This is a genomic window from Streptomyces sp. NPDC055189 (genome assembly GCF_053606765.1).
On the sequence record NZ_JBSGSG010000051.1, the window covers coordinates 1 to 55,300 of the forward strand.

Here is a 55,300-nt window from a genome sequence, read left to right on the forward strand (position 1 = left end):
GTTTGAGGACGAACTCGGCGCAGCCGGCGACTTTCCCGAGTCGAGAGCCGAGAGCCGACCCCGCCCGCCCTACCCGGCCAGGTACCGCACCTGATCCCACAGCGCCGGGTCGACGATCCCCGCCCGCCGCCGGAACTCCCACACCGGAACGTCCCGCAGCTCGTCCGTCTCCAGAAAGCTGGGCCGCCCGCGCGCGTCCCCGACCGACCCGGGCGGCAGCGGAATCACCCCGGGCCGCTCGTCGTGGTACTTGCTGGTGATCTTCGCGACGACCGCGCTCTCGCCCCGCACCGAAAGCACGAGACAGGGCCGGTCCTTCTCGCCGGGACCATCCTCGTACGGCACCCGCGCCCACCAGATCTCCGCCGGTTTCGGCGCCGGAAGCTGACGTCGCGGGCCGCGCGGCCGACCCGGCGGACGGGTGGCCCGGCCGCGGGGTCCGCGGTGGCCGCGACCCCAGCCGTCCACCACGGTGGCGACCACGGCGAGCACCACCACAGCGGCCAGGGCGAGCCACCACGACGTATCCATACCGCAGACGGTACCGGCGCGCACCCCGCCCCGCGCGCCCCCCGAACCGGTGACAGCGCAGGTGAGTTCTCCCACAACGGCCCTCGGCGGAGGAGCGACCGGCCCTTTTGCGCCTTACGCTCGACGGATTGAAGCACTCCGCGCAGAGCCTCTCGCAAGACTCTTCGCGAGCCCCGCAAGGCCCCCGCACAACCCCCGTTTCGCCTCCGGAGGTCTCCGCTCCATGAAGCTCACCGTCGTCGGCTGCTCGGGGTCGTTTCCGTCCGCGGACTCGGCCTGTTCGAGCTACCTCGTAGAGGCCGACGGCTTCCGGCTGCTGCTCGACATGGGCAATGGTGCCCTCGGCGAGCTGCAGCGCCATGTCGGTCTGTACGACCTGGACGCGATCTTTCTCAGTCATCTGCACGCCGACCACTGCATCGATATGTGCGCTTATTTCGTGGCGCGCTACTACCGGCACGAAGGCGGCCGCTGCGCCCCCATCCCGGTCTACGGGCCCGAGGGCACCGAACAGCGCCTGACCACGGCCTACGCAGACACCCCCTCGGCCTCCTCGATGAGCGAGGTCTTCGACTTCCACACCGTCAAGCCGGCCTCGTTCGACATCGGCCCGTTCTCCGTCCGTACGGAGAAGGTGTTCCACCCCGTCGAGGCGTACGGCATCCGCGTCGAGCACGGGGGCAGGTCCCTCACGTACTCGGGAGACACGGGCGTGTGCGGCGCGCTCGACGAACTGGCCGCCGGCACCGACCTGTTCCTGTGTGAGGCGGCCTTCACGCACGGCAAGGAGAACATCCCCGACCTGCACCTCAACGGCCGTGAGGCGGGCGAGTCCGCCCAGCGCGCGGGCGCCGCGCGCCTCCTCCTCACGCACATCCCGCCGTGGACGGACCCGCAGGTGAACCTGGCGGACGCGCGGGCGGCGTACGACGGCCCGGCGGAGCTCGCGAAGGCGGGCCGGACGTACGAGATCTAGCGCCTTGTGACACGGAAGAGCCCCGCACCGTTACGACGAACGGTGCGGGGCTCTTTCGATTCGTATGAGCCGTGCGGCTGGGGCTTACTTCGCCTCGGCCTTGAGGATCTCGGCGAGCTCCTCGTCGGACTCGCGGCCCGGCGTCGGGAGGTTCCACTTGGTGATCGCGAACCGGAAGATCACGTAGTAGACCGCGGCGAAGCAGAGGCCCACGAGGGCCAGGCCCCACGGGTTGTGCGCGATGCCGAGGTTGAGGAAGAAGTCGACCGCTCCCGCCGAGAAGCCGAAGCCGTCCTTCATGCCGAGCGCCCAGGTCAGCGCCATCGAGACACCGGTGAGCACCGCGTGGATCGCGTACAGGACCGGCGCGATGAACATGAACGTGAACTCGATCGGCTCGGTCACACCGGTCACGAAGGCGGTGAGCGCGAGCGAGAACATCATGCCGCCGACGACCTTGCGGCGCTCGGGACGGGCGCAGTGGACGATCGCGAGGCAGGCCGCGGGAAGGGCGAACATCATGATCGGGAAGAAGCCGGTCATGAACTGTCCGGCGGTCGGGTCACCGGCGAGGAAGCGGTTGATGTCGCCGCTCTTGCCCTCGTACGAGCCGGCCTGGAACCACGGGAAGGAGTTCAGGAGGTGGTGCATGCCGACCGGGATCAGCGCACGGTTGGCGACACCGAAGATGCCCGCGCCCACGGCGCCCGAACCGACCAGCCACTCACCGAAGTTGTGCAGACCCGTGCCGAGGATCGGCCAGATGTAGCCGAAGACGATGCCGAGGACCAGGCCCGCGAAGGCGGAGAGGATCGGCACGAGACGGCGGCCGCCGAAGAAGCCGGCCCAGTCGGGCAGCTTGGTCCGGTAGAACTTCTGGTAGAGCAGCGCCACGACGATGCCCATCACGACACCGCCGAGGACCTTGGCGTCCACCGGCGCTTCCGTCATGACTATCTTGCCGTCGACGACCGTCGCGATCTTGTCGAGGTTCGGGTCGGTGAACGTGCCGAGGACGTTCTTGAAGACGAGGTAGCCGGTGACGGCCGCGAGCGCCGTCGAGCCGTCGGACTTCTTGGCGAAGCCGATCGCGATGCCGACGGCGAACAGCAGCGCCATGTTGTCGAGGATCGCGTTGCCGCCCGCGGCCATGAAGGAGGCGATCTTGGTGATGAAGGCAGGGAAGGAGTCCCGGCCGAGCATGTCGGGGTTGCCGAGGCGGACGAGCAGGGCGCCTGCCGGCAGCACGGCGACCGGCAGCATGAGGCTGCGGCCGATGCGCTGCATGACAGCCATCACGCCGGCGCCCTTCTTCTTCTCCGCCGCGGGAGCGGAACTGGCCGTGGACACAACTTCCTCCAGTGGGCAAGGCGCCGCCTGGGGACATGGAAGTGGGGGACGGCGGCGTCTCCGGGGCCGCGGCGGACGGCCGCGTGGTCTACACCATTAAGTGGTGTAGACCTGTTGTAGCACGGTGAAGGTGACGTAAGGAACCCACGAGTTTTGTGGGGTCCGCCATAACGCGAAATAGACAGGGAAAGACCCCCGGACGATTTCGTCCGAGGGTCTTGCGGGGGGCCGTTCGGGGAGCTTCCGGTTGGCTGCGCGCCGGTCGGCGGCAGCGGCCCTGACGGCGGCTATGCCTTCGTCTGCTCCGCGTCCTGTGCTTCCGTTTCTTCCTCGGGTTCTCGTCCCGGGGTGTGCAGGTCGAACTTGCGGATCACGAAGCTGAACAGCACGTAGTACACGACGGCGAAGACCAACCCGATCGGGATGATCAGCCAGGGTTTGGTCGCCAGACTCCAGTTGATGACGTAGTCGATCAGCCCCGCCGAGAAGCTGAAGCCGTCCTTGACCCCCAGGGCCCACGTCACCGCCATCGAGACACCGGTGAGCACCGCGTGGATCGCGTACAGCGCGGGCGCGATGAAGAGGAACGAGTACTCGATCGGCTCGGTGATGCCGGTGACGAACGACGTCAGACCGACCGACAGCATCAGGCCGCCGACCACCTTGCGACGCTCCGGGCGGGCCGCGTGCGTGATCGCCAGGGCCGCAGCGGGGAGCGCGAACATCATGATCGGGAAGAAGCCCGACGTGAACTGACCGGCCGTCGGATCGCCCGCGAGGAACCGGTTGATGTCACCGTGCACGATCGTGCCGTCCGGCTTCTCGAAGTCGCCGAACTGGAACCAGACGAACGTGTTCAGGAACTGGTGCAGACCGATCGTGAGCAGCGCGCGGTTGGCCACGCCGAAGATTCCGGAGCCCAGCCAGCCGAGATCCACCAGCCACTTGGAGAAGCTGGTCAGCGCGTCGCCGACGGGCGGCCAGACCCACACGCACAGACCGGCGAAGACCAGGCCGACGAAGGCCATGATGATCGGCACGAGGCGGCGGCCGTTGAAGAAGCCGAGCCAGTCGACCAGCTTCACGCGGTGATAGCGCTGCCAGAACCACGCGGCGAGCAGACCCATCACGATGCCGCCGAAGACCCCCGGATTCTGGTACGCGGCCTGCGCCACCGTCCCGTCCTCCGCCACGCAGACGCCGCTCCACATTCCCGCGGCGCCGAAGGTGGTGTCGGCGGGGCAGTCGTCGGGGAAGGCGCGCAGCACGGCGTAGTAGACGAGGAACCCCGTGACCGCGGCGAGCGCCGTGGAGCCGTCCGACTTCTTGGCCATGCCGATCGCGACGCCGATGCAGAACAGCAGGGGCAGGCCGAGCGCGGAGTCCAGGAGCGAACCGCCCGCCGCTGCGAAGACCTTCGCGACGCTGTCCCAGCCGAGACCGTCGGCGCCGAAGACGTCCGGCTGGCCGAGGCGGTTGAGGATGCCCGCGGCGGGCAGGACGGCGATGGGGAGCTGAAGGCTGCGGCCCATCTTCTGCAGGCCCTGGAACAGCCCGTTCCACCACTTCTTCTGCGGCACCGCCGCGGCGTCGGTACTCATCGGCGTCCCCTCCGGAACAAGCCAGGTTTGGCGGTCGTTGGAAACTGGTGTAGACCAGTTGCGGAACGGGTGCGGTGCCGTCCCCCGGGGGATGGCATGAGGGATGGCACCTTGATCGTCATCATTGGGTACGAGTGCCATAACCGCCCGCGAAGATGCTCCAACCGTGCGTTACCGTGGCAAAGCGGACCTACGGTGTGGTGAGGCCGCGTCCTTTAAGAACAGGGAGAACACCATGGCCAGCAAGGCTGAGAAGATCGTCGCCGGGCTCGGCGGCATCGAGAACATCGAAGAGGTCGAGGGCTGCATCACCCGCCTCCGCACCGAGGTCAAGGACCCGGCACTGGTCGACGACGCCGCGCTGAAGGCCGCAGGCGCCCACGGCGTCGTCAAGATGGGCACCGCGATCCAGGTCGTCATCGGCACCGACGCCGACCCCATCGCGGCCGACATCGAAGACATGATGTGAGCAGCTGAACCCAACTGAGCGCACCCGCCGAGGGCCCCTGCCGATCACCGGTAAGGGCCCTCAGCCATGTGCCGATAGGGTCGGCCGCATGTCCTCCACGCCCCGCATCGACGGCCGCACCCCCGAACAGCTCCGCCCGATCACCATCGAGCGCGGCTGGAGCAAGCACGCCGAGGGCTCCGTCCTCATCTCCTTCGGCGACACCAAAGTCTTCTGCACCGCCTCCGTCACCGAAGGCGTCCCGCGCTGGCGCAAGGGCAGCGGCGAGGGCTGGGTGACCGCCGAGTACTCGATGCTGCCGCGCTCCACCAACACCCGCGGCGACCGCGAATCCGTACGCGGCAAGATCGGCGGCCGCACCCACGAGATCTCCCGCCTCATCGGCCGCTCCCTGCGCGCCGTCATCGACTACAAGGCGCTCGGCGAGAACACCATCGTCCTCGACTGCGACGTCCTCCAGGCCGACGGCGGCACCCGCACCGCCGCCATCACCGGCGCCTACGTGGCACTGGCCGACGCCGTCGCCTGGGCCCAGGGCAAGAAGCTCGTCAAGGCAGGACGCAAGCCGCTCACCGACACCGTCTCCGCCGTCTCCGTCGGCATCGTCGGCGGCGTACCCCTCCTCGACCTGCGCTACGAGGAAGACGTCAAGGCCGACACCGACATGAACGTCGTCTGCACCGGCGACGGCCGCTTCGTCGAGGTCCAGGGCACCGCCGAGGCCGAGCCCTTCGACCGCAAGGAGCTGAACGCGCTGCTCGACCTCGCGGTCGGCGGCTGCGAAGACCTGGCCCGCTTCCAGCGCGAGGCGCTCGAAGCGACCAAGTAGCCGGTTGGGGCAGCCGAGTAGCCGGTTGGGGCAGCCGACAGGCAACCATCGGCCCTCCACGAGCGTTCTAACGGATGCGGGCGCACGCGCAAAGCCGTGCGCCCGTACCAGCACCCGGGGAGGGATCCACGCATGGCCGCGCGCCACCGCCGTATTGCCATCGCCATCACGTCAGTTCTGATCGCCGTACCGGCGGGCATCGGCCTCGTCGGTTGCGACGCCGTCAACAAGGCACTCGACTGCGTCCAGACCGCGGACGCCATCGCCGACAGCGTCACCGACCTCCAGCAGGCCGTCGAGAACGCCGGTGACGACCCCACACAGGCGGACGAGGCACTCGACAAGATCGACAAGAACATCGACGAGATCGGCGACAAGACCGAGGACACCGACGTGAACAAGGCGGTCGACGACCTCGACAAGGCCGTCGACAACGTCCGCGACGCCGTCGACAAGGGGGACGCGACCCCCGACCTCAAGCCGATCGTGGACGCGACGAGCGAGCTGACCAAGGTCTGCACGCCGTAACTGATCCGGGGCTTGGATACTGGTGGGCATGACCCGCCTCATCCTCGCCACCCGCAACGCCGGCAAGATCACGGAACTCAAGGCGATCCTCGCCGACGCAGGCCTCACCCATGACCTCGTCGGCGCGGACGCCTACCCCGAGATCCCCGACGTCAGGGAAACAGGCGTCACCTTCGCCGAGAACGCCCTCCTCAAGGCCCACGCCCTCGCCAAGGCCACCGGCCTGCCCGCGGTCGCCGACGACTCCGGCCTCTGCGTCGACGTCCTCGGCGGAGCCCCCGGCATCTTCTCCGCCCGCTGGGCCGGCCGCCACGGAGACGACGCCGCGAACCTCGCCCTCCTCCTGGCCCAACTCGGCGACATCGACGCGGACGCCCACCGCGGCGCCCACTTCGCCTGCGCGGCAGCCCTCGCCCTCCCGGACGGCACGGAGAGGGTGGTGGAAGGCCAACTCCGGGGCGTACTGCGCCACACCCCCGCGGGCTCGGGCGGCTTCGGCTACGACCCGATCCTCCAGCCGGACGGCGAGACGCGCACGTGCGCGGAACTCTCCGCGGACGAGAAGAACGCGATCAGCCATCGGGGGAAGGCGTTTCGGGCGTTGGTTCCTGTGGTGCGGGAGCTGTTGGGCTGACGGGTACGCAAAAGGTCCGGCCTGCGGAATTCGCAGGCCGGACCTTTTAAGCGAAGGTGAGTGCGGCCTGAGGGATTCGAACCCTCACGGGATTTCTCCCATCGCACCCTAAATGCGAGGCGTCTGCCGTTCCGCCAAGGCCGCTAGCCGCCCGTCGTCGGGCGTGACGGGCGGCTGTAAGTGTACGGCGACCGGCTGCTATCCGGCGAGTGGCCCTGTCCCCTTCTGGCGGCACCACGTTTCTGTCAGCGAATGGCAGTTGGGGCACAAGTACCGAAGGTTCTCCCGCCGATTGTCGCGCCAGTCCCCGTTGACGTGGTCGATCTGCAAGGTGAGCGGCTGCGCCAGCCACTGACCGGTGCTGCCACACGGTTCACACAGGTACGGGACTCCCATCTCGGCCAGGGCACGGTGAAGCTTGGCCCTGTTGGTCCGCCCGGCATGGTCAGGCAGGACGACCAGCACCCGGTGGGCGATCGGAGAGGGCGCCGGGCGGTCCGGCTGCCCCCAGGCCCGGCGCTTGAAATGGCTGGTGTCGAGACCGAGGCGGGCTGCCGCGCGCCGAATGCGTCGGTGATTGGTGTCGTTGACCTCCATACCGAGGCCCCGCATCACATCGGCGTAACTCGTGGAGCTCTGTACAAGGTCACGGAGTTCATCCTCAGGGATCAGCGGTCGCCGGTGAGAGAAGTGCCCGGTGTCGATGTGTCGGGCGCGCAGCATGCGGCTCAACGTTGCGCGGGAGCGGCTGTCTTCCGGCACACCCAGTGAACGCGCCATGCCGCGCACACTGGTTGCTGCTGCGGCCGCTGTCCGCAGCTCCTCGGTAGTGAAGGGGAGGTCCAGTTCGGGCCGATCGATGCCGGGGAAGTGGCTGATGTCGATGCCGGCGGCGTCTATGCGGCGGCGGATGTGAGAGAGCGTCCCGGTGGCCGGCGTGGCACCCAGTTTCACTGCCACTTCGCGCAGCGAGGACGACGACGTGGCGGCGTCAGCAATGGCGGCGTCCGGATACTTGCGCCATGGACTGCGCTGGACGAAGTGGCTCGTGTCGAGTCCGAGACCGATCACCTTCTCCTGCAGCACGCGTCGTTGCCCGCCGCTCATCGTGAGGCCGAGGCGCCGCATCAGGTCAGTCCAGTTGCGAGCCTCGGCAACGGCCGGCTTCAGCCGATCCTTGCTGTACGGATCCGGCATTGTTCCCCCTCCGCCTCCGGCCACCCGTTGCAGCCTCGTACGGGCTAACGAACCGTTTATCGGACAGTCACGCCCGAAATGCGGAACGGCCCGCCTCACTTGTACGTGGGGCGGGCCGTTCCGGACCGGAGAGGGGGGAGGGGTCAGAAGCGCGGGGTGGGGGCCGCTGCCTCGACCATCTCCGCCGCTTCCTCCTTCGTTCCCACCGACGGGGGCGAGCCGTCCAAAGGCTTCTGGGCCGTTTCCTTCATGCAGGCCACCGCGATGACGCCTACCAGGGCCGCTGCCATCGAGTAGTAGGCAGGGATCATGTCCGTGCCCGTGATGCTGATCAGGGACGTGATGACCAGGGGAGCCGTGCCGCCGAAGAGGGAGGCGGAGAGGTTGTAGCCGACTGACAGGGAGCCGTAGCGGACCGACGTCGGGAACAGGGCCGGGAGCGTCGCCGACATGGTGCCGAGGAGGCAGACCAGGGACAGGCCAAGGAGGAGCATGCCGCCGGAGACCGCGATCAGGCTGCCCTGCTTGATCAGGAGGAACGCCGGGATGGACAGGACCAGGAAGCTGACCATGCCCGTCATCAGGAGCGGCTTGCGGCCGAAGCGGTCGGAGAGCTTGCCCACCTGGGTGATGATCAGCATCAGGATCACCATCGTGCCGATGAGGATCAGCAGGCCGTGCGAGTCGTCGTAGCCGAGCTCGTCGGAGAGGTACGTCGGCATGTACGACAGGAGCATGTAGTCGGTGACGTTGTACGCGCCCACCAGGGCGATGCAGAGGATCAGCGTCGGCCAGTAGTTGGTGAAGATCTTCGCCAGGTCGCCCTTCGCCGTGGTTTCCACGGTGGACGCGCCCTCGGACGCCGAGTGGAAGGTGGCGTCCTCCATCTTCTGGAACGCGGGCGTCTCGTCGAGCTTCAGACGGAGATAGAGGCCGACGAGGCCGAGCGGCCCTGCGACGAGGAATGGCAGGCGCCAGCCCCACGACTCCATGGCGTCCGAGCCGAGCGCGGTGTTCAGGATGAGGACGAGGCCCGCCGCGCCGACGTAGCCGGCGAGGGTTCCCATCTCCAGGAAGCTGCCGAAGTAGCCGCGGCGCTTGTCGGGGGCGTACTCGGCGATGAAGGTCGAGGCGCCGCCGTACTCGCCGCCCGTGGAGAAGCCCTGCACGAGCCGGAAGAAGATCAGCAGGACCGGGGCCCAGAAGCCGATCGTGGCGTAGGACGGGATGAGTCCGATGGCGAGGGTGCCGATCGCCATCATGATCATCGTCAGGGCGAGGACCTTCTTGCGGCCGATCTTGTCACCCATCGGGCCGAAGACCATGCCGCCGATGGGGCGTACCAGGAACGACACCGCGAAGGTGGCGAAGGACGAGATCAGCTGGACCGTGTCGTTCCCGGAAGGGAAGAAGACGTGGCCGATGGTGACGGCCAGGTAGCTGTAGATGCCGAAGTCGAACCACTCCATGGCATTTCCGAGCGAGGCCGCTTTGACCGCCCGCTTGACCGCCGCATCGTCCGTGACCGTGATGTCCGTGCGTCGCAGCGGCGGATCCTTGCGGCGTTTGGCGGCTCGGAAGAGGGTGCGGTGGCGCTTCACAGCCTCGGTATCGGCCTCTGCCTCGTCGTGGGCCGCCATGGGTTGTCCTTCCGTTCTGCGAATAATCCTCCTGGCATCACTTGCTCGATCCGCGCCGACGCAAACGAAAGCCCCCTTCAAGGGGGCTTTCGTCACACTCGGGGAGGGGCAGACGCCCCGGGCAGAAGATCCTCAGATGCCCAGGTCCTTGATGATTTTTGCTACGTGGCCCGTCGCCTTGACGTTGTAGAAGGCGTGCTCGACCTTGCCCGTCTCGTCCACGACGACCGTGGAGCGGATGACGCCGGTGACGGTCTTGCCGTACAGCTTCTTCTCGCCGAAGGCGCCGTACGCCTCCAGGGTCTCCTTGGACGGGTCGCCGACCAGCGTGACCTTGAGGTTCTCCTGCTCGCGGAACTTCGCCAGCTTCTCCGGCTTATCGGGGGACACGCCGATGACGTCGTATCCCGCGGAGGCGAGCACGTCGAGGTTGTCCGTGAAGTCGCAGGCCTGCTTGGTGCAGCCGGGGGTAAGCGCTGCCGGGTAGAAGTAGACGATGACCTTGCGGCCCTTGTGGTCGGCCAGGGAGACCTCGTTGCCGTCCGCGTCCGGCAGGGTGAATGCCGGGGCCGTGTCGCCGGGGGTGAGTCGCTCGCTCATCTTTGGGTCTCCTCGCACAGGATGCTGCGTAAGCAGGATGCTCGTAAAACATGTGGTGACGGAGTCGAGCGTAATAGGGGTGCCGTGGGGTGCGGCGGGCGTGGAGCTGACAGACTGTCGGCGATACGTACAGAAGGCACGGACAGAACAGACGGCCGGTCGGAACAGACGGCCGGACAGCAGACAGCCGGACACGACCACGGAGGCAGCGCGGTGGCGGACACGTCGGACACCAGGACCCCGGCGCAGATCGAGGCGGACATCAAGCGCCGTCGCGTGACGCTCGCCGAGACGCTCGACGAGATCGGGGTGCGGGTCCACCCGAAGACGATCGTCGGTGACGCGAAGGCCAAGGTCGTCGCGAGTGTGGACAACTCCCTCGGCCGGGCGTACGTCGGCGCCAACCGCGTCGTCTCCGACGTGCGGTCCCAGCTGGTGACCGAGGACGGTGCGCCGCGTCTGGAGCGCGTCGTGCCGGTGGCGCTGGTGGTCGTGGGTCTCGTGGGGCTGCTCGCGGTGAGTTCGCGGCGCCGCAAGAGCTGACCGGGGCGCCGCTGATACCGGCCCGGCACCGTACGAAGGATCGACCCGGCATCGTACGGGCGCGCCGTGGACAGGTAGGTTCGGGGCGTGAGCGCCAAAAGCCAGGGACACAGCCCGCACGACGACAAGTTGCCCATCCGGATGCTGCACGACCGCGTGCTCGTGCGGCAGGACACCGCCGAGGGCGAGCGCAAGTCGGGCGGCGGCATCCTGATCCCCGCGACCGCCGCCGTCGGCAGGCGTCTTGCCTGGGCCGAGGTGGTCGCCGTCGGGCAGAACGTGCGGGCGGTCGAGCCGGGTGACCGGGTCCTCTACGACCCGGAGGACCGGGCCGAGGTGGAGGTGCGGGGCGTGTCGTACGTGCTGATGCGCGAGCGCGATCTGCATGCCGTGGCCGCCGACCGCTTCGAGGGCTCCGAGGATTCGACCGGGCTGTACCTGTAGCGCCGGAGAGCGTACGCAAGGGTCGGTGACCATCGTCACCAGCCCTTTTGCGCTGTCTTTGCTACCTTTGAAGGACCCCGACGAGACGCGCCGTACCGGGTTTCCGCAAAGACGACGCACCCCCATTCAAGTGACGCGATCTCGCGTCTCTACGTGTCGGAGGTGCCGTCGTGGCCTGGGTTCTGTTGATCGTCGCCGGTCTGCTCGAAGTGGGCTGGTCGATCGGGATGAAGTACACCGAGGGGTTCACCCGGCTGTGGCCGAGCGTGTTCACGGGCCTCGGGATCGTCGCGAGCATGATGCTGCTCTCCCACGCCGCCAAGACGCTGCCGATCGGTACGGCGTACGGCGTGTGGGTCGGTATCGGCGCTGCCGGTGCGGCGGTGCTCGGCATGGTGATCCTGGGTGAGCCGGTCACCGCCGCCCGGATCTTCTTCGTCGTGCTGCTGCTCGTCGCCGTGGTGGGTCTGAAGGCGACTTCGGGTCACTAGCCGCGCCGGGTGTCGCCGAAGGGCTCTCAGTACGCCGGGCTGCCGTTGCTCTGTCTTCTGTAGGTCGCCCCGTTGTCCGGGAAGCCGCCCACGGCGCCTTCGGCGACGCCCGTTCCGCCGTCCGCGGTGGCCCCGCCGTCCGTCTGGCCGCCCTGGGCGGCTCCCGGGTCGGTGGGGATGCCTCCGTCGGTCGCTCCGCCGTCGACGGTGGCGCCGCCGTCGGTGGTCGGGCCCTGGGTCTGCCCCTGGTCCTGGCCCTGCGTCTGGCCCTGGTCCTGGCCTTGGGTCTGGCCCTGGTCCTGGCCTTGGGTCTGGCCCTGGTCCTGGCCCTGGGTCTGGCCCTCGTCCAGGCCCGGTGTCTCGCCGCCGGTGGCCGCGCCGCCGGTCGCCGGGTCCTCCTCGGTGGCCGAGGGGTCCGGGAGCTCCGGTACGTCCGCGCCCTCCTCCACCTCCAGGTCGAAGTCCTGGATCGGCTCGTCCTGGAGGGCCTCCCTGGTGAACTGCGCCCAGATCTGGGCCGGGAAGGCGCCGCCGTTGATGCGGGGCTGGCCGAGCGCCCCGTACAGCGGGGTGTGCGCGCCGGTGTCCGGGTTCTGGCCCATCACGGAGACGACCGTGGCGAGTTCGGGGGTGTAGCCCGCGAACCAGGCCGCCTTGTCCTCCTCCGCGGTGCCGGTCTTGCCCGCCGCCGGGCGGCCCGCGGCCTGTGCGGCCGTGCCGGTGCCGCCGTCGACGACGCTCTGCAGGATGGACGTGGTGGTGTCGGCGGCCTCACGGCTGACGGCCTGCGCGGTCTTCGGCTCCGGCAGTTCGATCTCCTGGCCGTCCTTGGTGACCTTCTCGACCATCGTGTACGTGGGGTGCTTGCCGTGGTTGGCGAGCGTCGCGTACGCCTCCGTCATGTCCAGGACGGAGGCCGTGGAGGGGCCGAGCGCGATGGACGGGGACGCGGTGAGGTCGGGGGTGCTCGACGGGACGCCGAGGTCGACCGCGGTGTCCTTGACCTTGTCCGAGCCGACGTCGACGGCCATCTGCGCGTAGACCGAGTTGACGGACTTGTCGGTGGCGGTGCTGACGGTGATGTCGCCGTAGTTGACGTCGTCCTCGTTCTCGGGGGCGTACGTTCCGCCGTCCCAGCCCTGCACCGGGCGCTTGTTGGTGCCGTCGTAGATCGTGTTCGGGGTGATCGTGCGGCCGTCCTGGGTGACCGAGCCGTTCTCCACGGCCGAGGTGAAGACGAACGGCTTGAAGGTGGAGCCCACTTGGTAGTCGCGGCGTGTGGCGTTGTTGACGTACTGCTTGGTGTAGTCGATGCCGCCGTACATCGCGACGACCTTGCCGGTCTTGGGGTCGATCGAGGCGCCGCCCGCGCGCACGTTGCGGTCGACCTTGCGGGCCTTCTTGTCGACCTTGGACATCACCTGGTCGTCGACGGCCGTCTTGAAGGCGTCCTGGCGGTCCTTCTGGAGGGTGGTGGTGATGCGGTAGCCGCCCTTGGCCAGAGTGTCCTCGTCGACGATCTTGTTGGACGTCAGATAGTCCTCGACGGCCTGCACGAGATAGCCGCGCTGCCCGGAGAGGCCCGACGCGCCCTTGGCCTCCTTCGGGGCGGGGAATTTGGCCTTCGCCCGTTCGGAGGCGCTGAGCCACCCCTCCTTGACCATGCCGTCCAGGACGTAGTTCCAGCGGCCCAGGGCGCGCTGCTTGTTCTCCGGGTGGGTCGCCACGTCGTACGCGTTGGGGGAGTTGAGGAGCGTCGCCAGATAGGCGCCCTGCGAGGTGTTGAGATCCTTCACGTTCTTGCCGAAGTACGCCTGGGCCGCGGCCTGCACGCCGTACGCGTTGCGTCCGAAGTAGCTGGTGTTGAGGTACCCGGCGAGGATGTCGTCCTTGCTCACCTCGCGGTCCAGCTTGATGGAGATGAAGAATTCCTTGGCCTTGCGGGTGACCGTCTGCTCCTGGCCGAGGTAGTAGTTCTTCACGAACTGCTGGGTGATGGTCGAACCGGACTGCTTGCCCTTGCCGGTGACGGTGTTGTACGCGGCGCGGATCATCGCCTTGGGGTCGACCGCGGACTCGCTGTAGAAGTCCCGGTCCTCGGCGGCGAGCGCGGCGTGCTGGACCTCCTTGGGGATCTGGCTCAGCGGTACGTTCTCGCGGTTGACCTCGCCGTCGCGGGCCAGCTGGGTGCCGTCGGCGTAGAGATAGACGTTGCTCTGCGCGGTGGCCGCCGTGTTGGCCGCCGGGATGTCGACGATCAGGTAGCCCGCGGCGAAGCCGCCGACGCAGAGCAGGATCAGCAGGATGAAGCCGCCGAGCACCATGCGCCAGGTGGGGAAGATCCGTCGCCAGCCCTTGCGTTTGGGGCGCTTCTTCTTGCCCTTCTTGCCGGTGCCGTCGGCGCCGTCGGTGCCGGTCGCGCCTTGTGCGGCGCCGTCCGGGGCTCCGGCCGTGTTCGCCGGTGTGCCGGACGGGGGAGCGGCCGGTGTGCCGGCCGGGGGGTCCACGGGTTCGCGGGGCGCCCAGCCCTCGGGCTCTTTGCCGCCCGGCTGCTGTGGCTCGTCGCTGCTGCTCATGTCTCGTGGAACTCCCGGTTCGCGTCGTACGTCACGTACGCCTCGTACGACCCATTGCACACTGTCGCTTCATGCGTTCCCTGCCAGGCACGCGCCGTGCGCCGAAAATGCCTGGCACGAGCGGTGACGACCGCACTAGGCTCCGTCCCTTTGGCCCGGACCGGGCACGGCTTTCGGCGTAGCTCGTCGAAGCTTTCGTCAAAGCTCTCGTTAAAGGGGATGCGTGTGCGTACAGGACGGTTCCGCTTATACGCGGCCGTCGCCCGAAGCGGCTTCAGGCGGTACGCGACCTACCGGACGGCCACCCTGGCGGGGGTGTTCACCAACACCGTCTTCGGACTGATCCTCGCCTACACCTACATCGCCCTGTGGGACGAGCGGCCGGGGCTCGGCGGATACGACCAGGCCCAGGCGTTGACGTTCGTCTGGCTGGGGCAGGCGCTGCTCACGGTGATGGCGCTGATGGGCGGCGGGTTCGAGGGCGAGCTGATCGAGCGGATCCGTACCGGGGACATCGCCGTCGACCTCTACCGGCCCGCCGACCTGCAGATCTGGTGGCTGGCGACCGACCTGGGCCGGGCCCTGTTCCAGCTGCTCGGGCGCGGTGTCGTGCCGATGGTGGTCGGCGCCCTCGTCTTCGACCTGGCCCTGCCCAGCGAACCGGGGCGCTGGCTCGCGTTCCTGCTCGCCGTGTTCCTGGGCGCCCTGGTGAGCTTCTCGATCCGCTTCCTGGTGGCGCTCTCCGCGTTCTGGCTGATGGACGGCGCGGGCACCACCCAGGTGGCGATGCTCGCGGGCACCTTCTTCTCCGGGATGCTGCTGCCGCTGAACGTCTTTCCGGGGGCGCTCGGCGAGCTGGCCCGCGCGCTGCCCTGGTCGGCGCTGCTCCAGGTGCCCGCCGACGTGTTCCTCGGCAAGCACACGGGCGTGGACCTGCTGTGGACGTACGCCTTCCAGCTCGGCTGGGCGGCGGCGCTGCTCACGGCCGGGCGGCTGCTGCAGGCCGTGGCCACGCGACGGGTGGTGGTCCAGGGTGGATGACGACAAGGAGGCACGGGCCCCAATGGCGAGGGCGCGACACGGGCTCACGCAGGTGCGGGAAGGGCTTCGGGCCTACCGGCTGATCTCCGGCATGTGGATCCGTTCCCTGATGGCCTACCGCCTGTCGTTCGTGATGACCGCGTTCGGGAACCTTGCCGTGACGGCGTTCGACTTCGTGGCGATCCTGCTGATGTTCTCGCAGGTGGACCGGCTCGGCGGCTACTCGCTCTCCGAGATCGCCTTCCTCTACGGCGCCACCTGCACGTCGTTCGGATTCGCCGACCTCGCCCTGGGCTCCATGGACCGCCTCGGCAAGCGGGTGCGCGACGGCACGCTCGACACGCTCCTGGTGCGGCCCGCCCCGGTGATCGCCCAGGTCGCCGCCGACCGCTTCGGCCTGCACCGGCTCGGGCGCGTGACGCAGGGCGCGCTGGTCCTCGCGTACTCGCTCGTGGTCCTGGACATCGACTGGACCCCGCTGAAGGTCCTGATGGTCCCGCTGATGCTGCTGTGCGGCGCGGGCATCTTCGCGGCCGTGTTCGTGGCGGGCGCGGCCTTCCAGTTCCTGGCGCAGGACGCGGCCGAGGTGCAGAACGCCTTCACGTACGGCGGCACCACGCTGCTCCAGTTCCCGCCGACCGTCTTCGCCAAGGACCTGGTGCGCGGCGCCACCTTCATCCTGCCGCTGGCCTTCGTGAACTGGATTCCGGCGCTGTACGTCCTCGGGCGGCCCTATCCGCTCGACCTGCCGGCGTGGACGGCGTTCACACCGCCGCTCGTGGCCGCCGTCCTTCTCGCACTCGCGGGCCTCGCCTGGCGCACGGGCCTGCGTTCGTACCGCAGCACAGGGAGCTGAACCGCCATGGAACCTTCAGGACCGGACCTCATCGAACTCGACGGCGTCGAGAAGGTCTTCGACGTACGCAAGAAGACCGGCTTCATGCGGCGCGAGAAGCACGAGGTGCGTGCCGTCGACGGCATCAGCTTCACCGTGCCGCGCGGCGAGATGGTCGGCTACATCGGGCCGAACGGCGCGGGCAAGTCGACGACGATCAAGATGCTGACGGGCATCCTGACGCCGAGCGGCGGCCGGCTGCGGGTCGCCGGGATCGACCCCTCCCGCGAGCGCACCCGCCTGGCACGGCGCATCGGCGTGGTCTTCGGCCAGCGCACCACCCTGTGGTGGGACCTGCCGCTGATCGACTCGTACCGCCTGATGCACCGCATGTACCGGATCCCGGACGCCCGCTTCAAGGAGAACCTCGACCGCTGCGTCGAACTCCTGGAGCTGGCCGAGCTGTTGGACGTCCCGGTGCGCCAGCTCTCGCTCGGCCAGCGGATGCGCGGGGACATCGCCGCGGCGCTGCTCCATGATCCGGAGGTGCTCTACCTGGACGAGCCGACGATCGGCCTCGACGTGATCAGCAAGGCCAAAGTGCGCGGATTCCTGCGGGACTTGAACGCGGAGTCGGGCACGACGGTCCTGCTCACCACGCACGACCTGACCGACATCGAGCAGCTCTGCAAGCGCGTGATGGTCATCGACCACGGCCGCCTGATGTACGACGGCGCCCTTGCCGGTCTGCACGAGGTGGGGGAGAGCGAGCGGACCCTGGTCGTGGACCTGGAGCGCGAACTTCCGCCCATCGAGGTGGAGTCGGCGCGGGTGGTGAAGGTGGAGGGCCCGCGTCAGTGGCTCGCCTTCCCCGCGGCGGAGTCGGCAGCTCCGCTTGTCGCCCGGGTCGCCGAGCGGTATCCGATGGTCGATCTCTCGGTCAGGGAACCCGACATCGAGGCGGTCATCGCCAAGATGTACGCGGACAAGACGACCTCGTAGGCTGCTCGTATGACCGACGAGCAGCCGCATCTCCCCGATCTCAGAGCCGCCGACGCGGACCGCGAGCGCGTCGCCGAACGACTCCGTGACGCGGTGGCCGAGGGCCGTCTCGACATGGAGGAGTTCGAGGAGCGCCTGGACGCGACGTACAAGGCCCGTACGTACGGCGAGCTTGAGCCGATCACGCGGGACCTGCCCTCGGTGGGCGCCAAGGTGTCCATGGTGAAGGGCCCGGTGAGCGACGATCCCGCCGCCATCGACTGGTCCGAGCGGATGGTGAGCGGCGAACCGACGTCGAAGCTCGGCTTCGCCTTCTGGGGCGGTTTCAGCCGCAAGGGCGGCTGGGTGGTCGGCCGGCAGTTCGACGGGATCGCGATCTGGGGCGGCGGCGAGATCGACCTGCGCGAGGCGCGGTTCACGGAGCGCGACGTGGAGATCCGCTGCTGGACCCTCATGGGCGGCATGCAGGTCACCGTGCCGCCCGAGATGACCGTCGTGGTCAAGGGCTTCGGCTTCATGGGCGGCTTCGACGACAAGGCGACCGGCGAGGGCAGCCCCGGCTCGCCCCGCGTGGTCGTCAAGGGCTTCGCCCTGATGGGCGGCGTCGGCGTGGAGCGCAAGATCCGCCGGGCCGAGAAGCTCCGGCTGAAGGAGGAGCGGCGCCGCGAGCGTCTTGAGAGGCGCGAGGAGCGGCGCGAGATCCAGATGCGCAAGCGCGAGGAGCGGGGCTGAGGGACGGGGCTGAGAGGCGCGCTCCTGCTTGAACCTCAGGGGCGGGGCTCAGTCGTCGGACCGAGCCCCTGTCACCGGGCTCTGCGGGGCTACAGCTCGGCGGCCGCGGAGCCCCTCAGCTGCGTCAGGTTGAACGTCTCCGCCATCCGGCGGTAGCCCTCGTCGCTCGGGTGCAGATGGTCACCCGAGTCGTACTGGCTGCGCAGCTTGCGCGGGTCGTACGGATCGCGCAGCGCCCGGTCGAAGTCGACGAACTCGTCGAAGACCTTGCCGTCGCGGATCTGCTCGTTCACCGCCTGGCGCACGTTCTCCAGGGCCGGCTCGTACCCCCGGTGGCCGCCGAACGGCATCAGGGTGGCCCCGACGACCCGCAGTCCGCGGGTGTGCGCCTGCCGGGTCAGCTCCCGCAGGCCCTCCACGATGCGGTCGGGGTTGTTCTGGTGCGGGTTGCGCAGGATGTCGTTGACGCCGAGCGCCACGACGACGGCCTTGACGCCCGACCGGTCGAGCACGTCGCGGTCGAAGCGCGAGAGGCCGCTCGGGTTGTCCGCGGGCGAGCCGTTCCCGTCCGAGAGGACGCGGTTGCCGCTGATGCCCGCGTTCACGACGCCGTAGCGGGGACCGCCCGACTCGTCGCGCAGGCGGGTGGCGAGGGTGTCGGTCCACCGGGCGTTGGCGCCCATGGTCGAGGAGATGCCGTCGGTGAGCGAGTCACCGAAGACGACGACGGTGCCGTCCGCCTCGTTGCTCAGGACGTCCACGGCCGAGAGGTAACGCCAGGAGGTGCTCTGCTGGTTGTACGCGGCGCCGTTCGGGTCTTCCGTACGGTCGCCCTCGGCGACGTAGCTGACCTGGCGGGCGTGCGGGTGGAAGGTCACCGGGCCCGAGGGGGTCGGCGAGTACGTCGTCACCAGGAGGTCACTGGCGTGCGGCACGCGCATCCGGACCGCGTCGCTCATCACCTGCTGGCCCGCGGGGATCACCACGGAGGTGTTGCCGTTGAAGTTCAGGCGGCGCAGGGTGCCCGGCGCGGCGGCCGGGTTGTTCGAACCCACGGCCACCGCTATGGAGGCGTGGGTGATGCTCAGCGGCTGCTGTCCGTACAGGTTCGACAGCGTGATGCGGGCGCTGTTGCCGCCGACGCTGGTGTGCACGACGTTGCGGATGGACTTGCCCGCGAAGCCGTTGCGCTGCGTGTTTGGTTCGGCCGCCGCGGGGGATGCGGCCCAAGAGCCGACCCAGGTGCCCGCGGATGCGGGCGCGGCGGAGTTGCGCGGGCCTCGGGGCCCCGCGCTGATGGTGTCCTGAGATCCGTCGTCGGTGCTTACACCGAGATATATGGCGGCGGAAATCACCACTATTACCGCGAGGACCGCGGCAAGCAGGGCATAACCGTGACGCTTGGTCATGCGGGCTGTGTCTCCTCGAGCAGGGGGAGCCTGATCGAGGCTCCGATGTGATCACCCCATGATGCGTCATGGGCCGTGAGGCGGCCGACACTGCCCCCCTCCGACCATTCAGACGCCGGGAACTTGTGGTCCGTTCCAGGAGTCGGTCAGGAAGGGGCGCAGAGAGACGGGGACAATACGGATGAGGACGCCGCGAACCACGCAAACGGGCCAGGTGGAGTGAGTGGAACGTACGAATCGATCAATCCCGGAGGGTGCGGCCGATGCTGCTGCTTCGGGACAGCATTCCCGCGAGTCCCGTCCGGCAAGCGACGTCCCGGCGGGCGCGGGTCCCGGACGTGCGTCCGGTTCCGGCGGGGGTTCCGGCTCCGGCTCCGGCGGAGGCTCCGGTTCCGTATCCGGCGGCGGCTTCACGTACAGCCCCGCTGACGAGGAGAAACGGCGCGGCGTCCGCCGGATGAAGATCACCGCGACGGGCCTGCTCGTCTTCGTCGCGCTCGTCTACGTACTCGCCAAATGGGCGCAGAACTCCGGCGCCGGAGCCTGGGCGGGCTATGTCGCGGCGGCGGCCGAGGCCGGCATGGTCGGCGCGCTCGCCGACTGGTTCGCGGTGACGGCACTCTTCCGCCACCCGCTGGGCCTGCCCATCCCGCACACGGCGATCATCCCGAACAAAAAGGACCAACTGGGCGTATCCCTGGGCGAGTTCGTCGGTGAGAACTTTCTCTCATCCGATGTCGTACGGGGGCGGCTGCGCGCCGTCGGCATCGGAAACCGGCTCGGCACCTGGCTCGCGGACCCCGATCACGCCGACCGGGTGACGGCCGAGCTCGCCACGGCCCTTCGCGGCGCCCTGACGGTCCTGCGCGACTCCGACGTACAGGCGGTCGTCGGCGAGGCCATCACGCGCCGCGCCGACGCCCAGGAGATCGCTCCCGGCATCGGCAAGATGCTGGAGAAGGTCGTCGCGGACGGCGGCCACAAGCGGGTCGTCGACCTGGTCTGCGCACGCGCCCACGACTGGCTGGTGCTGCACGACGAGTCCGTCATGGACGCGGTGCAGGGCGGCGCGCCCGGCTGGACCCCGCGGTTCGTCGACAAGAAGGTCGGCGAGCGGGTCTACAAGGAACTGCTCCGCTTCCTCGCCGAGATGCGGGACATGCCCGAGCACCCCGCGCGCGGCGCCGTCGACCGCTTCCTGGCCGACTTCGCCGCCGACCTGCAGTCCGACTCGGACACCCGGGAGCGCGTGGAGCGCCTCAAGCGCGAGGTCCTGGGCCGGGGCGAGGTGCAGGACCTGATCGCCTCCGCCTGGTCGGCCGTACGCCAGATGATCGTGGCCGCCGCCGAGGACGAGCAGAGCGAGCTGCGCCTGCGGGTACGGGCCGCGCTGCTCTCGCTTGGCGCGCGCATGGCGACGGACGGGCGGCTCCAGCAGAAGGTCGACGGCTGGGTCGAGGGCGCCGCGGTGTACGTGGTGACGACGTACCGGGACGAGATCACCTCCCTGATCACCGACACGGTCGCGGGCTGGGACGCGGAGCACACGTCGAAGAAGATCGAGGCGCACATCGGGCGTGACCTGCAGTTCATCCGGATCAACGGCACCGTGGTGGGGGCGTTGGCGGGGTTGCTGATCTATTCGGTTTCGCGGTTGCTGGGGGCGTAGGGGGCGTAGGGGCCTCACGGGCGGGTGCCCGCGGGCGGGGGCTCCAGCGCGCGGCGGCGGCTCCAGCGCGCGTGAGGGCGCCTTTCCCGGGCACTCTGGAGTAGCTCTCCCGACGCCGAGAGGGCCGTCGCTCGGGTGCGGGAGATGCAGCAGGCGACGTGGGAGCAGCGGAAGGAGCGGCCCGCCATGACCGCGTCGCCATCCACGCCCGGCCGGGGGCGTAGCGAGAACGAGACCGGCACCGTCACCACCGCCGTCCCCGCCCGCCTCGACCGGCTGCCCTGGTCCCGCTGGCACTGGATGATCGTCATCGGCCTCGGCACGGTCTGGATCCTGGACGGCCTCGAAGTCACCACGGTCGGCAACATCGCGAGCCGCCTCTCCGAGGAAGGCAGCGGCCTCGCGATCAGCTCCGCCCAGGTCACCGGCACCGCGGCGGCCCTGTACGTGGCGGGAGCCTGCGCCGGAGCCCTCTTCTTCGGCCGCCTCACGGATAAATTCGGCCGAAAAAAGCTCTTCATGGTCACCCTCGCGGTGTACCTCGGCGCCACCGCGCTCACCGCACTGTCGTTCGACGCCTGGTGGTTCTTCCTCTTCCGGTTCCTCACCGGTTTCGGCATCGGCGGCGAGTACGCGGCCATCAACTCGGCGATCGACGAGCTGATCCCGTCCAAGTACCGCGGCCGGGTCGACCTGATCATCAACGGCAGCTACTGGCTGGGTGCGATCGGCGGTTCGCTGCTCTCCGTCGTCATGCTGAACACCAGCATCTTCCCCAAGGACCTCGGCTGGCGGCTCACCTTCGCCCTCGGCGTCGTACTCGGCCTGGTGATCCTGCTCGTACGCCGCCACGTCCCGGAGAGCCCGCGCTGGCAGTTCATCCACGGCCGGGGCGAGGAGGCGGACGCGCTCGTCACGTCGGTGGAGCGGGAGATCGAGGAGGAGAAGGGCGAACGCCTGCCGCCACCGGAGTCCGAGATCACCATCCACCAGCGCAAGAGCATCGGCTTCGGTCTCATCGCGAAGACGGTCTTCCGCGACTATCCCAAGCGCGCCGTCCTCGGCCTGTCCCTCTTCGTAGGCCAGGCGTTCCTCTACAACGCGATCACCTTCGGCTTCGGCGCGATCCTCACCAAGTTCTTCGACGTCCCCTCGGGCAGCACGGGCTACTACTTCGCCGTCATCGCGGCGGGCAATTTCCTCGGCCCGCTCTTCCTCGGCAAGCTCTTCGACACGGTCGGCCGCCGGATCATGATTTCGTCGACGTACATCGTCTCGGGTGTCCTGCTCTTCGGTACGGCCTGGCTGTTCGACCGGGGCTCGCTGAGCGCGACGACGCTCACGGCCTGCTGGTGCGTGGTCCTGTTCTTCGCTTCGGCGGGCGCGAGCAGCGCCTATCTGACGGTCTCCGAGATCTTCCCCATGGAGACCCGTGCCATGGCGATCGCCTTCTTCTACGCCATCGGTACGGCGGCCGGCGGCATCAGCGGCCCGCTGATCTTCGCCAAGCTCACGGAGTCGGGCGTGGTCGGCGACACGGTGCTCGCCTTCCAGATCGGCGCGGGCCTGATGTGCGCGGCGGGCCTGGTCGCGGCGGCGTTCGCGGTGAAGGCCGAGCAGCAGTCCCTTGAGGACATCGCGAGGCCGTTGTCGGAGGCGAAGGCTTCTTAGGTTTGGAGCAGGTTGGTTGCCCGGCAGCCGCCGGAGCCGGATGCGAAGATCCGGGCATGAGCGGAGAGGGAGTCGTGGGCGGCGGGCAGGCAGGCGCCCACCGGGTGGCCGTCCTCGTACGGGACGGCGTGCTGCCCATGGAACTGGGCCTGGTCCACCAACTGTTCGGCAACGCACGCTCGCCGCAGGGCGCGCGCCTCTACGAACTGACGACCTGCGCCCTGACCCCCGGCAGAATCCGTACGGACGCCGACTTCCCCGTCTTCGCCGAACACGGACCCGAGACGGTGGCAGCAGCGGACACGGTCATCGTCCCGGCCTCGCACGAGCAGGACGAGTCGCTGGCGCCGGGCGAGCTGCCGCCCGCTCTCGCGAGGACGCTCGAATCCGCGACCTGCGCCCGCGCTCGTATCGCCTCCATCTGCACCGGCGCGTTCGTCCTTGCGGCGGCGGGGCTCCTGGACGGCCGCAGGGCGACGACGCACTGGCTGTCGGCGGACCTCTTCGCCCGCACTTTCCCGGCGGTGACGGTCGACCCGGACGTCCTGTACGTGGACGAGGGCCCGGTCCTCACCTCGGCGGGCGAGGCGGCAGGCATCGACCTCTGCCTGCACATGATCCGCGGCGACCACGGCGCGGCGGTCGCGGCGGAGGTGGCCCGCCGCACCGTCGTACCCCCGCACCGCGAGGGCGGCCAGGCCCAGTACATCCGCCGCCCGGTGGCGCAGCCGCAACTGACGTCGACGGGCCGGGCCAGGCAGTGGGCGCAGGAGCGTTTGGGGGAGCCCCTGACGCTGGCGGAGCTGGCCGGGCAGGAGTCCATGAGCATCCGCACCTTCAGCCGCCGCTTCCGCGAGGAGACGGGCCTGACGCCGATGCAGTGGCTGACCCAGCGCCGCGTGGACCGGGCCCGCGAACTCCTGGAGGAGACGGACCGCACGGTCGACCGCATCGCCGCGGAGGCGGGCTTCGGCACGGGCGCGTCGCTGAGGCAGCACTTCCAGGCGGGGCTCGGGGTGTCGCCGGGCGCGTACCGGATGACGTTCAGGGGGACGAAGGGGTGAGGCGTGGGTGAGGGGTGGGGCGCGCGAGGCGATCGCGTCCGTGCCCCTTTCCTCTGCCGGTCTGAGTACGCGTACTCTGTCGCGCCCCCCGGCCGGGTCGGCAGGCTCTGTACGCATGACGGCAAAGTCGATGAACATGAGCGGGCGCGTGGGGCAGCGGGCCGGGCGCGTGAGCCCGCGGGGCATAGGCCTGCGCATGAGCCCGCGGGGCATAGGCCTGCGCATGAGCCCGCGCCACGAACGGAGCCCCATACATCCGCGGAACCTGCTGACGTCCCTGCCGGGCAGCCCGCCCCTGCGGCGCTGGGTGACGCGGCTGCTGGGAGCGGGCCTCGCGACAGCGGCGTACCTCCTCTGCCTCCCCTGGGACCTGCGCAACCGCGCCGAGACGCCGGGCGCGATCAACGAGACGTCACCCGTGACGCCGCTCGGAGTCACCGTCCTGGCACTCACGATGCTGGCCCTCGCGGCCTACTTCGGCTTCCGCGACCGCCTCGTCCTGGCGCTGCTGCTCGTGGCGGGCCCACCGGCGACGCTGCTGTACGTCTCCTTCGACAGCCACCCGCAGCCGGACGCGTCGATACTGCCGCTGCCGCTGGTGTGGGGCCTGTTCGCGCTGGTGATGGGGGCGGGGGTGCTCGCGGTTGCGGGGTTCGCGCGGCTGTTCAGGGACAGTGAGGGCCAGCTCTGAGCGGGGCCTGATCCGGCGGGTGGCGCGGGGCCGACGCCACGCGACTCCACGTCACCGACATCGATGCCGACGCTGCTACCGACGCCGATCGGCGAGGGCCCAAGAGGCAAGTCCCACGCCCCCCGCGACCCCGAAGACCGCGGGCCAGGCCCCGACCTTCTTGGCGAGCGGATGCGACCCGGCGAAGGCGGCGACGTAAGCGGCGCTGAGCGCGGCAGCGGTCTTCGGCCCCGCGTTCTGCCGCCACTGCTGAGCGGCAGCGGCTCCCGCAGCGGCGAGTACGACTCCACCAAGAGGCCGCTTCTTGGTCCACCGGGCGACGGCGAACCCTCCGACGAGCCCACTGGCGGCCACTGCTGCTGCCGGTACCTTCGCCACGACTGCCTCGCTTCCACGGCTCCGCCCCGGCTCACGCCACGGCTTCCACCGATACGCCCTCATGCGCCCTCAATGCGCCTTCGGCCCGAGGCTAACGCGCCGGGAAAGCCTTGCGGCGAGGGGGTCTGCGCCACGTAGGTTGGTGAGGGTGTGCGCTGCGCCTGAGCGGCGCGTGCGAAAGCGCCGCCGACGAGGGACCGATAGTAGAGATGACCGCGCGAACCACTGCCCGCACCCGAACCGCCCTGGTCATCGGGGGTGGCATCGCCGGCCCGGTGGCGGCGATGGCCCTGCACAAGGCGGGCATAGAGGCAACGGTCTACGAGGCGTACGACACGGAGACCTCGACGGGGAAGCCCGCCTCGGCCGGCGGCATGACGATCGCCCCGAACGGCCAGCAGGCGCTGGAAACGATCGACGCGGCGGAGACGGTCCGCGCCATCGGCACCCCGGTGACGGCCCTGGGCCTGCGCAGCTGGACGGGCAGGCACCTGGCCCAACTAGCCCCACCCGACCACCTCCCCACCACGCGCTTCGTCTGGCGCACGGAGTTGCACGAGGCGCTGGCGGCGGAGGCGACGAGCCGCGGAATCCCCATCCAGCGGGGCAAGCGCCTGCTGGACGCGACGGACACGGGCACGGGGGTGACGGCCCGCTTCTCGGACGGCTCACTGGCGAAGGCGGACGTACTGATCGGCGCGGACGGCTTGCGCTCGACGGTGCGCACCTTGATCGACCCGTCAACGCCGAAGCCGCACTACGCGGGAATGCTGACGTTCACGGCACACGTACGCAAGACGGAACTCCCTTCAACGGAGGGGGTGTTGTACATGTGCTACGGAAAGAAGGCCTACTTCGCCTACCAGATCCTGGACGACGCGTCGGCGGTCTGGACGGTGAACCTGCCGCACCGGGAGCCGATGACGTGGGCGGAGGCGCAGGCGGTGGGCGCGGTGGAGTGGCTGAGGCGCTTGGCAGAGACCTTCACGGACGACCGCACGCCGGCACCGGACCTGGTGGCGGCGACGTCCCCGGAGGACGTCATCATCACGGGCCCAACAGAAACGATGCCTCCCCTCGGCACATGGAGCCGGGGCCGAATGACCCTGATCGGAGACGCGGCCCACGCCACGCCTCCCACATCGGGCCAGGGCGCGTCCCTGGCCTCGGAGAGCGCAGTACAACTGGCGCGCTGCCTACGAGACTTGCCCCCCGGCAAGGCCTTCAAGGCATACGAATCCCTACGCCGCCCCCGAGTCGACCGCATCCTGAAACACACAACAGCCACCCCCACGGCCACCTCCGCAGCAGCCCGCACAGCCACCCCCAAGCCGGCGGGCCCCCTGAGCCGAGCCCTCCGCGACGCACTCCTCCCGATGGCGACGAAGGTGGGCGGGGCCGGGGGAGCGGTGTGGGGGGCGTGGCAGTTCGACCACCCGATCGACTGGGATGAGCGGGTGGAGTAGAGACCTCCACCGGAAGGTGAAATGCAGAAAAGTCCCACGCCACGACCGTCGTGCCGCTTGTATCGCGGGACTTTCTTGCAATCCGCGGGATTCACGGGATCCGCCGCGTGTGTCCCCATGCCCCGTCCGCCCATGCACCCTGAGCCGGTCTTGCCAGTCGGGTCTGGCGGGTCAGGGGCGCGGTATGTCTTCTATGGATGCGACGAACTCGGCCCAGGTGTTCGGCTGGACAGTAAGCCGATCCGGGGTGGTGCGCTTCGAGTCGCGTACCAGGACCTTGTGCTCACCCAGTGCCACCTCGACGCACTCTGTTCCGGAGCCCCCGCTGTAGGAGGACTTGAACCAGTGGGGAGAGCGTCGGGCGTCCATCACAGCTCCGCGAGGATTCGGCGAATGGTTTTGCTGGATGATGGCAGATCAAGGGCCTGTGCACGAAGGTAATCGAACGCCAACTTGTACCGCTCCAGTTCCTTCGGCTTCTCCATGAAGAGTCCGCCGCCGAGGAGGTCCACGTAGACGACGTCCAGGTCCTGGCTCTGACCTCGCAGGAGAGCAAAGCTGCCAACTGCTGCGGCATGCGCCCCGGTCGAGAACGGCAGTATCTGCACGGTCACGTGCGGAGCGTCCGCCAGTTCCAAGAGGTGTTGGATTTGCTCACGCATGACGTGGGGCCCGCCGACGACGCGGTGGACGGCGGCTTCGTCGATGATGGCCCAGATGTGCGGTGGCTCTGATCGTTGGAGAAGCTCCTGCCGCTTCATGCGAATGTCGACCATGTGCTGCACCTCGCGGTCCGAGCAGCCCATCTCTGACGCCCTGTGCACGGCTTCGGCATACGCCCTGGTCTGGAACAGGCCGGGGATGTACATGCACGCGTAGTGGTCCTCGCGAACCACTTCGTCCTCAAGGGTCAGCATGAGGTTCATGGACTCGGGGACGGGGTCGGCCAGCGAGCGCCACCACCCTTGAATCCGTGCGCCCTTGGCGAGTTCGACCAGGGCTGTACGCACATCCTCGTCGGCGTCGTACTCCCGGCAAAGGGCATCCACGGTCGGCCACTTGACCGTGCCCTCTTTGGTCTCGTAGCGGCTGAGGGTGGCCTTGGAGATACCCACGCGTGCGCCGGCGTCCTCCAGCGTGAGCCCCTTGCGCTCGCGCAGTCGGCGAAGGTCGGCGCCGAGCTGACGTCGGCGGGTGGTCGGCCCAACTGCCATGTTTCCGGCCTCTCTTGTTGATCGGTCCGAGAGTGCCCCGGCTTCAGTGACGGAGCAAGGGCGCACGACCAGGGGCGTGCGACGAAGCTACGTGCTCCCGGAACGCCGTTGTGAGAGTTCCATTTTGAGAGTTCCACTGCAACTCTAGGTACACAGACAGGCACAGTAAGCGATGCCTGTGCGGCATGGAGAGGCTGGTCGACATGTCTGACTGTCGGTGCGGAGTGCGGAGGAAGGCATGGGAGTTGCCCTTCCTGGCCGAGCCGGAGGAGGTGGCAGTCCTGCGGCGCCTCGTGCGGCTTCATCTGACGCAGTGGGGCTTGCCCGAGGTCGTCGAAGCGGCGCAGCTGTGCGTGAGCGAGCTCGTGGCCAACGTCATCACGCATGTGGGCCCGCACACGCCCACGACGTTCGGACTCACGATGAAGGACACGTGCGTCCGCATCGAGATCGGCGACCCTGATACGCGTGCTCTGCCTACCCTGCTCGCGGCCGAGGCGGACGCGGAAAGCGGGCGGGGCATGGCGCTTCTCGACGCGGTTGCCGACCGATGGGGCGTGATCCTTCGGAGCGACTCCAAGGTCACCTGGTGTGAGCTGGCAACAAGACTGGGATCGCCGAGCGGTCACGCGGGCGGTCTGCGGGTTGATCGTGCTGAGGCTCTGATCGGCCACTACGGAGAGAGGGGAGCTTCGAGGCGTGAGGTGGGCTCGTCCTTGACGGTCGCCGTTGCGGAGGAGGTTGCGATCGATGCCATCGCGGACCTCCTCCACTGGCTGCGAGCGCATGGTTGCGACCCGGACGAGGCTTTGGATCGGGCGCAGGAGCACTTCGAAGCTGAGGTCGAGGAGGCGGGCGATACGTCAGCTGGCACGTCGGGTCAGCAGAGATTCCGAGATGCCCGACAGGATGGGAGGCTCCCGTAGTCCGCGATAAGCGAAGTGGAGATCCTTCCGAGCGCGCGTGCAGAGGAGAAACAACCGCAGGCGCGCCAAGACCGTCGTTGGATCCTCCGTATAGGTATCCAGGTCCGGCACGAAAACGCTGTCGAACTCAAGACCCTTCATGCTGGCCGTGTTCACGATCAGGATCGGGAACCTGGAGAAGTTGACGTCCGCGCGGTATCGGTCGTTGGACACATAGGCCTGGGTGTACTGGTCGAGCTTGAGGTGTGTGAGTCTGTTCTGTATCTCTCGCTGTAGGAGGGTCGACCTACAGATGATTCCGATGCTGCGATCTTTGTGTGCCTGGAAATAGAGGGCGAACTCGGTGAGGAAGTAGTCCAGGGACGGAACTCTGGTGATGCCGGGCCGGTGGCCGGCCTGCGTCGGTAGGCGCACCGGGTTGCGATTGACACCTCCATGGAACTCGGCTGCAAGCAGCGCGATCTCCCGTGTGTTCCGGTGATTTTCGTGCAGGACGATCGGGTCACCTTGCACATCCAGTGCTCGGCAGATCTCGGCAACGGTGCTGTGATCGTCATCGATCCGTTGCTCCTCGTTGGCAAACGCTGTCACTCCGACACCAAGGGTGCGGCACAATTCGTAGAAGTGGACGGGCACGTCTTGGGCTTCGTCGACGACCAGATGGGTCGAGGATGTGATTCCTTGCAGGATGCAGTCCCGATGCATCTCGAACCAGGAGTAGTCCCATCCGTCCTCGTCGGTGCACGGGGGCTGTGTGCGGAAGCGGGACTGCCAGAGCTGTCTGATCCACCGGTCGAAGGTGGTGACCTCGACGAATTCGGTAAGTTCCGGCGATGCTTGACTGATGTACTGCCGCAGCAGATTCGAGCGGGTAAAGAGTGTGACGCGGCGGCGAGCGGTGGCGAGTGCCCATGAGCGATAGACGGCCATCACGGTCTTGCCCACACCCGACGTACCCGTGACCACATGGGATCCGTGGAACGGGAGGTCGATGACGGCTCGCTGCTCGTCCGCGATCTCGAGGAGGGAAGGGAATTTCATTGAAGTTCCACGGCTTCCGCCGATTCCTCGAGCGCGGCCTGGACCACCCCATGGAAGAACCCTGGGACGTTACCGTCGCCGATCAGCAGAGTCCTGTCCAGGAGAGAGTTGTCGATCTCGCAGCATGTCTCGGGAAGCAGCGTGCACGCGTGGCATGCGGCCCGGTTGAGGTTGGCAAGTGACCTGCCGGTCGAGTCGGCGCACAGCGGATCCTGTGAGCACCACTGGGCCGACTCGAGCAGGCGGATCAGGGTCTCCAGTAGATTCGGTGGTTGTCCTTGACGGACGAGTCCACCCAGAGTTCCCTCGGCATCTCCCGCTGCCGTGTAGACGAACACACCAGCTTGCGGAGGTAGTTCACTACCCCTGACATGACTTCTGGCATAGACGCGTTCCCGCAACGAGGCAGCGTTGTATCCACTGTCGTACGACAGCTGCCGGATGAAGTGATGAGCCAACGTGTGCAGCATCACGAATCTCGGGAGGAGTTCCGGTCCGGACTTCCCTCTCAGTCGATCAGCCTTGAACGAAGCATTCAAGTTGAGTTCTATCCGGCGCGTCCACTCTTGAACAGCTGGGATGGCTTCCCAGGCGTGCAGACGCTCCTCGTCGACGGAGATGAAGATGCCTTCACCGTAGGTGTCGATAGCGGGCAACCATTGCGCTCGGTTTGCTGTATTGACCGATACCAGTCGGCCGCCCTTTTCTTCGTCACTGTCTGTCCCGCTGGGTTCATATCGAGAAAACCCCTCAAGCGCACGGACCTCGCGCACACGGTCGGCCACGACCACTCCCGCGATCCGTGCGGCGAGCTCCTGCATGGAGTCGGGGTCGTCATGCAGTACTCCGAGCTCGGTTCGCCGCACGGAGAAGGTCCGCGATCCGGTGACTGACTCCGGGGTGGAGAAGGCAGCCCATTCGTCGATGCTCAGGTCGTCGTCTGAGTCCACCGGTGACGGCATGGCGGCTGCGTTCTCTGCATGGCGGCGGCGCAGGGTTTCGACGAACTCTTCCGACGTTTCGCACTGGGTCGCGATGATCGCCTTGAAGTTGTCGGTGATAGGCCCACCCTCTGCGCTCAGAAGATGAGGCCAGTATTGATTGTCGAAGACTCTTTGGGTCATTTCGTCGGGATGATTCATTCCCGCAGGTGCCGGAATATCGAGAGCTGAGTGCGTGATAGGAAAGTACACATTGGAGGCGCCGCGCTGCACTGCCTGAGGGGTTTCCTCGCAGAGTTCGGGCTCGTCCGTGGGTGATTGCCACGGATGACCTCCGAGGCAGGGCAGACCGACCTGTTTTAGGATGTTCTTCTGACTGATTCCATCCAGGCTCCGGTCGGCCCTGCATACCGCGCACTCGACCCGTAGAGCGTCCAGGCCCGAGGAATCAGGCGTTGCAACGAATCGGATACGCATTTGCTGGCATTGGCGCTGAGCGTGGTCCTCGGGTCTTGAGTGAGCCCATCGGCGCCAGTCGACATCGGCCATGTGCCCCGCTCGGCAAACCTGGATGAAACGCATCGGAGCGAGCTGCGGCTTTCCGGCGCAGCGGGCGCACACTGGCGCCTTGTCCCGTTGCTCACCCCCCGAGCGCCAGAATGTCATTTCGCGACATTGAGGACAGAACAGCCACTTGGGGAAGCGTACATAGACGGGACCGATACGTGTTGCGAATGCAGCCTTTCCAGATGGAATGACGGGAGCGGAGCGAAAGTCCTGTACCCCCAATTTCTTCGCGAGGCGGGTCGATTCCACACGCTCGCCGTTCGCGGCCCAGCTGCGAATATCCGCCGCGACGAATGATTCACCTCGAAGATCCAGGATGCCTCCGACACCGAAGGGCACGATGGTCTGCCCTCTGCGAACCTTGCGACGAATGTCCTTCACGGCGTTCCCCTCACGGCGACCAGGCATTCGCGGTCGACATTACGCATCGACTGCGCTGTCTCCCAGAGGCCACCCTGCTTGCCGAAGTCGGTCAGGAGCGCCATGTGCATGCGCCCCTGAGGTTGGAAGTAGAGGCGGCTGCCGTCGTTGCGCGCGATCTCGGCCTCTTGTTGCCATGCTGCGATCAAGGAGTCGAGTTGTATCGTCGCGGCGACGGCCTCCGTAGGATCCGCCCGTCGTACATGGTCCACGACGAGGTCCCGGATCCGTGTGACGCCGTCCGTGTGATCGAGGATGTCCCCCGCTCGGTCCTCCGAGTTCAGGCCGAGCGCGTGTCGCACGAGGATGACAAGTACCGCGTGCAGAGCACGGTTTCGTGAGGGTACGGACCATGGTGTGACACTGGTCGGTTCGACATGCCGGTAGAGCGCTCGATGGTAGACACCGAAGGACTCGTAGTGGGACCTGTCGCGGGGCTTGGTCGACCGGAACAGGGTGACGATCAGGCCCGGCACCTGACGGCGACCTACACGACTGGTGGCCTGGATGTACTCCGATGTCGTCTTGGGCTGCCCATTCATGATCATGAGTCCGAGTCGGGGGACATCGACCCCGACCGAGAGCATGTTGGTCGTGGCGAGGAACGAGATGCTGCCACGCTCCTTGAAGTGTTTGCCCAGGCGTTCGAGGAGTCGAGGTTGGGCCGCGCGAGGGATGTTGCTGGTGAGTTCCACTACCGCGTCGTCGTCCAGGTTGCGGCGCCGCGTGGCGTCCTGGGTCAGATGCTCGAGGCGAGCGGGGATGTCGTCCCTCGCGATGGTGACGGTTCGGCCCAGCTCACGAAGGCTGTTGTGGTAGGCGACTGTGGTCCAGTACGTGTCCTGAAGGGTGGCGTCGTCGCAGATCTCCTTTGGTGCTTGGAGACAGGCGGCTCCCACATGAACGGTCGACGTCGAAGCTGTGTGTCCCTGGGCCATGACACCGACGTACAGGCGCCCGGGTTTTTCCTTGTCGGGCGAGGCAAAATATGAATGTCCGGCGTCGATACCCGCGGGGGGAAAGAGCTGTGTGGGACGACCGTAGAGACTGCGGATCTGATCCTGTGAGCGTCGAATGGTCGCCGTTGAGGCGATGACCTTCGGGACGAAGTCATCCCATGCGCACAGTTCGAGAATCGCCGTTTCGTACAGTCCGACTGTTGTGCCCAGCGGACCTGCCAACAAGTGCAACTCGTCCTGGATCACCAAGGACGGCTTATGCGTGCCGTTCCCGCCGAACAACCGGCCCGCCCTCGGCTCCCACGCCAATCGGGCGAACTTGTCGACGGTGCCAAGCACGAAGGTCGGAGGTTCCTCGTAGATCTGCTCGTCCACCACGGTGACCGGGAGTCGCTCATGGAAGACGCAGGTTCTCCGCGGGCAGAAGAACGAGGTGCTGACGCCGTCGGCTCTGATGCCGAAGTCTTGATGCCGACCCTGCCGTTCCGGAACAATTTCGGTACCGCACCACGGGCAGCGTTCCAGCAGGAACCGGTCGTCCGGTTCGTTCATCTGCATCAGGGTGCTGAGTTCATCCTGCGCGGCGGCGACCGTGTTCGGCGTCGTGTCCTTGCCCACCCAGAGGCCGATGGAAAAGGGTTCCTCGCCGAGATCGTCGACGAGCGGTCCGTCGTGCCCTCTGCGGATGTACTCAAGGGCGCAGACGGCTGTGGCCGTGCGCTGGAATTGCTGAGTGGTGAGCAAGCTCAGCGTGTATCGGCTCAGCACGGCGGTGCCGCCGCCCGCGGCTCCGAACCGTAGCCGGCGCCAGAGGATCTCGAAGCAGGCGGTGAGGAGGTAGGCCTCGGTCTTTCCGCCACCGGTGGGGAACCAGATGAGGTCCACTGTTCTGCGGTCCTCGTGTTCCGGGTGCATCAGGCCCTCGACCACGAGTAGGAAATATGCGAGCTGGAACGGATGCCACGCAGAACTGCCGTCGGGTTCGGAAAGCTCCGTGACGTCGCTGTCCCTGCGGCGACGGCTCCCCGCCAACTCGGATCGACTGTGCAGCATTTGGAGCGCCATAGCGCGATTGGCCAGTCGAAATGCCTCGCGAGCCTTGGTTCCGCCCACAGTCGGGGCGGTCAGAGCCTCCACGCCGGATTCCATGCGACCGAGTGCGACGTCGATGCGCTCGAGGATGCGTGCGGCGGGAGCTGCGGCCCACGGCCGCAGGGATGTTGCCTGTGACTTCTGAGTGTCGAACCACTTGCGGTAGTCGAGGACGAAGGAGTGCAGTTCGGCCTTGAGGTCTTCGACGGGCAGAGCGGGCTGCGACAGGTGAGCGAGGTTGAGTACCGGCAGGTCCTTCGGTCCGTCGGGTTTGATGTGCGCGACCACTTGCTGCGGCATGACCTGGGCCCGCACAGTGGTGATCTCTTGGGAATCTTCGCTCCAGTCGACGGCACAACCGTGACCGACGGCCCTCGTCACCGTATTCCGGTACTGGACGCGCAGCTCCTGTTCCTCCTCGTCCCGGCTGTTGAGCCTGGTGCTCGGATACTCGAGGATCCGCCCATCGACCGTGGTCGCAGCCAACTCAGCCTGGAAGAGCATCAGGTCCCGGTCTTTGTGGGTGCTGTCCTCCTCATCGTGCCCATTGGCGAGTACGCAGGTGATGAGGTGTCCACCTCCGAACGGGCGCCAGCGCACGTGGAGACGGCCGTGGCCGTCCAGCACAGAGATCGCTTCTTTCTGATCCACGGCGACAGTCTTCGTCGTGGACAGGCGCGGCTGGCGTTCCCAACTTCGGCGTCCGCCTTGGCGGGACGTCAGGTATCGAGACGCCCCACATGTCACCTCGATGTGATGAGCGTCCGTGAAGAAGGAGAATCCGAGTGACGAGGGCAGCCACGCATTCGCCTCTGCGACCGGGTCGTCGGCGAACGTGTCCTCCTCGCTGTTTCCGGCTTCGTTTTCGTGTGCTTCTTGTTCGCCTTCGACTTGCGAGTGCTCGAGCAGGGAGGCGCCTCGCGGATACAAGGTCCCCATGAGATAGCGCCTGTCGGGCGGATCGACGAGTATTTCGTCCTTGGAAATGGCTGGGCCGACCAACTGCTTGCGCAAGTAGGCGCCGAAGTCCGCTCGATGTGCGGTGAGCTGACCCTCGATCTCGTTCATCCCTGGGACCCCATCCGCTCCAGCCCGGCCACACCCAGATCCTTCAGTTTCTGGCGGGACCCGGGACGACACGAGATCCACAGTTGAGCCCTAGCCCTGGTCCAGGCTACGTAGATCGCGTCGAGTCGACCCTCGAGATGAGCGGGTTCCAGGTCGATGAGACAGACCACGTGATTCTCATGCCCCTTGAAGTCCGCGATGGAGGACCAGGTGAGACGGTTCTTGGTACGTTCGGTCCCGACGACATCTACGAATCGCTCGATCTTGGACGATCGCTGGGAGAGCCGCGCGGAACTCGTTTCCCAGTCCCCGGATACAGACAACAACGTGATGTCCTTCGGAGAAATGCCCTGTTGGACGAGATCGTTCACGTAGGTGTCCAAGGCGACGGCTTCCTGCGGGGCGCCGTCCACGTACTCGAAGCGGACCGGCTCGCCCTCGCCGGCGGAGGCCACCCCGAGGTCGGCACCCGTGTAGAAGTGGACTTGCTTCACGATCTGTGTGGTGTTGCGGCAGTTGCGCCGAAGAGGTCCGAAGCGGGAGCCCATCGAAAGCAGGTAGTTCCATGCTTCCGGGTCGTACGAGGCAGGGGCCAGAACCTGGTTGTTCTGGTCGAGCAAGAAGAGCCAGCGGCCTTCGGCAAGGCCGCCCACGAGCAACTTCTCCAGGGTGTCCATGCTTTCAAAGGTCATCAGGTCCTGCGCCTCGTCCACGACCAGGTGGTCGAAGGTGCGGCCGACAGCTTCGTCAAGGCGGTCGAACGGTAGGACGGTGATCGCCTCGTCTGTGAGAATTCCGGCCACGTGGGCGGCAAGAGTGGTGCTGGCACAAGTGAACAGGACGCTGCCGTTCACAGCCTTGCGGCGTGCTGCCTCGGCCGCCAGGAATGTCTTTCCGGTGCCTGCTCCGCCGGTCCAGATGAGACGGTCGTTGGATTCCGACTCGTCGAGTCTGTCGAGCTGTTCGTTGGTCAGACGCTCAAAGGCGACATCGAGGTGGAGCAACTTGGAGTGAAGGTTGGGTACGAGGTCGAATTGCGGGCGAGTGGCCTCGAGCATCCTCTTGCGCAATGAAGCCGGGACGGGTGTCCGAGCCCACCGGTTCCGGCGGAGCCAGTAGCGCGCCGCCCGCTCGATGCCCTGTGACAGACCACGTCCGCCGTCGTAGGCGGTCTTGCCGAGATACTGCTCGGGCTTGTACTCGGTCAGTGGCGGCAGGTCGATGTCGGGGGTCACAACCAAGTACCCGCTGGGGACACCAAGGTTCCTCAAGTCGCCGACCAGGCCGCCGATCTCGCGCTCAAACTCGTGCATGCCTCCGCTGGCCTGGACGAAGGGGCTCTCCTTGGGGCCGTCTTCCCTGCCCACCGGCCCGTAGTACCAGCTCCCATCGTCTTCAACAACCCTTCCGCCCTTGACCTCGATGAAGAGCAGGAGGTCGGGCGTGATGACGACGAAGTCAATCTCACCGACCCGCTTCTTGCGGTGCTCAGGGAGATGAACCGAGTGCAGCGCGACGCTCTGGTCATCCTGAATAGCCTTGAGCGCGGCGAAGACGCTGCGCTCCCCCTGGCTCCTGGTCCTGCTCGAGATCTCGCTCGGAAATATCCGCATCAACTCTCCCCATGGTCACGCCAACTAACTTCACGGTATCGAGTGCAGATGCCGCGGGTCGTCGTTCTTTGCAACGAACCGCTGGCAGTGGTGGTGCGACTGGTGATGGACTGAGAGGGAACGGCGATGGAGCGGGGGCACGGGGCGGGATGACTACGGAGCGGAGCGGAGCGGCGTCCAATCATGCTGTAGGTGACGGTGGTTGGTATGTACTCCTTGGTCTTATACGGCGATTTCTGGCTGAGGGGGTCGAATCTCAGACAGCTCTGGACCAGGTCGTGTTGGCGGCGCGGCTTGATCTGGAACAGAAGCGGTCGCTGTGTGCCGCCCTCGTAGCGGATGAGTTGGGAGGCGTCGTAGGCGAAGTCGCGCGCCATACGGCAGAGCCCGAGCCTGTGGTCGCTCTCGGTGATCAACGCGCAGAGAACGCCGAAGCTGAAGACGATCTCGACTCGGCCGTCGGAGACGCCGAGACCGACGATGCCCTCGACCCGGCTACGGGAGAGGAGGAAGAGGCTCCGAATCTCGAGGCACGACGTGGCGAGGTTCGTGTCGACAATCAGCAGGCTGCCCGCCGGGCTGCTCTGCGGTTGCTTGACGCCGATCGTAGGAGAGTCCACCTTCACCGGCATCTCCTGAGCGCTGAGGAGGAAGTCGGACTCTGCCTCTTGTTCCGTGAGGGAAAAGAGGCCTCGGAGGCGTTGCCCGACAGATACGCCGCGCACTTGCCGAGAGACAGTGAGGCCTATCGGGCCTTCACCGCGATGGTGGTTCACAATCAGCGGCTCGTTCACAAGATTTTGCAGAGTTCGGGACATGCTCATAACGGCTTGATGTACGAGGATCTGGCACAGCACGGCATGATCGGGCTGATGCGCGCAGTGGAGAAATTCGATGTCTCCATGGGGTACAAATTCTCCACCTATGCCACCTGGTGGATCAGGCAACGTATCAGTCGTGCGATTGGTGACGAGGGTTCGGTTATTCGGCTACCGATTCACATGTGGACCCATATCGAGAAGGTACGGAAGACCGAACGGGAATTCCTGAACCGAGGCGTCGTGCCCAATATTGACGATCTCGCGCTGGCATGCGGACTCAAGCCGGAGAAGGTGCATGAGTGTTTGCGGCTCAGCCGTCGGCTCGTTCTCTCGCTGGAGCATCCGGTCAGTGAGAACGCGACCCTCGGGGACCTGGTGGTTGACAGATTCCACCCGGTGCCGGGGCCGGAGCAGACGCTGTGGGCTCAATTCGAGCGCGAACAGCTCTTCCAGCTCTTTGATGCGTGTGGTTTCACGGAACGCATGCGGAAGGTTCTGTCTCTGCGATTTGGCTTCTTCGATGGTCGACCCTGGACGCTGGACGACATCGGGAAGGATTTCGGTGTCACTCGGGAACGTATCCGGCAGATCGAGAAGCGGGCCATGAAGGCGATGAGGGTCCAGTTGGGCCTGGACCCTGATGATCCGGGTGTGCAAGTCGGCAGCCGCAGAATCCCTCACCTCGTCGAGGAGAAGAGAGCCGAACGAGCACCCCAAGTTCGTGCGGTCTCCGCGGCTCAGGCGGAGGCGCATGTCGACGACTCGATCTCGGGCTCCAGGAGCGGGGTTCCGGATGGCGCGAACGGTTCCGATGGGAGAGGGGAAGCAGTGACCGCGAAAGAGGCGGAGTTCGGTCGTTGGTTGGCCGACCGAATGCACGACATCGAGATCGAGGAAGGTCAACTTGCTGCCCGGTTGGGAGTGACGCGTGCGGTCGTCGAAGCCTGGCTCGGTGGCCGTTCCGTGCCTCGCCCGGAGCTCCTGGCCGGAGTGCGGGAGGCGCTGGGCGTCCCGCAGGACGAGACCTTGCATGATCCTGGTGTTGCGCCAGGGCGCCCGGACAATGAAGTGAAGACCCCAGCCGTCTGGTATCACCGCCCTGGGCACGACGACGGCGGGCGGGAGTTCGGCAACGCGGCGGCATTCGCGTTCGAGGCCGATCTGGAGGTCCTGGCCCGCGAGGCGACTCAGAACAGCCTCGACGAGCGCGACAAGAGGAACGACCAACCGGTCAGTGTCTGTTACACCCTGCACGAACTGACCGGTGATGCCCTGGCCCGGTTTCGGACTGCGATCCGCTGGCATGACCTCCTTCCCCACTACGAGGCGGCTGCGGCGCAGGACCAGAAGGTCGGACGCGTCATCAGTGCCGGTCTTCGGGAAACGCTCGCGCGAGATCGGCTGGTTCTTCTTCGTGTGGACGACTACAACGCCAACGGGCTCACCGGTGACGACTACGAGGACGGTCGGTTCGCTGCTGTGGTGCGGCGCCAGCTCGAGAGTCGAAAGTCGGATGCGGCAGCCGGTGGTTCATACGGCCTTGGGAAGGCCACGCTCTGGGCGACCAGCCGGCTGGGGCTGGTCCTCATGAACTCCACGCTCTCCGAGCCGCACCAAGGACACACTCAACGACGGCTGATCGGTCGCCTCGATCTGCCCTGGCGGGAGGTGGACGGTAGGAAATTCGCCGGTCCTGCTTGGCTTGGCCAGCCGGATACCGAGGCGGACAACGGGGAGGTTGTCCGCTCCTGGTGGGCTGATGAAGAGACGGTCGAAAACCTTCACCTCACCCGCGAAGGCGATGATCCCGGCACATCCTTCCTGATTGTCGGAGCACATGATGTGGCCAGTCTCGTCGGGGCAGGTCAGGACCCGGGCGGCGATGTCGGCGACGACGAGGACAGCTTGGAGCGCATGCACCAGAGGTTGGTCGCGGCGCTAGGGCGCAACTTCTGGGCCGCGATGACAGCGGGAGCTGACCGCCGGCCACTGCTGGAGGCATCAGTACGGACGCTGCGCAATGGCGTGGTATGCATTGCGGAGGAGCGGGTCGATCCCGATGTGCATCAACCCGCGCGCTCACGAGCTCTCCGGGCCTTCCTGAGCGGCACCACCGTGGAACGCCTCACCGAACCCGGCCAAGTGGCTGTTACATCGGTGCCATTGAAGGTCCCGGAAAGGGATGGCCTTGCTGGTTCCGCTGGTGAGCACCGGGCAGTGCTCCTCGTCACCGACGCCACGGATGCCGACGGCCCGATCAATCGCGTTACGCAGATGCGTGGCAATCGCATGACGGTCAAGACCAGCTGGGTGCCTCGTCTTCCTCTCGGGACCAATCCGTTCCAGGCCGTGTTGCTTGCAGGGCTGGCGGCCGGGGATGACGCCCCGTTCGCAGCCGAGGCCGAGGACTTTCTCCGATTCTCCGAGCCGCCTGAACACAACAAGTGGTCGCAAACGGAGGAGTTGAGGATGCGCTATTCGCCTTCGGCTCATCGGCGCATCCAGGCATTGACTTCGGAGACCAACAGAGCCGTGCACGAACTTGTGGCCATTCCGGCTGAGAAGAAGGCGCGCGGTACGAGCAAGGTCAGTAAGCGGCTCAAGATCTCGGGCAGGGCCATCACGAAGGCCCGAGGGGTGATGCCACCTCCGAAGCTGAACGATCTGCAGGCTGTGGTCGACTCCTCCGGTGCGTGGCAAGTCACCGCCGAGGTCAAGGTGACGTACGGGGAGGAGCCATGGCGCATGAGTCCTGTGGCGAAGCTGGAGGTTCGTTCCGGCACTCGTCCAGTGGTGAAGTGGGCAGAGCTGGTGGCTGTCAGCAACTGTGAACTGGACGACGGCGTGCTGTATTTCGCTCCGGGAACGCGCCGTGCAGTCTTTCGAGGCGTCACCGACGTGGCCACGCATCCGGTGCGGGCTGCGCTGACAGGCCTTGTTGTCGAGCTCCAGGAGAGCAAGGGGGGCGCGGCGTGAGGGCCTACCCGTACCCCCGACCGACCGGCGCGGTGACAGCGCGAGTCACGGCCGTGCGGCTGCGTGGCCCGGGCGACATCCGTGAGCAGTTGGACACCAGGGCGTTCTCGGTTGTCGAGCAGGTCGTGGCACTCGGTAGGGCCGAACGCGACGACTGGCAGACTGCGCGGCTCACCTTGAAGGCGACCGTGCCAGCGCGTGAGATCGAGGCGAAGGGCCACTGGTCGGACATCACTGTTGTCGCCGTTCTGACAGAGGGGGCCACCAATCTGCGCACTGTCGCACGGCTGTCAGGTCCAGCAGACGGTGGCAGGGAGTGGAGCGGGGAGATCGAGCTCGACCGGGACGACCACCTGGACCGTGCATCCCTTGCTGTGCACGTGGTGGCAACAGTCGGAGGCACACCGGGGAGGATCATCGCCTCCACCGACCAGGAGTGGTTGATCGACGTGACGGCCGACGCCCCGCTCAGAGATCGCGCACTCGAGGTCACCACGGTCAGCTTCGCCCGCGGTGCGGAGTGGTTGCGGAGCTTCCGGGATGCCCCTTGGATTGTGGACACCTCTGGGCGGATGCCCACCGTTCGCCTGAACTCGGATTTCGAGGGCCTCGTGGCCCTCGTGGAAGGCCAGGGCTCGCAGCTGGAGGGCGTGGTGGGCGAGATGCTGCTGGCTCAGATGTGCGCCGATGTATGGACTGCGGTCTTCCACACCGCTATCGGTGACCTGGACATCGAGGACGACGGAACTCCGCTCTTTCCGCCCGACTGGCGAGGTGCAGTGCTCCGCGAAATGCTCCCGGACATCGTGCCCGGGCGGTCGGAGGGGGACGCCCTCCGAGAGGTGTACGTCCGGCGTATGGGTGATGGGAGCTGGTCGGACCTGCAGCCGCGGATCCAGTACGCAGCCAGCCGTCGCGCCGAGGTCCCCAAAGCGTTGACTGCCACAGTCCGCGACATCGAACGACTGGGCCAGGAGGCCAACTCGTGACTTCTCGCCCCGAGCACCTGCCGGAACGACTTGCTCTGATCTCCGATGTGCAGGCCGCCGAGTACATCTCCACAGGACTGCTCGAGGGGCGCGAAGACGTCCCTTCCATCGCACTGAACAAGGTTGCCGAGACATTGGCGGGCGACGATGGGCGACTACGGCTGCATCGAGTACGGGATCTCATCGATGAGGCGCTGAACAGGTTCCGGGACGAGCGGCCCACGGCAGCGGATGCGTGGCTGGCACCGCGTCTGCACGAGACCCTTCGACTGACCCGTCGGGAGGCGGCTGAGAAGGGGCTCTGGACGTATCTGGCCCTTGGCGTGGCGCCGGACTACGTCGTGTGGCGGCATCTGTCCGAGCCGAAGGCCGGTGCCTCACACGGGAGCGTGGCCCGGGACAAGTTCGTCGGACCGCACGCCAAGCAGACGTTCGCCAGGCTCTGGTGGGCTGCCGAACTCTTCCGCGACGGCGCGGACTACCGTCCCGTTGTGGTGGCCTGCGGCAACCAGGACATGCTCAACTCCGCTCTGCGGCTGGACATAATCGATCATCGCCCTACGGCTCTGGCCCTCGTCAGGTTGATGGAGCGAGGCACCGTGCGCACCGGTCGAGAAGTGAACGCATTGACACCTGCGGTCAACGCTGCCGCGGCGACTTTGATGTACGACGTCATCGCTCCGGATGGAGAGCGGGACGGGGAGCCGTTGCGCGAGTGGATTGCGGGTGCCGAATCATCGCTACCTTCGCCCAGGAACAACCTGCCCGAAGGGCCGGAGGAGGAGCGCGCCCCAGAGGGTGCGGTTGAGAGACTGGTAGGCCACTTCGAGGAGCTTTTTACGGACGCGCAGGTCAGGGGGCGGACTTCCGACCAGAGCGAGTGACTTTGTGCTCGTCCGGAGGGCATTGGTCCTGATCGCCGCACCCGATCACGCGCAGTTCATCCGTGGTGGTCTGGGGCACGTTCGGCCAGGTAGCCGCTGATTCCAACTCGTCGTCGGAGGGGGCGTCCCCGCGCAGTGCCTTGCTGAGTACGTGCATGCCGAGTCGGGGTGGTACCGCATTGCCCACCTGCTGCGCCTGGTCGTTTCCAGACCAGGGGAAGTTGTGTGGGAAGGTCTGGAGTACCCCGGACTCGGCGATGTCGAAGCGGTCGTACTTCTTAGCTTCGTATTCCGCATTGCTCTTGTAGACCTTGTTCCGAGAGATCTTCCCGGTGACTGTGAATGAGGGCTCGGCGGACAGGCGCCTGCCTCGGTTCTTCGGGTCGCCTCCGGAGCCGTAGTTTGAGACGACGAAGAACTTCATCTTGCCTCCCGTTCGTAGTCGGGATACATCCATGGGGGAGTCCTTCAGCTTGCTCGCCGCGTCGAGTGCCTCCGCCATGGAAACCCAGGGCTGCTTGGTCCTCGGAATTGCGGATTCGGTCGGGAGCATGTCTGCCTGAACAGCGTTGCGTTTACCTCGATGCAAGTCGAACGGCAGGTGTGTCGTTTCGAGCGGTTGGATGGCTCCATGGCCCGGGCGCCGAGCGACGAGTACGGCGCGTGTGCGGGTCTGTGGAACTCCGAACTGCTCGGTTTTCAACTCCCAGCATTCAGCTTCGTACTTGACGCCTCTTAGTCGCCCTTCGCCGCCACGCAGAAGCTTTGCGTAGACCTCCCAGAGCGGCAGGACCGCGGGTACCTGCTCCAGCACGATCACCTTGTACGGGTCGCGGTCCTCTGTCTCGATCGCCTTGATCAGCCAGCGGAGGGGCTCCAGGACCAAGGCGGTACGCAGATCCTTGCCGAGAGCGTGCAGATCCTTGTCGATCGAGGCTTCGTCTTCCCCGCCCACGAGACGGTGGATGAACTCTTTCACCGTGTCCAGCGCTTTGCGTCCCGCACCCTTGCCCGCGACCGAGAAGGACTGACAGGGTGGCCCCCCGGCGAGCACGTCGACCGATTTGGGAATCTCGTCGAAGCGGGTCTCGCGCATGACGCTCACATCGGCGTGAATCGTCGGCAGACCTGCCGCGTAGCGTGTCTCGCACGCGTTCCGGTCCAACTCGATCCCGATGCTCTTGAAGCCCAGGAAGTGCGCGGCGACGTCAAGTCCACCAGGACCTGCGAAGAGATCCAAGATGCGGACGTCGTCAAGATGGTGCGCTTGCGTTCCCGGGCTGTTCATGGGGTTGAAGTGTAGCCGGCGACGGGACCTGAGGGCGCCCCCAGCGCGGCTCGGACCGCCAGCCCGAGTGCCCTGCCCACCGGCGGTGGTGAGGCATGCCCGATCTGGCGATAGCGGGCTGTCTTCTTCCCGGTGAATCTCCAGTCGGACGGGAAGCCTTGCAGGAGAGCGGCTTGGTCCGTCGTGATCCTGACCATCCCGTGCCGACCTGTCTCCGGGGCCCAAGCGAAGTCCGGGTCGGGAACATCGTCGGCTACTGTGCCTCCGTCTACGCCCATCCGGGCCCAGGCTTTCTTCGTGCCTGTCGGTCCGAGATCCGCGCCTCCGCGCCTGTCCGACCCACCCACCAAGGTGGGAGCCACGCCGAGCGCCTGGGCCGCCCATCGGTCGGCGTCACGCCAACCGCCCGTGGCCATCGAGTGGCGCAGGGCCCGGCCTACGGACAGATGCTTGCTCACCGTCGGCTCCGGCGGACGGAACTTGTCGAAGTACTGCTTTTTGAGCGCGACGAGCAGTCCTTGCTTCCGGTCCTGCGGCACCCCGAAGTCGGCTGCGTTCAGGACGAACCATCGGAACCGATAGCCAAGATGATCGAGCTCCTTGCGGATGAAATCGCGTATCGGCTCGAAAACGGGGGCGCCCACAAGGCCCGGTACGTTCTCGATGATCAGCGTCCGGGGCTGGACGGCATGCGCCAGATAGACGGTCGCTTCCAGCAGGCGCAGCTCGGCCCCGGTATCGGTCCGCGCGACGGTCGCGCTGGACTTCACACGGGGTAGTCCGGCTGAGAGGAGATCTACGTCGTAGATCTCCTTGTGGCGGGAGGGGGAGAAGTCCAGTAGATCCGACTCCAGGACCTGCCACGTCGGACGGTTCGTGCGCAGTGTGTCGCACGCCACAGACTTCTTGTCGATAAGCAGTACGGGTTCGAATCCGGCGTGCTCCAGCCCCAAGGCCAACCCACCCGCCCCCGCGCACACATCGACGAATCGCAGTTCGTTCACCGGCCCCCGCCCACTTCCTATCGATTCCGTCTGCACGCATTTTCTCGCTCGACGGTCGCGGCCACCTTGCGCATGACGGCCTCCGGAGACTCGTGTTCCCAGAAGCGCAGGACCGTCCACCCTTCGGACAGTAGTTGTGCGTTCGTCTCCTGATCTCGCTCGATGTTGCGATCGAGCTTCTGCCGCCACCATTCCGCGTTTGCTTTGGGGTGGGTCGCGTGCTCCGGGCAGCCATGCCAGAAGCAACCGTCGATCAGGACAGCCAACCTTGCGCGCGTGAACGCGATGTCGATCTTGCGCCTGCGCATGCCCGGCACCGGGTAGTGGGTCCGATAGCGGTATCCGGAGGCATGAAGTAGCCGCCGCACCGCCCATTCGGCACTCGTATCCTGGTTGGTCTGTCTGCTCATGCGGGCTGAGACGTCGGGGCTGGAGGGGGGTGCGGTGCGCATGCTCCCAGTGTCCTACCTACTACCGACCTGGCGTCCTAGCCTTGCGGCGCCCCGTGACACTCGCCGTAAACGGTGCCCGACCCGCACCAACACCCCGCCCCCGCCTCCGGCGGCCACCCCACAGCTCGGCCCCGCGCCGCCAGCGTCGTCGCGTATTGCGGCAGCAACGACACGTCCGTCGGCTGGGCGCCCTCCGATGCTGCGAACGCCTCGTACGACGGGACCGTGCCCGTGACGATTCCCAGGTTGGGGGTGCCCGAGGTCGAGAGTTCGCGGAGTGAGGACTCTATGGTCGACAAGTGCGCCTCGTGCGAGGGGTATTCGGATTCCAGGGACGGGTACGCCGTCAGGAGTTCCGTTAGTTCTGCTGATGACCAGTGCAGGACCGCTACCGGGAACGGGCGCGACAACGCTTCCCTGTACGAGCCCAACTCCGCCTGGATTCGCGAGATTTCCGCGCGGAGTTCCGCCGGGTTGTCCGAGCCCAGGGACCAGATTCGTTTCGGGTCGTGCAGTTCGTCCAGGGGGACGGGAGAGGATGAGACCTCGTCCGCCAGGGCGTCCCACGCGTCGTGCTCCGCGCCCAGCAGGCGGCGCACCCTGTGACGGCCGAACAGCAGCGGGCGTTGTTCGTAGGAGGGGGTGGGCGGGGTGCCTCCGCCAGGTGACTGGGGGAGCAGGAGTTCCAGGGCCTCCGTGAACGTTTCCTGCGCCTGGGTCAGCTCGTCGTGGGACTCCAGGGACTCCGCCGCGATCACCCAGGGGGCCGGGTCCCGCGGGGCCGCCGCGCGGACTCCGTCGATGATCGCCCTCGCCTCCGCCTCGTGGCCGTACTCCCAGAGGTTCGAGGCCTTCAGGGCCCGGATCAGGGTCGGGGCGGACGCCCGCTGGGGGGCGTCCGGGGCCAGCAGGCGGTCGTAGAGCGTGGTCGCGCGGTCGCGTTCGCCCGCCAGTTCCAGGTGGGCCGCGGCCTGGAGCAGCAGGTGCTCGGTGTCCTCGGGGTACAAGCCGGCGGTCCGTTCCAGGCGCTCGGCTTCGGCGATGTGGTCGGCAGGCGTGTCGGGGCGCATACGGGACACCGTACTGCCGAGTGGGGGCGTTGCAGGAGGGTTGCCGTGCAGATCAGGGCGGATCGGGGGGCGGATAGGGGTGGCCGCGCTTTTGTTGCTTCGCGCGGTGTGATCGCCATGGCTTGTTGGCGGGCTTGGGCTTAACCTGCCGCCCTCTTGGGAGGGGCGGTGCCGGCGTGCGGGAACGGGTGGTGGAGCGGGTTCCTGTCGTGATGCAGGGTCGGGATCGTGGTCGGCGGGGGCGTGCTGCCCGGCTCGTGTGGGGCGGGGCCGAGGCCGCCGTCACCTGCGGGCTTGTGTTGCTGCTTCTCGTCGTCCACCAGCTCTGGTGGACCAACCGCCAGGCCCGCGAAGGCGCCGAGCGCAAGGTCCAGGCCCTTGAGCGGGAGTGGGGGAGCGAGACGGAGACAGGGACCGGGACGGGGTCGGACACCTTGCCTCCCGACGGCGTTGCCGCGCCTGAGGATGAGGATGAGGATGAGGGTGAGGCTGATACCGACCTTGACTCGGGGGCCTCGGACGGCCGTGGCTCCTCCCGGCCGCAATCCGCCGCCGCCCCCGCCCCCCGCTGGGACCAGGCCTACGCCGTCCTCCGCATTCCCCGCATCGGGATACGCGTGCCCGTTGCCGAGGGGGTCAGTAAGAGTGCGGTGCTCAACAAGGGGTACGTCGGGCACTATCCGCGCACCGCCCAGCCGGGGCAGGGCGGGAATTTCGCTCTTGCCGGGCATCGCAATACCCATGGTGAGCCCTTTCGCCGCATCGATCGGCTCGGGGGCGGTGACGAGATGGTCGTCGAGACCAAGAAGGCCGTTTACACGTACGTCGTCGACAAGGTCCTTGCCCAGACTTCCGCCCGAGACAGCGGCGTCATCCGCGCCGTCCCCCGCAGCCTCGTGAAATCCGGGCACGGGTACAGCTCTCCCGGCTACTACATCACCCTCACCACCTGCACCCCCGAGTACACCTCCAAGTACCGGCTCATCGTGTGGGGGAAGCTGCAGTCGATGCGGCCGCGGTAAGGCCGGGCCGCCATGCCCGGGGATCAGCGCCCCCGCAGCCCCAACACCAGCAACGCCCCCGCCGCCCCCAACCCCGCCGACACCACAAGCGCCACCTGCGCCCCATGCGCCACCGAGCCCGCCGACGTAGAGCCCGCCGACGTCGATACCGCGATCATCAGCGCGACGCCCGCCGCCGAACCGATGTACCGCGCCGTGTTGTTCGCGCCCGAGCCCATCGCGGCGCGGTCCGCCGGGACCGAAGTGACCGCCAGCAGGGGAAGCGCCGCGTTCAGGAGGCCGCTGCCCGCGCCCGAGATGACGAGGCCGGGCAGGAGCAGGGGCCACGGGCCCGCGTCGACCGCGGACAGCATCGTCAGGACCGCCGCCGCGTGCAGGGCGAAGCCCAGGGCCAGTTGGTGACGCGGCGAGACCTTGCCCGCCAGGCGGCGCGCCTGCAGGGCCACCGCGAACGACGTGCCGGACCAGATCACGAGCAGGACCGCCGTTGCCATGGCCGACATGGGCAGCGTCTGCTGGAGGAGGGTCGGGAGGTAGCTGAAGAGCGCGATCACCGCGAAGCCCGTGAAGAAGCCGCCCGCCGACGACGCGAGGAACGGTGTCTGGCGCAGGAGGGCCAGGTCGAGCATGGGGGACGCGGAGCGGTGCTCCACCGCTGCGAACGCGGCGAGCAGGACCGCCGCCGCCACCAGCAGTGCCGCCACCGGCATACGCAGCCAGCCGTCCCTGCCGAGCGTCAGGGCCGCCACCAGCGCCACCAGGGCGAGGCCCAGCGTCAGCGCCCCCGCCAGGTCCGGGCGACCGCTGTGCGGAGCGCGCGATTCCGTCAGGGCGCGCGGGGCGAGGGCGGCCACCGCGAGCGCCGCCGCGCCGAGCACCACGTACGACAGGCGCCAGTCGGCCAGTGACGCTATGCCGCCCGCGAGTACCGGACCCACCGCGATGCCGCCGCTCACGAACGCGCCCCAGATGCCGGTCGCCCTGATGCGGCCGGGGCCCGCCGGGAAGGCGTGCACCAGCAGGCCGAGGCTGGCCGCCAGGATCGCCGCGCTCGCCGCGCCCTGTGCCACGCGGGCGAGCGTGAAGAGCCACGTCGAGGTCGCGAGCGCGCCGAGGGCGGTGGTGATGCCGAGTGCCGCCGTACCGGCGAGGAAGATCCGGCGCCTGCCGTAGTCGTCGGCGAGGCTGCCCGCCACCAGGAGCAGGGCGGCCAGGCCCAGCGGGGTGCCGTTGAGCAGCCAGGCCTGCGCGGAGAGCGGGGTGTGCAGGGACGCGGCCGTGTCCGGGAGCGTGACCATCGGCGCGGTGTACGTCATCAGGGCCACGGCCGTTGCCGCGCTGGTGACGGCGAGTGTGGCGCCGGGGCGCGGGCGGGCCGCGGGTGCGCGTGCGGCCGGTGCCGCCACGGGAGCCTCGGTGACCGCGGTGTGTTCCAGCCGTGGTGATGGGGACATGGCCTGCTCCTCCAGGGGCATCAGAGTCCGCGAAGTGAGGTTCATTCATTGAACCTGTAGCGATGTGCCGACCGTAGCAGCTAAAGTTCATTCACTGAACCTGGAAGTCGTAAAGTCGCTAAGGTGGACCCATGGCTCTCGGCAAGGACTACGCGGGGCAGGAGTGCTCCATCGCCCGCGCCCTGGAGGTCGTCGGGGAGCGCTGGACGCTGCTCGTCGTCCGCGACGCGCTCTACGGGGTGCGGCGCTACAACGACTTCCTCGTGCACCTCGGCATCCCCCGCGCGGTCCTCGCCTCGCGCCTCCAGTCGCTCACCGCGGCCGGCGTCCTGGAGAAGCGGCCGTGCGCGCAGGCGCCCGCGCGTCACGAGTACGTCGTCACGGAGCGGGGCCGCGGCCTCTGGCCGGCGCTGCGCGTGCTCGGCGCTTGGGGACGCGAGAACTTCTCGGACACCGAACCGCTGCGGTACTTCCGGCATGTGACGTGCGGCACGGAGCTTGGCGTCGTCGGTGAATGCCCGGCCTGCGGAATCCTGGTACCCGTCGAGGACGTCGAGATGGTGCCCGGTCCGGGGCTCGATCCGGACCCGTCCGATCCGGTCAGCCGGGCGCTGCTCACGCCCCGAAGGCTCCTTACGGCCGTCGAGACGGATCCTGTATAACGGCAGTACGCGATACGTCGTACAGGCGCGCGAGGAATTCGAACCGGGACCGCAAGGAGAGGGGGCGAGAAGCGATGCAGGACGTGATCCGCAGCTGGAAAACCGCCCTCCGCCCCACCGGCCTCCTTCTCTTCCTCCTCGTCGAGGTCGTCCTCCTCGACGCGAGCAGCCTCACCGCCGCCGTCGCGCTCGCCGCGACCGCCGCCGCGGGCTCCGCGCTCGCCGTCTGCTCGTTGATCGCCGCGCGTTGCGCACCCGCCGTGCCCCGCACCCGGGTACGTACGGCCATCCGCGACCGCGAGAAGCGCACGGCGTTCCTGCCGCAGCGCGATCCCGACGCCTCCGGGCGCAGGCGACCCCGAGCACCGGGCCGTCTCGTCATGACGGCCGCGTAGGGGATTTCCCGATTTCCCGATTTCCCGTTCAGGGAACTACCGACTGACCTAGCCCCCCGCGCGGGCCGTCACGCCGAAAGAGCGCCAGCTCGACTCTCTTTTCTCCTCGGCACGACGAGACCCCCGGAGGGCTTCTCCATGTCCGGTTTCATGTCCCTGTTCGCTGACCTGGTCGGTTCCATCGCCGATCTGCTCGAACCCGTCTTCCACGCCTCCGCGATGGCCGCCGCCATCATCCTTTTCACCGCCTGCGTACGACTCCTCGTCCACCCCTTGTCGCGGGCGTCGGCCCGCGGCCAGAAGGCGCGCGCCAGGCTGAACCCGCAGATCGCCGAGTTGCGCAAGAAGCACTCCAAGAACCCCGAGAAGCTGCAGAAGGCGGTCCTCGAACTGCACCGCGCGGAGAAGGTCTCGCCGCTCTCCGGGTGCCTGCCCAGCCTGTTCCAGCTGCCGGCGTTCTTCCTGCTCTACCACCTGTTCTCGAACTCCAGCATCGGCGGCGAGGCCAACGCGCTGCTCGGTCACAAGCTGTTCGAGGCGCCGCTCGGCGGGCGGTGGGCGGACGCGCTCGGCGACGGCGGGGTCTTCGGGGCGCAGGGGCTCGTCTACCTCGCGCTCTTCGCGATCGTGGCCGCCGTCGCGACCTTCAACTTCCGGCGTACGAAGAAGCAGATGGCCGCGGCTGCGGCCGGGCCCGCGACCGGCGGCGCCGATGCCCAGCAGGTGCCCGGCATGGGTGCGATCACCAAGGTCATGCCGTTCATGTCGTTCATGACGCTGTTCACCGTCGCCTTCGTGCCGCTGGCCGCCGCGCTGTACGTCGTCACCAGCACCACCTGGAGCGCGATCGAGCGGGCCGTTCTCTACCGCGATGTGCCGATCGGCGCCGGGGCGCTGGCTGCCGCCGGGTGACCGTCTTGCCTACCCCAGGGTGACCGTCTGTCCTACCGATGGGTAACGGTCCGGTCCGTGAACAGGGTCTTGCGGGATGGACGGCGACCTTGGAGGATCTTCCAATCCTCCGATGGCCGCAACCCATCGGCCGGGCCACGCGGGCGGTCAAGGCGGACCGGTCGCGCTCGACCAAAGGGAGATTGACCATGAAGCTGCTGCGAGTCGGTACGGCGGGATCCGAGCGCCCCGCGCTGCTCGACGCCGAAGGCACGCTGCGGGACCTGGCAGGGACCGTCACGGACATCGACGGGGCGCTGCTCGCCGACACGGCAGCCCTCGACCGGGTGCGGGCCGCCGCCGAGTCGGGCGACCTGCCCGTGCTCGTCGCGGAGGGGCTGCGGGTCGGGCCGCCGGTGGGCCGGATCGGCAAGGTCGTGTGTATCGGGCTGAACTACCACGACCACGCGGCCGAGACCGGGGCCACTCCGCCCACCGAGCCCGTCATCTTCTTCAAGGCGGCGGACACGGTGGTGGGCCCCGAGGACACCGTCCTGGTGCCGCGCAAGTCGGTGAAGACCGACTGGGAGGTGGAGCTCGCGATCGTCATCGGGCGCACCGCGCGCTACCTGGAGTCGGACGCCGAGGCGCTCGCGCACGTGGCCGGGTACGCGGTGTCGCACGACGTCTCGGAGCGTGAGTTCCAGATCGAGCGCGGCGGCACGTGGGACAAGGGCAAGAACTGCGAGACGTTCAACCCGCTGGGCCCGTGGCTGGTGACGGCGGACGAGGTCCCCGACCCGCAGGCGCTGTCCCTCAAGCTCTGGGTCAACGGCGAGCTCAAGCAGGACGGGACCACGGCCCAGCAGATCTTCCCGGTGGCGGAAGTGGTTCGGTATGTCAGCCAGTTCATGACCCTGTACCCCGGTGATGTCATCAACACCGGTACGCCGGCGGGGGTTGCCATGGGGCAGCCGGAGCCGAAGCCGTATCTGCGGGCCGGGGATGTGGTGGAGCTGGAGATCGACGGGCTCGGTCGGCAGCGCCAGGAACTCAAGGACGCGTAGCCCTTCGGGGCGGGGGCGCGGCGATTCCTTGTCGCGCCCCGAGTGGCGTCGGCGGAGGGAGCCTCCGCCGGCGCCGTCTGCGGGTGCGTCGTGGCTTGTCGCGCAGTTCCCCGCGCCCCTTACGGGGCGCCCCCGCTCACACGAACCGTTCCAGCGCCTCCACCACCAGCGCGTGGTCCGCCGCCTGCGGGAGGCCCGAGACCACCACCGTGCCGATCACGCCCGCGCCCCGTACCGCGATGGGGAACGCGCCGCCGTGCGCCGCGTACACGTCCGGGTCCAGGCGCGAGGAGTCCTCGAACGTCGTCCCCTTGGCACGGAATCGCGTGCCGACCAGGAACGACGAGCAGCCGTAGCGCTCGACGACGCGGCGCTTGCGGGCGATCCAGGCGTCGTTGTCCGGGGTCGATCCGGGCAGCGCCGCGTGGAAGAGCTGCTGGCCGCCGCGGGTGATGTCGATGGCCACCGGGGCCTGGCGCTCGCGGGCCAGGTCGACCAGGAGGGTGCCGAGTGCCCAGGCGTCCTCGTACGTGAAGTGGGGCAGGACCAGGCGGAGTTCCTGGGTCTCCAGCTCCTCCACGGTCGGTACGGCGGGGGTCGTCATACGACCACCGTCACACCGTCGCGGGCCGAGCGGCGCGCCGCCTCAAGGACGTCGAGCGCCGACGCGGCCTCGTACGCGGAGACGGGGTTGTCGCCGGTGCCGCGGAGGGCTGCCGCCACGGCCGCGTAGTACGCGGGGTAGTCGCCCGGCAGCGTCTTGACCGGGTTGCCGCCGCCGGTCAGCGGGGACTCGCCGGAGCCGACCCGGCCCCACATGCATTCGAGTTCCTCGCCCCAACTGTCCTCGTTCGCGGGCCGCTTGCCGTCGCGGAGCGCGGCTTCCTGCGGGTCGAGGCCGTACTTCACGTAGCCCGCCGCCGAGCCGAGCGCGCGGAAGCGCGGGCCGAGCTGGGCGGTGGTGGCGCTCACGTACAGGTGCGAGCGGACGCCGCCCGTGTGCGTGATGGCGATGAACGTGTCGTCGTCGGCCTCGGCGCCGGGGCGGCGGACGTCGGATTCGGCGTACACGGTCTGCGCGGGGCCGAAGAGTACGAGCGCCTGGTCGACGACGTGGGACCCGAGGTCGTAGAGCAGACCTCCGATCTCTTCGGGGTCTCCGGACTCGCGCCAGCCGCCCTTGGGCTGCGGACGCCACCGCTCGAAGCGGGATTCGAAGCGCCATACGTCGCCGAGCTCGCCCTCGGCGATGAGCTGCTGGAGAGTGCGGAAGTCGTTGTCCCAGCGGCGGTTCTGGAAGACGGAGAGCAGAAGGCCGCGGTCGTCGGCGAGTGCGGCGAGCTCGCGGGCCTCGGAGGCCGTGCCCGCGATGGGCTTGTCCACGACGACCGGGAGGCCCGCCTTGAGGGCGGCAGTCGCGAGCGCGACGTGCGTCTTGTTCGGGGACGCGATCACCACCAGGTCGAGCTCGCCCGCGCGGGCCCACAGGTCGTCGGCCGATGCGGCGAAGCGCAGCTCGTCACCGAACTCGGCGCGGGCCTGCGCCTGGCGCTCGGGGTTCGACGTGACGACCGTGTCGAGGGTGAGGCCCTCGGTGGCGGCGATCAGCGGGGCGTGGAAGACGGAGCCCGCGAGGCCGTATCCGATGAGGGCTACGCGTAGCGGGGAGCCGTGAGGTCCGGGGGCGCCTGAGCCTGTACCAGTCATGCGTTCCACTTAAGCAACGCTGTTGCCAAAGCGCAAGCGCGCGCGACAATGGGGGGTGTGAACAGGACTGATGCGGGGGTCGAAGGCGGTAGTGGCTCGGTGAGTGGCGGCAGCGGTGGAAGTGAGGGCAGTGGTGGCAGCGGGGGCAGGACGGGTGCCGGGGTGAACCTCCTCGCGCTGCGCGGGCACAACGCCGCCCTCGTGCTCGACCTGCTGCGCACGGCGGGCGAGGCCGGCATAAGCCGCCTCGAACTGGCCGAGCGGACCGGGCTCACGCCGCAGGCCGTCAGCAAGATCACCGCGCGGCTTCGTACGGAGGGGCTCGCGGCGGAGGCTGGGCGGCGGGCGTCGACGGGCGGCAAGCCGCGGACGCTGCTGCGGCTCGTGCCGGACGCGGGCCACGCGGTGGGGCTGCACCTGGACCGCGACGAGCTGACGGCGGTCCTCGCCGACCTGACGGGCCGCGTGGTCGCGGAACGACGGGCGCCGCTGGAGTTCGCCGCCGGTGCGGAGGCGGTGGTGGACGTGGCGGTGGGGGCGGTGCGGGGCCTGATCGGGGATCAGGTGCCGTCGGCTGATGCGGGTGTTGATGTTGGTGCGCGGGCGGGTGCAGGGCTGCTCGGCGTCGGGGTCGCGCTGCCAGGGCCGCTCGACCACTCCGAGGGAATCCTGCACCGCGTCACCGGATATCCCGCGTGGGACGGCTTTGAGCTGCGGGACGCCTTCGCCGGGCGGCTCGGGCTGCCGGTGGTCGTGGACAAGGACACGAACGCCGCCGCGCTCGGGCTCGCGCTCGGCGGGGTGGCGGAGTCGTTCGCGTATCTGCACCTAGGGACGGGGCTCGGCGCGGGCCTCGTCCTGGGCGGAGGCCTCTATCGCGGAGCGCGAACCGGGGCGGGGGAGTTCGGTCACCAGGTGATCCAGTTGGACGGCCCGGAGTGCGGGTGCGGCGACCGCGGCTGTATCGAGGCGCTGTGCCTTGCGGCGGTCGCGCGGGGAGATCTGGACGAGGCGGCGCGGGTCCTCGGGGCGGGGGCGGGGAACCTGGTCAGCCTGCTCGACATCGACCTCGTACTGATCGGCGGCCGGGTCGTACTCGCGGACGAGGAGCGCTTCGTACGAGGAGTGGGAGCGGTCGTCGCGGAACGCGCCCGGCGGGGCGGCGGAGGCAGGGAGGTCCCGGTCGCCGTGGCGTCCGGGGGCGAGCGGGGCGTGGCGGAGGGCGCGGCACAGCTGGTCCTCGCCCCGGTGTTCGGGCGAGCGGATGTGGCGTTCGCGGTGGGGCGGGGGTAGCAAGCCGCCTGGCCGACCGCACGGGTGCTGCCGCTCGTCGGGGCGGCGTCGATCACGCCGATGTCACCGCTCGCCTGGCCGGCGTCGATCACGCCGATGTCACCGCTCGCCTGGCCGGCGTCGACCACGCCGATGTCACTGCTCACCCGTCAGCGTCGAGCAGACGGACATCACCGCTCGCCTGTCTGGCCTCGGCCGCGCGGATGCTGCCGTTCGGCTGGTCGGCGTCGGCCGCAAGATGCCGCCGCTCGCCCGGTCAGAGCCGACCTCACGGATGCTGCCGCTCGCCCGGTCAGCGTCAATCACGCCGATGCCACCGTTCGCCCGTCAGCGTCGACCAGACGGACATCACCGCTCACCTGGCCGGCCTCGACCGCGCGGATGCTGCCGCTCACCCGGTCAGAGCCGACCTCACGGATGCCACCGCTCGCCCGGTCAGCATCGACCCAGCCGATGCCGCAGCTCGCCCGGTCAGCGTTAACCACACGGACGCCGCCGCTAACCCCATCAGCATCGACCGAACCAATGCCACCACTCGCCCCGTCAGCCGTATTTAACGGAAAGTCAGCTGATAGGAGGGACTTGCGCGGTCCAGTCGGGTGTACGGGGTTGTCGCGGGGGTGGTGAGGGGGCGCGGGGTGGCAGGGTCGCGGGCCATGACCCCTGTCATACGGCCCCCGCTCCCGCCCTGCCCGCCCGCTCCGCGCTCAGCAAAGGCCCCACATGCGACTCCGCCGCTCTCTCGCCTCCGGCATCACCGCCGCCGCAGCCCTCGCGTCCGGAGTGGTTCCGGTTGCCGCCGCGCAAGGGTTGCCGGTGAGCGGCGCGGTGGCCCTGCCTCAGCCTCAGCCGCAGGCGGCTGGCGCGGTGGCCCTGCCGCAGCCGCAGGCGGCCCAGCCCCCGACCTGTTCCGCCCCCACCGGTGAGGACTTCCCCATCGGTACGCGGATCCGGGGCGGGCCCCCGACCTACGAGGCCGGCGGCGGTTACCGGAGCTGGTCCGTCGAGTTGGCCAACACCACGCGTGGCACCTGCGGCAACATCCACCCCGTCGTCGTCATCGTCGACAAGGAACGCGAGCTGCGGCCCCGGCAGGTCCAGTTGGAGTTCCGCGACG

51 protein-coding genes, 1 tRNA gene, 1 pseudogene and 1 riboswitch (1 of these 54 cut by a window edge) are annotated in these 55,300 nt (G+C 67.8%); of the genes and pseudogenes, 29 read left to right on the forward strand and 24 right to left on the reverse strand.

Annotated features, from left to right (window positions below; translation table 11 throughout):
* Positions 1-69 precede the first annotated feature (69 nt).
* Complete coding sequence (locus ACWFR3_RS29240; RefSeq protein WP_453737643.1) at positions 70-531, reverse strand: type II toxin-antitoxin system PemK/MazF family toxin; 462 nt, start codon at positions 529-531, stop codon at positions 70-72.
* Positions 532-754: 223 nt separating this feature from the next.
* Between ACWFR3_RS29240 and ACWFR3_RS29245 the strand changes: the two genes are divergently transcribed.
* Positions 755-1,507 carry an MBL fold metallo-hydrolase gene (locus ACWFR3_RS29245; protein WP_453737644.1) on the forward strand — a complete coding sequence of 251 codons (753 nt, stop codon included), beginning with the start codon at positions 755-757 and terminating at the stop codon, positions 1,505-1,507.
* Positions 1,508-1,591: 84 nt separating this feature from the next.
* On the opposite strand, the gene ACWFR3_RS29250 is transcribed toward ACWFR3_RS29245, so the two are convergent.
* Positions 1,592-2,857 carry a PTS transporter subunit EIIC gene (locus tag ACWFR3_RS29250; RefSeq protein WP_453737645.1) on the reverse strand — a complete coding sequence of 422 codons (1,266 nt, stop codon included), beginning with the start codon at positions 2,855-2,857 and terminating at the stop codon, positions 1,592-1,594.
* A gap of 287 nt (positions 2,858-3,144) precedes the next feature.
* Positions 3,145-4,458, reverse strand: coding sequence for a PTS transporter subunit EIIC (locus ACWFR3_RS29255; protein ID WP_453737646.1), 1,314 nt, complete (start codon positions 4,456-4,458; stop codon positions 3,145-3,147).
* Positions 4,459-4,693: 235 nt separating this feature from the next.
* Here ACWFR3_RS29255 and ACWFR3_RS29260 point away from each other — a divergent pair, with 235 nt between their 5' ends.
* The 4 genes from ACWFR3_RS29260 (at position 4,694) to rdgB (ending at position 6,918) form a co-directional block, all read left to right on the forward strand.
* Complete coding sequence (locus ACWFR3_RS29260) at positions 4,694-4,927, forward strand: glucose PTS transporter subunit EIIB (RefSeq protein ID WP_453737647.1); 234 nt, start codon at positions 4,694-4,696, stop codon at positions 4,925-4,927.
* 88 nt (positions 4,928-5,015) lie between these two features.
* Positions 5,016-5,756 carry a ribonuclease PH gene (gene rph, locus ACWFR3_RS29265; protein WP_453737648.1) on the forward strand — a complete coding sequence of 247 codons (741 nt, stop codon included), beginning with the start codon at positions 5,016-5,018 and terminating at the stop codon, positions 5,754-5,756.
* Between the two features lie 132 nt (positions 5,757-5,888).
* On the forward strand, positions 5,889-6,284 hold the full coding sequence (locus tag ACWFR3_RS29270) for a hypothetical protein (RefSeq protein WP_453737649.1): 396 nt from the start codon (positions 5,889-5,891) through the stop codon (positions 6,282-6,284).
* A 28-nt stretch (positions 6,285-6,312) separates the two neighbouring features.
* The gene (gene rdgB, locus ACWFR3_RS29275; RefSeq protein ID WP_453737650.1) at positions 6,313-6,918 is read left to right on the forward strand and encodes an RdgB/HAM1 family non-canonical purine NTP pyrophosphatase; all 606 of its coding nucleotides are present in this window, start codon (positions 6,313-6,315) and stop codon (positions 6,916-6,918) included.
* 61 nt (positions 6,919-6,979) lie between these two features.
* Here rdgB and ACWFR3_RS29280 read toward each other — a convergent pair.
* From ACWFR3_RS29280 to bcp, 4 genes are all read right to left on the reverse strand, one after another.
* A tRNA-Leu gene (locus ACWFR3_RS29280) sits at positions 6,980-7,062 on the reverse strand.
* 54 nt (positions 7,063-7,116) lie between these two features.
* The gene (locus ACWFR3_RS29285; RefSeq protein WP_453737651.1) at positions 7,117-8,115 is read right to left on the reverse strand and encodes an HNH endonuclease signature motif containing protein; all 999 of its coding nucleotides are present in this window, start codon (positions 8,113-8,115) and stop codon (positions 7,117-7,119) included.
* Positions 8,116-8,258: 143 nt separating this feature from the next.
* Positions 8,259-9,755: a glycine betaine/L-proline transporter ProP gene (gene proP, locus ACWFR3_RS29290; protein ID WP_453737652.1), complete on the reverse strand. Its 1,497-nt coding sequence runs from the start codon at positions 9,753-9,755 to the stop codon at positions 8,259-8,261.
* A gap of 132 nt (positions 9,756-9,887) precedes the next feature.
* The gene (gene bcp / locus ACWFR3_RS29295; RefSeq protein WP_361387710.1) at positions 9,888-10,355 is read right to left on the reverse strand and encodes a thioredoxin-dependent thiol peroxidase; all 468 of its coding nucleotides are present in this window, start codon (positions 10,353-10,355) and stop codon (positions 9,888-9,890) included.
* Positions 10,356-10,568: 213 nt separating this feature from the next.
* On the opposite strand from bcp, the gene ACWFR3_RS29300 reads away from it, so the two are divergent.
* From ACWFR3_RS29300 to ACWFR3_RS29310, 3 genes are all read left to right on the forward strand, one after another.
* Entirely contained in the window at positions 10,569-10,898 is a 330-nt protein-coding gene (locus ACWFR3_RS29300; protein ID WP_453737653.1) for a DUF3618 domain-containing protein, read from the forward strand.
* Positions 10,899-10,985: 87 nt separating this feature from the next.
* Positions 10,986-11,342 (forward strand): GroES family chaperonin, encoded by a 357-nt coding sequence (locus ACWFR3_RS29305; protein ID WP_397709576.1) that lies wholly within the window; start codon positions 10,986-10,988, stop codon positions 11,340-11,342.
* 51 nt (positions 11,343-11,393) lie between these two features.
* Positions 11,394-11,463: riboswitch (guanidine-III (ykkC-III) riboswitch) on the forward strand.
* A gap of 49 nt (positions 11,464-11,512) precedes the next feature.
* Entirely contained in the window at positions 11,513-11,833 is a 321-nt protein-coding gene (locus ACWFR3_RS29310; RefSeq protein WP_361186622.1) for a DMT family transporter, read from the forward strand.
* A gap of 26 nt (positions 11,834-11,859) precedes the next feature.
* Here ACWFR3_RS29310 and ACWFR3_RS29315 read toward each other — a convergent pair whose 3' ends face one another.
* The gene (locus tag ACWFR3_RS29315) at positions 11,860-14,409 is read right to left on the reverse strand and encodes a transglycosylase domain-containing protein (RefSeq protein WP_453737654.1); all 2,550 of its coding nucleotides are present in this window, start codon (positions 14,407-14,409) and stop codon (positions 11,860-11,862) included.
* Between the two features lie 219 nt (positions 14,410-14,628).
* On the opposite strand from ACWFR3_RS29315, the gene ACWFR3_RS29320 reads away from it, so the two are divergent.
* The 4 genes from ACWFR3_RS29320 to ACWFR3_RS29335 are packed head-to-tail and all read left to right on the forward strand — an operon-like array spanning position 14,629 to position 18,019.
* Positions 14,629-15,450 carry an ABC transporter permease gene (locus ACWFR3_RS29320; RefSeq protein ID WP_453737655.1) on the forward strand — a complete coding sequence of 274 codons (822 nt, stop codon included), beginning with the start codon at positions 14,629-14,631 and terminating at the stop codon, positions 15,448-15,450.
* 22 nt (positions 15,451-15,472) lie between these two features.
* Positions 15,473-16,306: an ABC transporter permease gene (locus ACWFR3_RS29325; RefSeq protein ID WP_453737656.1), complete on the forward strand. Its 834-nt coding sequence runs from the start codon at positions 15,473-15,475 to the stop codon at positions 16,304-16,306.
* 6 nt (positions 16,307-16,312) lie between these two features.
* Positions 16,313-17,287, forward strand: coding sequence for an ABC transporter ATP-binding protein (locus tag ACWFR3_RS29330; RefSeq protein WP_453737657.1), 975 nt, complete (start codon positions 16,313-16,315; stop codon positions 17,285-17,287).
* 9 nt (positions 17,288-17,296) lie between these two features.
* Positions 17,297-18,019 (forward strand): DUF1707 SHOCT-like domain-containing protein, encoded by a 723-nt coding sequence (locus tag ACWFR3_RS29335; protein WP_453737658.1) that lies wholly within the window; start codon positions 17,297-17,299, stop codon positions 18,017-18,019.
* A gap of 89 nt (positions 18,020-18,108) precedes the next feature.
* Here the strand turns inward: ACWFR3_RS29335 and ACWFR3_RS29340 are convergent, their stop codons facing one another.
* On the reverse strand, positions 18,109-19,428 hold the full coding sequence (locus ACWFR3_RS29340; protein ID WP_453737659.1) for an SGNH/GDSL hydrolase family protein: 1,320 nt from the start codon (positions 19,426-19,428) through the stop codon (positions 18,109-18,111).
* A 457-nt stretch (positions 19,429-19,885) separates the two neighbouring features.
* On the opposite strand from ACWFR3_RS29340, the gene ACWFR3_RS29345 reads away from it, so the two are divergent.
* The 4 genes from ACWFR3_RS29345 (at position 19,886) to ACWFR3_RS29360 (ending at position 24,523) form a co-directional block, all read left to right on the forward strand.
* Positions 19,886-21,097, forward strand: a complete 1,212-nt coding sequence (locus ACWFR3_RS29345; RefSeq protein ID WP_453737660.1) for a DUF445 domain-containing protein — start codon at positions 19,886-19,888, stop codon at positions 21,095-21,097.
* A 186-nt stretch (positions 21,098-21,283) separates the two neighbouring features.
* On the forward strand, positions 21,284-22,768 hold the full coding sequence (locus tag ACWFR3_RS29350; protein ID WP_453737661.1) for an MFS transporter: 1,485 nt from the start codon (positions 21,284-21,286) through the stop codon (positions 22,766-22,768).
* Positions 22,769-22,824: 56 nt separating this feature from the next.
* Positions 22,825-23,832 (forward strand): GlxA family transcriptional regulator, encoded by a 1,008-nt coding sequence (locus ACWFR3_RS29355; RefSeq protein ID WP_453737662.1) that lies wholly within the window; start codon positions 22,825-22,827, stop codon positions 23,830-23,832.
* 115 nt (positions 23,833-23,947) lie between these two features.
* Positions 23,948-24,523, forward strand: coding sequence for a hypothetical protein (locus ACWFR3_RS29360; RefSeq protein ID WP_453737663.1), 576 nt, complete (start codon positions 23,948-23,950; stop codon positions 24,521-24,523).
* A 75-nt stretch (positions 24,524-24,598) separates the two neighbouring features.
* Here the strand turns inward: ACWFR3_RS29360 and ACWFR3_RS29365 are convergent, their stop codons facing one another.
* The gene (locus tag ACWFR3_RS29365) at positions 24,599-24,901 is read right to left on the reverse strand and encodes a hypothetical protein (RefSeq protein ID WP_453737664.1); all 303 of its coding nucleotides are present in this window, start codon (positions 24,899-24,901) and stop codon (positions 24,599-24,601) included.
* A gap of 209 nt (positions 24,902-25,110) precedes the next feature.
* On the opposite strand from ACWFR3_RS29365, the gene ACWFR3_RS29370 reads away from it, so the two are divergent.
* Entirely contained in the window at positions 25,111-26,367 is a 1,257-nt protein-coding gene (locus ACWFR3_RS29370; RefSeq protein WP_453737665.1) for an FAD-dependent oxidoreductase, read from the forward strand.
* Positions 26,368-26,538: 171 nt separating this feature from the next.
* Here ACWFR3_RS29370 and ACWFR3_RS29375 read toward each other — a convergent pair whose 3' ends face one another.
* On the reverse strand, positions 26,539-26,736 hold the full coding sequence (locus ACWFR3_RS29375; RefSeq protein WP_453737666.1) for a DUF397 domain-containing protein: 198 nt from the start codon (positions 26,734-26,736) through the stop codon (positions 26,539-26,541).
* Positions 26,736-27,581, reverse strand: coding sequence for a helix-turn-helix domain-containing protein (locus ACWFR3_RS29380; protein WP_453737667.1), 846 nt, complete (start codon positions 27,579-27,581; stop codon positions 26,736-26,738). The genes ACWFR3_RS29375 and ACWFR3_RS29380 overlap by 1 nt, the downstream gene beginning before the upstream one ends.
* Before the next feature lie 185 nt (positions 27,582-27,766).
* On the opposite strand from ACWFR3_RS29380, the gene ACWFR3_RS29385 reads away from it, so the two are divergent.
* On the forward strand, positions 27,767-28,507 hold the full coding sequence (locus tag ACWFR3_RS29385; protein WP_453737668.1) for an ATP-binding protein: 741 nt from the start codon (positions 27,767-27,769) through the stop codon (positions 28,505-28,507).
* Here ACWFR3_RS29385 and ACWFR3_RS29390 read toward each other — a convergent pair.
* Genes ACWFR3_RS29390 through ACWFR3_RS29410 form a run of 5 tightly spaced genes read right to left on the reverse strand, consistent with a single transcriptional unit; the run spans position 28,445 to position 36,834 of the window.
* The gene (locus tag ACWFR3_RS29390; RefSeq protein WP_453737669.1) at positions 28,445-29,548 is read right to left on the reverse strand and encodes a hypothetical protein; all 1,104 of its coding nucleotides are present in this window, start codon (positions 29,546-29,548) and stop codon (positions 28,445-28,447) included. The genes ACWFR3_RS29385 and ACWFR3_RS29390 overlap by 63 nt on opposite strands.
* Complete coding sequence (gene drmB / locus ACWFR3_RS29395; RefSeq protein ID WP_453737670.1) at positions 29,545-31,437, reverse strand: DrmB family protein; 1,893 nt, start codon at positions 31,435-31,437, stop codon at positions 29,545-29,547. Before drmB ends, ACWFR3_RS29390 begins: the two co-directional genes overlap by 4 nt.
* On the reverse strand, positions 31,434-34,595 hold the full coding sequence (locus ACWFR3_RS29400) for a helicase-related protein (RefSeq protein WP_453737671.1): 3,162 nt from the start codon (positions 34,593-34,595) through the stop codon (positions 31,434-31,436). Before ACWFR3_RS29400 ends, drmB begins: the two co-directional genes overlap by 4 nt.
* Positions 34,592-36,208, reverse strand: a complete 1,617-nt coding sequence (locus ACWFR3_RS29405) for an NERD domain-containing protein (protein ID WP_453737672.1) — start codon at positions 36,206-36,208, stop codon at positions 34,592-34,594. The genes ACWFR3_RS29400 and ACWFR3_RS29405 overlap by 4 nt, the downstream gene beginning before the upstream one ends.
* Positions 36,208-36,834 carry a hypothetical protein gene (locus ACWFR3_RS29410; protein ID WP_453737673.1) on the reverse strand — a complete coding sequence of 209 codons (627 nt, stop codon included), beginning with the start codon at positions 36,832-36,834 and terminating at the stop codon, positions 36,208-36,210. The genes ACWFR3_RS29405 and ACWFR3_RS29410 overlap by 1 nt, the downstream gene beginning before the upstream one ends.
* A 138-nt stretch (positions 36,835-36,972) precedes the next feature.
* Between ACWFR3_RS29410 and ACWFR3_RS29415 the strand changes: the two are divergent.
* From ACWFR3_RS29415 to ACWFR3_RS29430, 4 genes and pseudogenes are all read left to right on the forward strand, one after another.
* Positions 36,973-37,644 (forward strand): annotated as a pseudogene (locus ACWFR3_RS29415) (sigma-70 family RNA polymerase sigma factor); the annotation flags it as partial.
* A 258-nt stretch (positions 37,645-37,902) separates the two neighbouring features.
* Positions 37,903-40,005 (forward strand): helix-turn-helix domain-containing protein, encoded by a 2,103-nt coding sequence (locus ACWFR3_RS29420; RefSeq protein ID WP_453737704.1) that lies wholly within the window; start codon positions 37,903-37,905, stop codon positions 40,003-40,005.
* On the forward strand, positions 40,002-40,994 hold the full coding sequence (locus ACWFR3_RS29425) for a hypothetical protein (protein WP_453737674.1): 993 nt from the start codon (positions 40,002-40,004) through the stop codon (positions 40,992-40,994). Before ACWFR3_RS29420 ends, ACWFR3_RS29425 begins: the two co-directional genes overlap by 4 nt.
* The gene (locus tag ACWFR3_RS29430; protein ID WP_453737675.1) at positions 40,991-41,878 is read left to right on the forward strand and encodes a DUF6339 family protein; all 888 of its coding nucleotides are present in this window, start codon (positions 40,991-40,993) and stop codon (positions 41,876-41,878) included. Before ACWFR3_RS29425 ends, ACWFR3_RS29430 begins: the two co-directional genes overlap by 4 nt.
* Here the strand turns inward: ACWFR3_RS29430 and ACWFR3_RS29435 are convergent.
* The 4 genes from ACWFR3_RS29435 to ACWFR3_RS29450 are packed head-to-tail and all read right to left on the reverse strand — an operon-like array spanning position 41,847 to position 45,692.
* Positions 41,847-43,166: a DNA cytosine methyltransferase gene (locus ACWFR3_RS29435; protein WP_453737676.1), complete on the reverse strand. Its 1,320-nt coding sequence runs from the start codon at positions 43,164-43,166 to the stop codon at positions 41,847-41,849. The two genes, ACWFR3_RS29430 and ACWFR3_RS29435, sit on opposite strands and share 32 nt — an antisense overlap.
* A complete protein-coding gene (locus ACWFR3_RS29440) occupies positions 43,163-44,170 on the reverse strand; it encodes a DNA cytosine methyltransferase (RefSeq protein ID WP_453737677.1) in 1,008 nt (335 codons plus the stop codon). Before ACWFR3_RS29440 ends, ACWFR3_RS29435 begins: the two co-directional genes overlap by 4 nt.
* 17 nt (positions 44,171-44,187) lie before the next feature.
* Positions 44,188-44,622 (reverse strand): very short patch repair endonuclease, encoded by a 435-nt coding sequence (locus ACWFR3_RS29445; RefSeq protein ID WP_453737678.1) that lies wholly within the window; start codon positions 44,620-44,622, stop codon positions 44,188-44,190.
* A gap of 35 nt (positions 44,623-44,657) precedes the next feature.
* Positions 44,658-45,692 carry an SEC-C metal-binding domain-containing protein gene (locus ACWFR3_RS29450; RefSeq protein WP_453737679.1) on the reverse strand — a complete coding sequence of 345 codons (1,035 nt, stop codon included), beginning with the start codon at positions 45,690-45,692 and terminating at the stop codon, positions 44,658-44,660.
* A gap of 212 nt (positions 45,693-45,904) precedes the next feature.
* Between ACWFR3_RS29450 and ACWFR3_RS29455 the strand changes: the two genes are divergently transcribed.
* Positions 45,905-46,714 carry a class E sortase gene (locus tag ACWFR3_RS29455; protein ID WP_453737680.1) on the forward strand — a complete coding sequence of 270 codons (810 nt, stop codon included), beginning with the start codon at positions 45,905-45,907 and terminating at the stop codon, positions 46,712-46,714.
* Between the two features lie 23 nt (positions 46,715-46,737).
* On the opposite strand, the gene ACWFR3_RS29460 is transcribed toward ACWFR3_RS29455, so the two are convergent.
* Positions 46,738-48,168, reverse strand: a complete 1,431-nt coding sequence (locus tag ACWFR3_RS29460; RefSeq protein WP_453737681.1) for an MFS transporter — start codon at positions 48,166-48,168, stop codon at positions 46,738-46,740.
* A 131-nt stretch (positions 48,169-48,299) separates the two neighbouring features.
* On the opposite strand from ACWFR3_RS29460, the gene ACWFR3_RS29465 reads away from it, so the two are divergent.
* From ACWFR3_RS29465 to ACWFR3_RS29480, 4 genes are all read left to right on the forward strand, one after another.
* Entirely contained in the window at positions 48,300-48,830 is a 531-nt protein-coding gene (locus tag ACWFR3_RS29465; RefSeq protein ID WP_453737682.1) for a winged helix-turn-helix transcriptional regulator, read from the forward strand.
* A 74-nt stretch (positions 48,831-48,904) separates the two neighbouring features.
* A complete protein-coding gene (locus ACWFR3_RS29470; protein WP_453737683.1) occupies positions 48,905-49,225 on the forward strand; it encodes a DUF6412 domain-containing protein in 321 nt (106 codons plus the stop codon).
* A 138-nt stretch (positions 49,226-49,363) separates the two neighbouring features.
* Positions 49,364-50,137, forward strand: coding sequence for a YidC/Oxa1 family membrane protein insertase (locus ACWFR3_RS29475; protein WP_453737684.1), 774 nt, complete (start codon positions 49,364-49,366; stop codon positions 50,135-50,137).
* 188 nt (positions 50,138-50,325) lie between these two features.
* Complete coding sequence (locus tag ACWFR3_RS29480; RefSeq protein WP_453737685.1) at positions 50,326-51,183, forward strand: fumarylacetoacetate hydrolase family protein; 858 nt, start codon at positions 50,326-50,328, stop codon at positions 51,181-51,183.
* 136 nt (positions 51,184-51,319) lie between these two features.
* Here the strand turns inward: ACWFR3_RS29480 and ACWFR3_RS29485 are convergent, their stop codons facing one another.
* Positions 51,320-51,787 (reverse strand): heme-degrading domain-containing protein, encoded by a 468-nt coding sequence (locus ACWFR3_RS29485; RefSeq protein WP_453737686.1) that lies wholly within the window; start codon positions 51,785-51,787, stop codon positions 51,320-51,322.
* Entirely contained in the window at positions 51,784-52,890 is a 1,107-nt protein-coding gene (locus ACWFR3_RS29490) for a Gfo/Idh/MocA family protein (protein ID WP_453737687.1), read from the reverse strand. Before ACWFR3_RS29490 ends, ACWFR3_RS29485 begins: the two co-directional genes overlap by 4 nt.
* Before the next feature lie 48 nt (positions 52,891-52,938).
* Here ACWFR3_RS29490 and ACWFR3_RS29495 point away from each other — a divergent pair, with 48 nt between their 5' ends.
* The gene (locus ACWFR3_RS29495; protein WP_453737688.1) at positions 52,939-54,183 is read left to right on the forward strand and encodes an ROK family transcriptional regulator; all 1,245 of its coding nucleotides are present in this window, start codon (positions 52,939-52,941) and stop codon (positions 54,181-54,183) included.
* A 723-nt stretch (positions 54,184-54,906) separates the two neighbouring features.
* Positions 54,907-55,300, forward strand: partial view of a hypothetical protein gene (locus ACWFR3_RS29500; protein WP_453737689.1) — the start only. It continues 521 nt past the right edge of the window; 394 of the gene's 915 nt are visible here — the first part of the coding sequence; its start codon is at positions 54,907-54,909; its stop codon lies off the right edge, out of view.

What these genes read in the sequence shown, in the direction of transcription:
- ACWFR3_RS29240 (WP_453737643.1), bottom strand. Translation starts at nt 531, where the DNA reads ATGGATACGTCGTGGTGGCTCGCCCTGGCCGCTGTGGTGGTGCTCGCC.
- ACWFR3_RS29245 (WP_453737644.1), top strand. Translation starts at nt 755, where the DNA reads ATGAAGCTCACCGTCGTCGGCTGCTCGGGGTCGTTTCCGTCCGCGGAC.
- ACWFR3_RS29255 (WP_453737646.1), bottom strand. Translation starts at nt 4,458, where the DNA reads ATGAGTACCGACGCCGCGGCGGTGCCGCAGAAGAAGTGGTGGAACGGG.
- ACWFR3_RS29260 (WP_453737647.1), top strand. Translation starts at nt 4,694, where the DNA reads ATGGCCAGCAAGGCTGAGAAGATCGTCGCCGGGCTCGGCGGCATCGAG.
- rph (WP_453737648.1), top strand. Translation starts at nt 5,016, where the DNA reads ATGTCCTCCACGCCCCGCATCGACGGCCGCACCCCCGAACAGCTCCGC.
- ACWFR3_RS29270 (WP_453737649.1), top strand. Translation starts at nt 5,889, where the DNA reads ATGGCCGCGCGCCACCGCCGTATTGCCATCGCCATCACGTCAGTTCTG.
- rdgB (WP_453737650.1), top strand. Translation starts at nt 6,313, where the DNA reads ATGACCCGCCTCATCCTCGCCACCCGCAACGCCGGCAAGATCACGGAA.
- ACWFR3_RS29285 (WP_453737651.1), bottom strand. Translation starts at nt 8,115, where the DNA reads ATGCCGGATCCGTACAGCAAGGATCGGCTGAAGCCGGCCGTTGCCGAG.
- proP (WP_453737652.1), bottom strand. Translation starts at nt 9,755, where the DNA reads ATGGCGGCCCACGACGAGGCAGAGGCCGATACCGAGGCTGTGAAGCGC.
- bcp (WP_361387710.1), bottom strand. Translation starts at nt 10,355, where the DNA reads ATGAGCGAGCGACTCACCCCCGGCGACACGGCCCCGGCATTCACCCTG.
- ACWFR3_RS29315 (WP_453737654.1), bottom strand. Translation starts at nt 14,409, where the DNA reads ATGAGCAGCAGCGACGAGCCACAGCAGCCGGGCGGCAAAGAGCCCGAG.
- ACWFR3_RS29320 (WP_453737655.1), top strand. Translation starts at nt 14,629, where the DNA reads ATGCGTGTGCGTACAGGACGGTTCCGCTTATACGCGGCCGTCGCCCGA.
- ACWFR3_RS29325 (WP_453737656.1), top strand. Translation starts at nt 15,473, where the DNA reads ATGGCGAGGGCGCGACACGGGCTCACGCAGGTGCGGGAAGGGCTTCGG.
- ACWFR3_RS29330 (WP_453737657.1), top strand. Translation starts at nt 16,313, where the DNA reads ATGGAACCTTCAGGACCGGACCTCATCGAACTCGACGGCGTCGAGAAG.
- ACWFR3_RS29335 (WP_453737658.1), top strand. Translation starts at nt 17,297, where the DNA reads ATGACCGACGAGCAGCCGCATCTCCCCGATCTCAGAGCCGCCGACGCG.
- ACWFR3_RS29340 (WP_453737659.1), bottom strand. Translation starts at nt 19,428, where the DNA reads ATGACCAAGCGTCACGGTTATGCCCTGCTTGCCGCGGTCCTCGCGGTA.
- ACWFR3_RS29345 (WP_453737660.1), top strand. Translation starts at nt 19,886, where the DNA reads ATGAAGATCACCGCGACGGGCCTGCTCGTCTTCGTCGCGCTCGTCTAC.
- ACWFR3_RS29350 (WP_453737661.1), top strand. Translation starts at nt 21,284, where the DNA reads ATGACCGCGTCGCCATCCACGCCCGGCCGGGGGCGTAGCGAGAACGAG.
- ACWFR3_RS29355 (WP_453737662.1), top strand. Translation starts at nt 22,825, where the DNA reads ATGAGCGGAGAGGGAGTCGTGGGCGGCGGGCAGGCAGGCGCCCACCGG.
- ACWFR3_RS29360 (WP_453737663.1), top strand. Translation starts at nt 23,948, where the DNA reads ATGACGGCAAAGTCGATGAACATGAGCGGGCGCGTGGGGCAGCGGGCC.
- ACWFR3_RS29370 (WP_453737665.1), top strand. Translation starts at nt 25,111, where the DNA reads ATGACCGCGCGAACCACTGCCCGCACCCGAACCGCCCTGGTCATCGGG.
- ACWFR3_RS29375 (WP_453737666.1), bottom strand. Translation starts at nt 26,736, where the DNA reads ATGGACGCCCGACGCTCTCCCCACTGGTTCAAGTCCTCCTACAGCGGG.
- ACWFR3_RS29380 (WP_453737667.1), bottom strand. Translation starts at nt 27,581, where the DNA reads ATGGCAGTTGGGCCGACCACCCGCCGACGTCAGCTCGGCGCCGACCTT.
- ACWFR3_RS29385 (WP_453737668.1), top strand. Translation starts at nt 27,767, where the DNA reads ATGGAGAGGCTGGTCGACATGTCTGACTGTCGGTGCGGAGTGCGGAGG.
- ACWFR3_RS29390 (WP_453737669.1), bottom strand. Translation starts at nt 29,548, where the DNA reads ATGAAATTCCCTTCCCTCCTCGAGATCGCGGACGAGCAGCGAGCCGTC.
- ACWFR3_RS29400 (WP_453737671.1), bottom strand. Translation starts at nt 34,595, where the DNA reads ATGAACGAGATCGAGGGTCAGCTCACCGCACATCGAGCGGACTTCGGC.
- ACWFR3_RS29405 (WP_453737672.1), bottom strand. Translation starts at nt 36,208, where the DNA reads ATGCGGATATTTCCGAGCGAGATCTCGAGCAGGACCAGGAGCCAGGGG.
- ACWFR3_RS29420 (WP_453737704.1), top strand. Translation starts at nt 37,903, where the DNA reads ATGCACGACATCGAGATCGAGGAAGGTCAACTTGCTGCCCGGTTGGGA.
- ACWFR3_RS29435 (WP_453737676.1), bottom strand. Translation starts at nt 43,166, where the DNA reads ATGAACAGCCCGGGAACGCAAGCGCACCATCTTGACGACGTCCGCATC.
- ACWFR3_RS29445 (WP_453737678.1), bottom strand. Translation starts at nt 44,622, where the DNA reads ATGCGCACCGCACCCCCCTCCAGCCCCGACGTCTCAGCCCGCATGAGC.
- ACWFR3_RS29450 (WP_453737679.1), bottom strand. Translation starts at nt 45,692, where the DNA reads ATGCGCCCCGACACGCCTGCCGACCACATCGCCGAAGCCGAGCGCCTG.
- ACWFR3_RS29455 (WP_453737680.1), top strand. Translation starts at nt 45,905, where the DNA reads ATGCAGGGTCGGGATCGTGGTCGGCGGGGGCGTGCTGCCCGGCTCGTG.
- ACWFR3_RS29460 (WP_453737681.1), bottom strand. Translation starts at nt 48,168, where the DNA reads ATGTCCCCATCACCACGGCTGGAACACACCGCGGTCACCGAGGCTCCC.
- ACWFR3_RS29465 (WP_453737682.1), top strand. Translation starts at nt 48,300, where the DNA reads ATGGCTCTCGGCAAGGACTACGCGGGGCAGGAGTGCTCCATCGCCCGC.
- ACWFR3_RS29470 (WP_453737683.1), top strand. Translation starts at nt 48,905, where the DNA reads ATGCAGGACGTGATCCGCAGCTGGAAAACCGCCCTCCGCCCCACCGGC.
- ACWFR3_RS29475 (WP_453737684.1), top strand. Translation starts at nt 49,364, where the DNA reads ATGTCCGGTTTCATGTCCCTGTTCGCTGACCTGGTCGGTTCCATCGCC.
- ACWFR3_RS29480 (WP_453737685.1), top strand. Translation starts at nt 50,326, where the DNA reads ATGAAGCTGCTGCGAGTCGGTACGGCGGGATCCGAGCGCCCCGCGCTG.
- ACWFR3_RS29485 (WP_453737686.1), bottom strand. Translation starts at nt 51,787, where the DNA reads ATGACGACCCCCGCCGTACCGACCGTGGAGGAGCTGGAGACCCAGGAA.
- ACWFR3_RS29490 (WP_453737687.1), bottom strand. Translation starts at nt 52,890, where the DNA reads ATGACTGGTACAGGCTCAGGCGCCCCCGGACCTCACGGCTCCCCGCTA.
- ACWFR3_RS29495 (WP_453737688.1), top strand. Translation starts at nt 52,939, where the DNA reads ATGGGGGGTGTGAACAGGACTGATGCGGGGGTCGAAGGCGGTAGTGGC.